Raw genomic sequence first — 54653 nt, 5'->3', positions numbered from 1 at the left:
TCCCGGCAGCGCTACTGGGGCATCCCGCTCCCGATCTGGCAGGCGGAGGACGGCGACTGGATCGTCGTCGGCACCCGGGAAGAACTCGCCGAACGGGTGGATCAGGACATCGACCCCGACGAGATCGACCTCCACCGACCGTCGGTCGACCCGCTGACGATCACCGAGGACGGCAAGACCTACGAGCGCGTGCCGGACGTCTTCGACGTCTGGATCGACTCCTCGGTCGCGACGTGGGGAACGATCGACTACCCCTCGGAGACCGAGGCCCACGAGGAACTGTGGCCTGCCGACTGGATCGTCGAGGCGCACGACCAGACCCGCGGGTGGTTCTGGTCCCAACTCGGGATGGGCACCGCCGCGGTCGGACAGGCCCCCTACGAGCAGGTGATGATGCACGGCTTCGTCAACGACGAGGACGGGCGGAAGATGTCGAAGTCGCTCGGCAACATCGTCACGCCCGAGGAGGCGATCGACCGCGCCGGCCGCGACCCGCTGCGGGCGTACCTCCTCAGTCACGACCAGCAGGGCGTCGACCTCTCCTTCGAGTGGGACGGGTTGGGCGAGATGCAGTCGACGCTCAACATCTTCTGGAACGTCTTCCGGTTCCCGCTTCCCTATATGGAACTGGACGGCTACGACCCCGCCGACGCGGACCTCGCGGACGGCGACCTCACGGTCGTCGACGAGTGGGTGCTCTCGCGCCTGCAGACCGTCGAGGCCGAGGCCGTCGAGGCCTGGGAGAACTACGAGGTCAGCGACGCGCTGAACACGGTGCTGGAGTTCCTCACCGAGGACGTCTCGCGCTTCTACGTCAAGGCGATCCGCGAGCGGATGTGGGAGGAGGAGGACTCCGCGTCGAAACGCGGCGCGTACGCGACGCTTTCGACGGTGCTCGAGGAGACGATCCGGCTCCTCGCACCCTACACTCCCTACCTTGCAGAGCAGATGTACCAGCACCTCGACGGGAGCGCGACGACCGTCCACGCGCTGTCGTACCCCGAACCCGACGAGGCGCTGCGTGACGAGCAACTCGAACGGGAGATGGCCGTCCTCCGCGACGTCGAGGAGGCCGCGGCGAACGCGCGCCAGCAGGGGGGCCGAAAGCTCCGCTGGCCAGTCCAGCGGGTCGTCGTCGCCACCGAGGACGACGCCGTCGCCGACGCGGTCGAGTCGCTCGCCGAGCTCCTCTCCGAACGCGTCAACGCCCGATCGATCGAGGTCGTGAGCGAGTTCGACGAACTCGTCGAGCGTGCCGCTCCGGAGATGGGTGTCATCGGACCCGAGTTCGGCGGAGCGGCCCAGCAGGTGATGGAGGCCGTCGAGGGCAAGACCCGCGCCGAGGTCGAAGGCGGCGTGGAAGTCGACGGCGAGACGTACGACCTCACCGAGGAGATGGTGCGCTACGAGGCCGAACCGCCGGCACACATCTCGGGTGCGGACTTCGAGGGCGGCACCGTCTACGTCGACACCGAACTCACGGACGAAATCGAGGCGGAGGGCTACGCGCGCGACGTGATCCGACGGATCCAGGAGATGCGCAAGCGTCTGGATCTCGACGTCGACAGCGAGATCGACACCTACGTCGACGTCGCGGACGGCCGCGTCGCGGACTTCGTCGACCGCCACCGCGACGTCGTCGCCGAGGAGACGCGGACCCGCGAGTTCGTCGCCGGCGACGAACTGGGCGCAGAGAGCGAGCGGGCGCTCGTCGAGGAGTGGGACGTCGAGGGCGTGACCGTCACGATCGGCATCGAACCGGTCGACGCGTAAGCGAGCACTGATCAGGGCGTAAACGACGACCGACCGGCGAAAACCGGATATCTCGACTCTGTTGAAATCGGACTCTTTAGACGCGGAATGAACTGAAAGAGGGGGGCTGACCCCCTGCTATCCGACCAATATTTACGTTCGCAGTAGGTGCCCGAAAATATGTCTATACATCGGGGTTTGTCATTGAAGGCGCGAGTACCCTTAGCCATCTGGGCTGTTGGAGTCATCGCCGTTATCCTGGTCACATTCGAGGTTCTACAAATATCGGAAGAAGAATTGGTTGTATTTGCAATCGTTGTCATTATCGGATCATTCTATGGCATATTTTTACCGCTCTGGAGACGTTTGCCGGAGGGCTGGAGGCGAAGCTGAAATCTCACTGATGTAGATATATTTAATCCGACAGTATTCTGGACAGTTGGCCATTTCTAGTAGGTGAAATAAGATGAGTCGTCGTGGAAAAGTCAGACGCTCTACTGGGCGATTGAATGTGAGAATCACCTCTTCCGATTATTTATCTGGAGATCTGTTATGATCTAACAGAGCGCCTCTTCGAGCAGTTGGAGCGGGTGTTTGATCTCGTATCCCGTGCCGTGTTCCATCTGCATCGCGCAGGTGGGACACTCGGTCATCCCGACGTCGCCCGCGGCGTCGTGCATATGCTCGAACATATCCTCGCCGATCTTCATCGAGGTCTCGTACTTCTCCTCCTTCCAGCCGTAGGTCCCCGAGATCCCAGAACAGGAGTCACCGACGTCTTCCATCGCGACGCCGTCGAGCTCGCGGAACAGTTCGAGCGCCTGTCTATCCAGGCCCTGGTTTCGGGCGTGACACGGCGCGTGGTAGGCGAACGCCTGCTCCTCGACGCTCGCGTTTGCGATCGCGCCCTCCAGATCCTCCTGGATGCGGAGGTACTCCAGCGCCTCGAAGGTGTTCTCGGCGACGTCCTCGATGCCCTCGATGTCGAAGAGTTCCGGGTACTCCTGTCTGAGCGCCATCGAGCACGAGGTACAGGAGGCGACGGCGTCGTACCCCTCCTCGACGAGGTCGGCGAAGGAGGAGACGTTCACCTCCGCCGCGCGCTCGGCGTCGTCGAGCATTCCGTTCGCGAACATCGGCGTCCCCGAGCAGCGCTGCTCGGGCGCGACGAGTTCGTACCCGAACGACTCGAAGACGTGGACGAGCGCCTTCGCCACCTCGGGCGTGTTGTAGTTCGAGTAACAGCCGTGGAAGTACGCGACCTTCTTGTCGGCGTCGACGGGGTCGCCGCGGCGCTCCCGGGCCTCCCGCGCGTTGCGCCGGGAGGCGTCCGCGCCGCCGCGCTCGCGCCACCACTCGCGGAACGTCTGCGTCGCGAACGCGGGGAACTCCCGCTCGCTCGTGACGCCCATCGCCTTCTCCATCACCCACCGCGTCGGCCCGAAGCGCATCACGGCGTTCGCGAGGCGCGGGACCTTGCTGGCGAACCACGCGGATGTCCGGTAGTTCGCGAGGATCCGGTTTCTGACGTACTCGACCGACAGTTTGTTCATCTGCTCGTCGACGTACTCGCCTCTGGCGGTGTTGTGCATCTGCGAGAGCGGCACGCTCGACGGGCAGGCGTCGTCGCAGCGCATACAGTTCGAGCAGGACATGATCGAGTCGTCGATCTCCGAGCCCTCCTTGCGCTTGAGCCGCCACTGTTCCGGTCCCTGGAACTTCGGGCCGGGGAAGTCGTCGTCGACCTCCGCGACCGGGCAGACCGTGTCGCAGACCGAGCACTTGTAACAGTTGTCCGCGCCCGGGCGCAGGTCCATCGTCGCGTCGTCGCCGAAGACCGAGACCGGTTCGAAGTCCGCGCCGGACGGGCCGTCCCGTACCGCGGGGTCGATCGGTTCTGTCGTGGGTGGATTCTCCGCGTCGCTCATCTGGTAGCTCTCTCCTGTGTGTCCGTCGCCTCAGCCGTCTGAATCCTGTCCGCCCTCTTTGTCGGTTCCGTGCCGCTTCGTTCGTGGTCGTCCGTGCCGCTCGTCGCCGCCTCCGTCGTCGTTCGCGTCATCGCATCGCCTCCTCGCCCGCCCGGCGGCCCGCGTACGCGCCGGTCGCAAGGGAGACGCCCGCAGCGGACTTTTCGCGGGCCGTGTCGGCACCGCCGAGGACGCCGCCGGCCGCGCGGAGGTTCCCGAACTCGGTCGCGCCGGACCCGTCCGTCGGTCGCAGGTCGTCGTCGGGGACGACGCCGAACCGCGCGAAGGCGTGATCGCCGAACGCTTCCGGTTCGGACCAGTCGTAGCGGTCCGTCGGGTGTGGAACGTGACAGTCGAAGATCGGTTCGGTGACGGCTTCGCGGTCGGAGTCGATCCCCTTGCCGACGAGGCCGCCCGTCGCGAGCACGAACTCCTCGGCCGCGTAGGGGACCTCGCGCCCGCGACGATCGACGAGGACCGATTCGACCCGGCCGTCGCTCGCCTCGTAGCCGACCGCGGGGTTGCCGGAGGCGAGGCGGATGCCCGCGTCGTCGAGGGCGTCGAGCAACAGGTCCTCGAGTTGCATTCCGAGCAGGCTCGGCGGGCCGGTCGGGATCTGAAACACCGTCGCGCCGAGTCTGTCGGCCAGTTCCGCGCGGACCTCGCGGCCCGCGTCGTCGCCGAGCATCGCCGGGAAGCCGACCCGCTCGTAGTCGTCGAGGTCCGCCGCCGCGTCGCGGACGGCGTCGGCGAGTCGCTTTCGGGCGCTCGATTCGTCCGTGTCGAGCGCCTTCGCGAAGCGCGTCGTCAGCGCGTCGTCGCGGAACTTGACCGGGAACGTGACGGTCACGCCGTCGATGGCGAAGGGAACGTCCGTGGCTTCGAGGTGCGCCGCGGCTGTAGGGGCATCGAAGTCCGTCAGCCCCGCGAAGCCGACCAGCAGCGTGTCCTCCTCGCTGCTTGCGAGTCCGGGAGCGACGGATTCCGGATACCGCGCGGTCGGCTTGATCGTCCCGCCGTGGGTGAGCACGAGCGCGTTGCGGTCGGTGTGCTCGCCGGCGTAGGCGTCCCCGACCGCCTCGTCGAAGAGGCCGAGCCCGTCGCGGATCGCGTCCGCGCCGACGACGCGGTAGGGATGTGAGTCGGGGAGGCGGTCGAGCGCCTCGAAGGGGTCTGCGATCAGTTTGGGTCCTCCGGCAGCGGACCCGTCGCCGCCGGTGGAGCCGTCGCCACCGACCGCGCCGAGCACGTCGACGAGGCCGCTGGCCTGCCGGAGCGTGCTCTTCTTGTGCGAGAGCAGGCGGACCGTGGCGCCCGACTCCGCGGCGGCGAGCGCGGCCGTCGCGCCCGCGATGCCGCCGCCGACGACTAAGACGTCCTCACGAATCGCCATCGGTGACTCCTCGGTTCTCGGATCGGTTTCGTCGACCGCCGTCGGCGACGGCGTCGTCCGGTCGGGCTCCGCTGTCGGCTTCGTCGGGGCCGTCTCCCGCGGCCGCGCCGGCGTCGAACGCGCCGAAGTCGACCGCGTCGTCGCTCGCCGCGGGGTCGGCGTCGCGGTTCATCGTCGTCGCGTGCAGGTGGTGCTTCAGCATCGCCTGGGAGAGCTGTTCGCCCCACAGCGCGTGGCGCTCGCCCTTCCAGCGCTCCTGGTAGAGGTCGTCGAGCGCCTCGCGGGCGGTGGGCTCGTCGTACTCGGGCGTCAACTCGTTCGCCATCCGGTGACAGCACATCGCGCCCTGACAGTTCCCCATCGAGGCGCGGGTCCGGATGCGGACGGCGTTGAGTTCCGTCCCCGACTGGGAGATGGCGTCCTGGATCTCCGCCCGGGTGACGGCCTCGCACTCGCAGACCGTCGGGTTCGGGCCGTCCCACTCCCCGAGCACCTCGTCGGTTCGAGAGCCGAGGCGTTCGCCGCTGCGGAGACCCACGGGCGACCGGAGGCCGAATTCGTCCATCCAGTCGCGCAGGACCGAGAAGTCCTCCGAACCGGGCAGCGGCTCGTCTGCCGTTCGGCACTCGGCGTCGACGCCGAGTTTCTCGCAGACGTGATCCGCGATGTCCTCGGCCATCATCCGGTAAGTCGTGAGCTTCCCGCCGACGATCGAGGCCATTCCGGGGAGGTCGTCGCGCTCGTCGTGGTCGAGGAGGAAGAAGTCCCGCGTGATGTCGGTCGGGTCCTCGCTCCCGACCTCCGGCGGTTCGTAGAGCGGCCGGACGCCCCAGAAAGAGCGGATGGTCCGCGCCTCCGACAGCATCGGGACGAGTTCCGAGAGGGTGTCGATCATCAGGTCGACCTCCCAGCCCTCCTCGGGGTAGTCCTCGGGGTCTTCGACCTCCTCGTCGGTCGTCCCGAGGATGCAGGTCGTCTCGTGGGGGACGACGATGTCGGCGTCGCCCTTCGGCCGACAGCGGTTGATGACGGTGTCGACCTGGCGGACGTTCATAATCGTCATCACGCCCTTGGAAGGCCGGACGGCGACCTCGACGTCGGCCATCTCGCCGATCTGTCCCGCCCACGCGCCGGTGGCGTTGACGACGTAGTCGGCGTACAGTTCCTCGGTCGTCCCCGGCTCGCCGTGGACGAACTGCCCGGAGCCGGTGTCGTGTTCGACCTCGACGCCGACGACCTCGCCGTCCTCGACGAGGACGTCGGTCACCTCCGAGTGCGTCTCCACGCGCGCGCCGTGTTCGACCGCGTCGGCCGCGTTGGCAACGCAGAGCCGGAACGGATCGACGGCCCCGTCGGGGACGCGGATGGCGCGCTCGATGTCCGCGGCGAGATACGGCTCGATCTCCCGTGCCTCCTCCGCGGTCAGGACTTCGGCCGGGATACCGCACTCGCGACACCCGTCTAACTTCTCCTCGAAGTACTCGTCGTCGTCCTCGGGGCGCTGGACGAACAACCCGCCGGTCATCTCGACGCAGTGGCTCGCGATCCGCCGGAGGACGCGGTTCTCCTCGATGCACTCCGTCGCCGACTTCTGATCGGAGACGGCGTAGCGACCACCGCTGTGGAGGAGGCCGTGCATCCGCCCGGTCGTCCCGTGGGTCAAGTTCCCCTTCTCGACGAGAGTGACGTCGACGCCGCGCATCGCGAGGTCCCGCGCGATGCCGCAACCGGTCGATCCCCCGCCGAGGACGAGGGCGCTCGGAGTTTTACTCATTTCACAGTACACAGTTGGCCAGCACGTACTTTATTGTAGCGTCTGGTGGCGTCCGTTACGAACGTCTCGCCGTGTCGGTCCGGGGCCGGTCACGGTCACTTCCCCACTGTCGTCGGTGGCGTTCGCCATAGTCGCCTCGTGGCGTCGCGGACGGCCTCAGACCCGACCGACAGCGGTGGATCTTTGACGCTTCGTCCCCAAGCCGCGCCGATGACTGCCGAGACGCCGCCGCTCGCCCTCGACATCGACGGGACGCTCACAGACGGAACCGGCCGCCTCGACCCCCGTGCGTTCGAATACCTGCAGGCGTGGGACGCGACCGTCGTCCTCGCGACCGGGAAGGCGTTTCCCTACCCGGTGAGCCTCTCGCATTACCTCGGACTCGAACTGACGGTGATCGCCGAGAACGGCGGGGTCGTCCTCGCCGACGACACGGTCTCGTATCAGGGCGACCGCGACCGCGCACAGGCCGCCGCCGACGCGTTCGTCGAGCGCGGCGGCGACATCGGCTGGGGCTCGTTCGACGCCATCAACGAGTGGCGGCGGACCGAGATCGCGGTCAACCGGTCGGCCGACGAGGATCTGCTTCGATCCGTCGCCGCCGAGTTCGACCTCGAAGTGTTCGACACCGGCTACGCCTACCACGTGAAGACCCCGGGCGTCGAGAAGGGAACGGGGCTCGAAGCCGTCGCCGAGACGCTCGGTCGCGACCCCGCTGATTTCGTCGCGATCGGCGACAGCGAGAACGACGTCTCCACGTTCCGCGTCGCTGGCCGTTCGTTCGCCGTCGCGAACGCGGACCCCGCCGCTCGGGAGGCAGCGGACACCGTCGTCGACGGGTCGTATTTCGATGGGACGGCCTCCGTGTTGGAGTCCCTCGCCGAGGAATAGTCGAGTCCGGTTCAGGCTTCGAGAGCGCCACCTTCGAAGGGGACGAAGGTACCGTTGATGTCCCACTCGTGGATGCAGTACGGACTGCCGACCGTCTGGGGGGTTCCCGACTCGTCGACCGCGAGACGCCACGTTCCCGCTTCTTCCTCCCAGACCTCGATGCGGCCGCAGCGCTCACAGGTCCGTTCGGTCGGAGTTCGGAGTGTCGGTGCCATCGTTTGAAACTCGCGTCCGACCCTGTTAATCTTGACTGCTGCGGCAGCGGCGGGACGGCTCGGAGTTCCCGACCGACTCGATCGACCTGAGCGGCCGACTCCCGACTTCGATCCCTCCTCACGACGGGGTTACAGCACCGCGCACTCTGCCGACGAGCACAGTTTTAGGTCCACGCTGTTCGTACGCGGGATATGGGATTTCACACGTTCGACGCCGACCGGGCGGACGCGCTCGAAGACGCCGGCCGGTATCGCTTCTGCTCCCGCGAGGAACTGCTGGCCGCGGTCGATCCGGCCTCCGACGACGTCGTCGCCGACATCGGGAGCGGGACCGGGTTTTACACGGACGAGATCGCGCCGTTCGCCGGCCACCTGTACGCGGTCGACGTACAGGCGGAGATGCACGAGCGGTATCGGGACAAGGGTGCTCCCGACGCCGTCGAGTTCGTGACCGCCGAGGCGTCGTCGCTGCCGTTCGAGGACGACGAACTCGACGCCGCCTTCTCGACGATGACGTACCACGAGTTCGCCGAGGACGCCGCGCTCGACGAACTCGCGCGAGTGATCCGCCCCGGCGGTCGGGTAGTCACGGTCGATTGGTCGCGTTCCGGGTCCGGGTCCGACGGACCGCCGATGGACGAGCGGTTCGGTCTCGGCGACGCCGTCGGCGCGTTCGAGGACGTTGGATTTACGACTGTCGAAGGGAAGACAAGAAAAGAAACATTCGTTCATATCTGCACCAGGTAGATCAAAATAAAAACTATATTCTGAATAATATAATCTGATTATACATCTATAGAGTATATTCTGTTATATCAGGATAACCATTATCTGTGCGTGAGTGTCTCACACATATATGGTGATATACAACGGTGACATCGATCCATACCATCCGGAGTCGAGTCGATACGAGTGTCGCTCTTGTGGCGCTCGCAGCAACGGCGGCGGCGTCTGCGACTCGTGCGGCAGCGAGTCGGTGATCAACATCGCAGTCCCGCGGGAGTGAGACGTCAGGCGGGCATACCACAGTCGGCGAGGGGGACGGTTGGCGTCATCCAGTCGGTCGAGTGACGCCGTCACCCGTCGATTCGCCGACGATCACGGAACAGAGATCTAGACCCGACCGTGCGGAGGCCCGGGACAGCCGGACCGCCGGGCCTCACACCTGTCGACCACCGTCGCGGTCGGGGCACCGTCGTCGCGTTCGACTGCCGGCACGCGGGCCGCTCCCGTCGTCGAGCGGACCACCGTGTCGCGTCCGCGGCGATCGACGCGCTACCGTCGTCAGTCACGGTCCGGGCCACGTTCTCCGTCTACCGATCCGACTCGATCGCCGGTTCGCTAGCCGTCGCCGTCGATGTCGCCGATTCCCGTGTAATAGTCCAGGAGCACCACGAGCGCGGCGCCGACGACTGCGGCGGCGGCGAACGTCGCAATCGCGGTCGGCGTCCAGGCTCGTCCGAGTTCGACCAACTGGTCGCCGGTTCGGACGACCGGAGCACGCAGCGCCCCGACGATCAGGGCGACGAGGAAAGCCAGCGTCGCCGTCCGGGCGCGTTCGAGCGCGGCCCGTACGGCGTGAGCCACCGTGAAAAGACCGATCACGGCCCCGCTGACGAACGCGACGACCACGACACCGTGTTCCCAGATCGGCTCGATCGGACCGCCGGTCACGAGTGCCAGCAGCGCGTCGACGAACGCCGACAGCGTTCCTGTCATATACTCGTACTGCCCGAGGATGATGAGCAGCAGCGACCCGGAGATTCCCGGGAGAATCATCGCGCTGACCGCGATGGCCCCGACGGCGACGACGACCGGGAGCCCGTCCCCGAGCGTCGCCGCCGCGCGCCCGGAGACGACGAACGCGAACGCAAACCCCGCGACCGCGGCCGCTGCCCGGGGCGGCGTGTCGACGGCGACCTCCGAGAACAGCACCCACGCCGAGGCTGCGATGAGACCGAAGAAGAACCCGAACGTGAGGACCGGTGCGGTTTGGATCCCGGCGTGGACGACCCGTGTGATCGTCACGATGGCGGTGAAGATACCCGCACCGAGCACCAGCAGGAATCCCGCGTCCACCGCGCGGAGGGCGTCGACGGCGTCGTCCCGGCGGCCGGGGAGAAATCCGAGGAGGACGGCGCGGATCCTGGCGGGCGAGACGGCGGTGATCGCGGCGATCAACCGCTCGTAGATCCCGGTCACGAGCGCGATCGTTCCGCCCGAGACGCCGGGAACGGCGTCCGCCGCGCCCATACAGAGCCCTTTCAGATAGACGACCAGCCACGACGCCCCGGAGTCCGCCGGTCGGGTCGTCACGGCGTCACGGGACGTCGTGGTGGTCCCGTGGGAGCCGTCTCGATCGTTCGGCATACCCGTCCGTTCGCTCTCACCCTACTCCGGGTTTTCGCTTCCGTCCGTTCGGGTTTCATCCGCCTGTTCGGGCCGCGTCCGTCGCAGGCTCGCACGCCTGCCCTCCCAACACGAAAATTGAAACGATCGGCCGGCGTCGGCTGCGGTATGGACCTGAGCATCGTCGGCAGCGGCTACGTCGGGACGACGATCGCGGCGTGCTTTGCCGAGGTCGGCCACGACGTGGTCAACGTCGACATCGACGAGGAGACCGTCGCGACGCTCAACGGCGGCGACGCGCCGATCCACGAACCGGGTCTCGACGACCTCGTCGCCGAACACGCCGGCGACCGACTGCGCGCGACGACCGACTACGCCGCCGTCCGCGACACGGACGTCACGTTCCTCGCGCTCCCGACCCCCTCGGAAGACGACGGCCACATCGACCTCTCGATTATGAAGGCCGGCGCGCGCTCGCTGGGCGAGACGCTCGCCGAGAAGGACGGCCACCACCTCGTCGTGACCAAGAGCACGGTCGTCCCGACGACGACCGAAGAGGTGATCGCGCCGATCCTCGAAGCCGAGTCGGGCAAGACGCTGGGTGCGGACCTCGACGTCGGGATGAACCCCGAGTTCCTGCGCGAGGGCAGCGCAGTCGAGGACTTCTTGGGCCCCGACAAAGTCGTCCTCGGTTCCGAGACCGACGCCGCGGCCGCGGCGCTCCGCGACGTGTTCGACCCTCTCGTCGAGCGGGCGGACGACCCGCCGGTCGTCGAGACCGGCGTCGCCGAAGCGGAGATGATCAAGTACGCCAACAACGGCTTCTTGGCGGCGAAGATCTCGCTGGCCAACGACATCGCGAACGTCTGCAAGGAGTACGACATCGACTCCGAGGCCGTCCTCTCGGCCATCGGCCTCGACCACCGGATCGGCTCGGAATTTCTCGGCGCGGGCGTCGGCTGGGGCGGTAGCTGTTTCCCGAAGGACGTCGCGGCGATCATCGCGGCCGCTCGCGACGTCGGCTACGATCCCGCGATGCTCCAAGCCGCCGTCGAGGTGAACGACCGACAACCGGTCCGTCTGCTGGGTCGCCTCCGCGAGCACGTCGACCCCGACGGCGCGCGCGTGGCGGTGCTCGGCCTCGCGTTCAAACCCGGCACGGACGACATCCGCAACTCCCGCGCGATCCCGCTCGTGGAGGCGCTGCTGGACGCGAACGCGGACGTCGTGGGCTACGACCCCGTCGCCACCGAGAACTTTCGAGAGGAATACCCGGAAATCGACTACGCCGACTCCGCGGGCGCGGCGCTCGACGGCGCGGACGCGGCGCTCGTCGTCACCGACTGGCCCGAGTTCGCCGAGCTGGATACCGAGTTCGACGCGATGGCGACGCCCATCGTCGTCGACGGTCGGCGGATCGTGACGCGGCGGGGGGGCATCGTCTACGAGTCGCTGGTGTGATTCACCAGCAAGTTTTTCCAGATCGCCATTCAATCCTCGTTTATGAGCCTCACCACGGATGATTTCAGGGAGTTCCTCGGTTCGGACCCCGACGATGACGAAACCGTTCCGCTCGGTGACGCGCTTTCGGAGTTAGCCGTCGATGTTGACGTCGATGCCGTCGACGCCGTTCGTGACGTCCGAGAGCGCATATGAATCTGCTCCTCGACACGAATATTCTCGTCGCCGCTGTTACTCACGATACTGAACGATCCGACGACGCGATCACACTACTCAACGAAGCCGACGATACGTACGTCTCTGTCCTGAGCCTGATGGAACTCCGAAGCGTTCTCACGAAAAAGAAGCAGTTCGAACGTGATCGCATCGACCAGATCGAGAATCGGATAACGTCGCGTGCGACGATCACGTTTCCCGACGCGTCCGATATGATGGCGGCCAATCAGCTCCAGTCGGAGACGCTTCTGTATCCGATGGACGCGTTGATACTCGCGGCCGCCGACGCCGTGGACGCGACACTCGTCTCGTTCGATACCGAACTCGTCGAGCACGGCGCTGCGCATCCAGGCGACGTTCTGTAGTGCACCTGTACACGGAAACCTACTTCCGGCCGTCGTTCGTCTCACAGGTATGCTCTCGCTCGCGCTCGCCGGCAAGCCAAACGCCGGCAAGTCTACCTTCTACAAGGCCGCGACGATGGCCGACGTCGACGTCGGCAACTACCCGTTCACGACCATCGACCCGAACCGCGGCGTGACCCACGCCCGGACGCGTTGTCCCTGTCTCGACCGCGAGGAGCGCTGCGGCAACTGCGAGGGCGGCGTCCGCTACGTCCCCGTCGAACTGCTCGACGTGGCCGGCCTCGTCCCCGGCGCACACGAGGGCCGCGGGCTGGGGAACCAGTTCCTCGACGCCCTCACCGATTCCGACGCGATTCTCGCCGTCCTCGACGCCGCCGGCGGCACGGACGCCGAGGGCGAACCCGTCGAGATCGGCACCTACGACCCCGTCGAGGAGGCCGACTTCGTCGAGGCGGAACTCGAACAGTGGCTCGCGGGCATCATCGAGCGCAACTGGGAGTCGATCGTTCGGAAGTCGCGCTCGCCCGACTTCGATATCGACGAGTCGCTCACCGAGATGCTGACCGGGTTCGGCGCGACCGAGTACGACGTGGCGGCGTCGTTGCGGGCGGTCGAGTACCCAGAGGACCCCCAACAGTGGAGCGACGAGGACCGCGAACGGCTGGCCCGGGACGTCCGCGAGCGGACGAAACCGATCGTGCTCGTCGCCAACAAGGCCGACGTCGCGCCGCCGGAGAACCTCGAACGCCTTCACAAGTCCGACAAGCCGGTCGTCTCGTCGACCGCCGACGGCGAACTCGCGCTGCGGACGGCCGCAGAGGCGGGCGTCGTCGAGTACCTCCCGGGCGACGAGGACTTCGAGGTCGTCGGCGACGTCTCCGACGCGCAGCGGGAGGGGCTCGAAACGATCCGCGAGGTGATGGCCGAACACGGCGGAACGGGCGTTCAGCGGGCCATCGACACGGCCGTCTACGACGTCCTCGATATGGTGACCGCCTATCCCGTGCAGAACGAGACGAGGTGGACCGACGGCACCGGGGAGATGCTCCCCGACGCGTTCCTCCTGCCCCGCGGATCGACGCCGAAAGATCTCGCGTACGCCGTTCACTCCGACATCGGCGAGGGCTACCTCCACGCGGTCGACGCCCGATCGAAGCGCCGGATCGCCGAGGACTACGAGCTCGAAGAGGGCGACGTGATCAAGATCGTCAGTACGGCGTCCTGAGCGACGACAACGTCTTTTGTTATCGGCTAGCTGACCGCGTCGTACGCGTCGCCCATAATATCGAGCGCCTCGTGCAGCGACTCCTCGTCGGTCGCATAGGACAGTCGCGCGTAGCCCGCTCCGTGCTCGCCGAAGGCCTCGCCCGGGACGACGATGACGCCTCGATCCAGACACTCGTCGACGAAGCCCGCCGGGACCTCGGGCATACAGTAGAACGCGCCGCCGGGCGTCGGGACGTCGAGGCCGATGTCCGTGAGGCCGTCGACGACGATGTCGCGTCGGCGCTCGAAGGACGCGGTCATCTCGTCGACCTGATCCTGGGGGCCCGTGAGCGCCGCCTCGGCGGCGAACTGCGACGGCGCGGCGGCGCAGGCCTGGGCGTACTGGTGGACCCGCAACATCCGCTCGATCCGGCGCGTCGAGGAGACGACCCAGCCGAGTCGCCACCCGGTCATCGAGTAGAGCTTCGAGGCGGAGTTGACGACGACGACGTTGTCGCTCTCGGCGAACTCCATCGGCGAGCGGAACTCGCCGTCGAAGACGGTGTACTCGTAGACCTCGTCGGAGATACAGAGGACGTCGTGCTCGTCGGCGATGCGGGCGAACTCCCTGATATCTTCGGGCGGCGAGACCGCGCCCGTGGGGTTGCCGGGGCTGTTGACGACGAACGCCGCGGTGTCGTCGGTGATCGCCTCCTCGACGGCCGCTGGGTCGATCGTCAGGTCGTCGCGGAGCGGAACCGGCACGGGCGTCCCGCCGGTGAGTCGGGTGAGGGCGTCGTAGGAGACGAATCCGGGGTTGGGGATGACGACCTCGTCGCCGGCGTCGACGTGGGCCTCCAGGGCGATGTGGAGCGCCTCCGATCCCCCGGCGGTGGCGATCACGTCGCCGGGGTCGACGTCGAGACCCTGATCGCGGGCGTGTTTGTCGGCGATGGCCTCGCGGAGCGACGCCAGCCCCTTGTTCTCGGTGTAGCCGTCGGCCCGCCCCTCGCGGATCGCGTCGGCGGCGGCCTCGCGGGCGTGCGTCGGGGCCGCGAAATCCGGTTGCCCCAGCCCGAGGTTGATCGCGTCTTCGCCCGCGGCCTCGAAGACCTCGCGGATCCCGCTGATCGACACCTGTTCGACTCGCTCGGAAAAGTGTGTCATACACAGGGTCGGGTGGGCCACCGAGTTAGGTTTTCCTTCCTCGGCCGAGTGTTCGCGGGTTCGGAAGCAATATTGACTGGTTTCTGTGACGCGATGCGGACCCGTCGGACCACACTGTGCGGGCGCGATATCCGGCAACCTGGCCGATATCGGGTTTTCGAGGCGTCGAGCGTCGGAGCGACGTTCGCCGCGTGCACGTCTCAAATATACGTAGGGCGCTAAAACGGGTCAAATGAAGCGCGACTCGACAGACGCCCGATCGGGGGTCTCGCGACGACGGTTCCTGCAGGCGGCGGCCACAACCTCGGCAGTCGGTCTCGGTGGTGTTGCGGGGTGCGCTGGCGGGAGCGGTAGTGGGAGCGGTGGACTCGACGAAATCCGCGTGGCGTACATGCCCATCTACCCGGACATGCAGTACTTCGTGATGGAGGAGGAGGGGTACTTCGACGAACTGTCGGCGACGGTCTCCGGAGAGGTGTTCTCCGACGGTCCGAGCATCGTGCAGGCCTCCGCGACGGGCGACTTCGACGTGATGCTGTTCGGCATCGTCCCGGCGATGATCGTGATGGACAAGGACATCCCCGCGAAGATCACCGCCGCGAACATCCAGAACGCGATGCAGATCCTGACGCACGACGACTTCGCGGCGACGTGGGAAGCGGCGGATTCGGGTGCGGACGCCTTCGCCCGCTTCGAGGAGGAACGGGGCCGGAAGTTCACCTTCGGCACGTTCCCGCCCGGGTCGGTTCCGGACATCCTGCTCCGCTACTGGCTCTCGGACGTCGTCGGCGTCGATCCCGAATCCGACGTGAACATCACCGCGCTCGGCGGCGCGGGGCCGGTCCGACAGGCCCTTCTGGCCGGCGAGATCGACGGCACGTCGATTATGGAGCCGGTGCCGACGGTCGCCGAGATGAAAGACGCGCCGTACCAGTCGATCGCCTGGGCGGGCGACTTTATGCCCGGGCAGCCCGCGGCGGTCGCGCTGATGCACGACCGGCTCCGTGAAGACAACCCCGAGCAGGCGGCCGCCTTCGTCGAGCAGCACCAGCGCGCGACGAACTTCGCCAACGAGAACCCCGACGGGGCCGCCCAGCACGCCAGCACCGTCATCGGCGAGTCGTCGCTGCCGGTCGAAACAGCACGGCGCGCGATGGACTCGCCCGCCTCCGACTTCATCACCGACCCGCACAAGATCGCGGAGGGCGCGCAGATCTTCTCGGAGTACGCCGCGAACGCGGGCCGGATCGACGAAGCGCTATCGAACGACGACCTGTTCGACTTCGGGGTGTACGACTCGCTATGAGCCTCGAATCCGGCGCGACGGCCGAGGCGGGGACGCCGGACGCGACGCGTTCGGGGGACGACGGGGGCGCGACGGCGACCGGTTCGCTCTCGGACGTCGACACCGCCGGCCTCGCCTACGGCGCGGTCGGGACCGCGACGTTCCTGGCGGTCTGGCAGGCCGCCGCGATGGCCGTCGGCCGGACGTATCTGCTCCCGTCGCCGGTCGAGGTCGCGACCGCGTTCGTCGTCGAGCTCACCGCGCCGACGACGTTCACGGTCCCGTTCGTCGGGGTTTCGCTCCCGGCGACGCGGCTCGTCGCGAACCTACTGCAGAGCCTGCTCCACTATCTTCCGGGCCTCGTCGTCGGGAGCGTCCTCGGCATCGCGCTCGGGGTCGCGATGGGCTGGAGCGGCCGCCTCGACGACGCGCTCACGCCGGTGACGCGCTTTCTCCGCCCGATCCCGCCGCTGGCGTGGATCGTCTTCGCCATCGTCTGGATCGGGATCGGCCACGGCGGCGCGGCGTTCATCGTCGGGATCGGCGCGTTCTGGATCAACTTCTACAACGCCTACGCCGGCGTCGAAGGCGTCTCGACGCACCTCCGAGAGGTCGCGGAGACTCTCGGCGTCGACGGCGACCTCAGGATGATCCGCAAGGTGATCCTCCCGGCGGCCACCCCGTCGATCGCGACGGGGATCCGAACGAGCATCGGCCAGTGTTGGATGATCGTCGTCGCCGCCGAACTGTTCGGCGCGCCCGGCGTCGGCTTCCAGATCATCAACGCCGCACAGAACCTCGCGACCGACGTGAGCGTCGCGTATATGGCCGTCATCAGCCTCGTCTTCCTCGTGAGCGACGGGGCGTTCCGGCGGGTCGAACGGAGGGCGTTGGCATGGCGGGACTGAGCGACGAGTCGGCCGCGGCCGAGGCGTCGACCACCGAAGCCCGGACGGGAGCCGACGCGGCCGAGGCCCGCAAAGTCGTCGTCGACGGCGTGAGCAAAGTCTACGAGTCCGAGCGCCAGCGCGTCGAGGCGCTCTCGGACGTGCGCTTCTCCGTCGCCGAGGGCGAGTTCGTCTGCCTGGTCGGCCCCTCGGGCTGCGGGAAGACGACGCTCTTCCGGACGATCGCCGGTCTGGAAGCGCCGACCGGCGGCGAGATCCGACTCGACGGCGACCCCGTTACCGGACCCGGAACCGACCGCGGGATGGTGTTTCAGGAGTACGGGCTGTTCCCGTGGCGCACCGTCCGGGGCAACGTCACCTTCGGACTCGAGGAGCAGGGCGTCGAAGAGCCCGATCGGAGCCGTCGCGTCGACGAGATGCTCGGACTGGTCGGCCTCGAAGACTTCGCCGACGCCTACCCGAAAGAACTCTCCGGCGGGATGAAACAGCGCGTCGGCATCGCCCGCGCGCTGGCCGTCGATCCGGAGATCCTGCTCGCCGACGAACCGTTCGGCAGCGTCGACGCCCAGACGCGGGATATGCTCCACGGAGAGCTGCTCCGGATCTGGTCTGAGACCGGGAAAACCGTCCTGTTCGTCACCCACGACGTCGAGGAGGCGGTGAAGCTCTCCGATCGCGTCGTCGTGATGGCCGCCGATCCGGGGCGCGTCCGAGAGGTCGTCAGCGTCAATGTCGACCGCCCGCGCGAGCGGACGGACCCCGCCTTCGGCGAGTACGTCGATCGGATCCGAACGCTCATCGGCGAGTAACGGCGGAACGCTCTCGGCGAGTAACGGCGGAACGCTCTCGGCGAGTGATCAGACTTACTCGTTGGCCTCGTGGACCTCACGCAGCGTCTCGACGTGATTCATCACGACCGCCAGCGTTGCGTCCGCGTCGGTGTAACCGCGGTCGTAATCGTCGTGGGCGGCGTCGACGTCACGGAGGAACTGTACGACAGATTCGTCGAGGTCGGCCGTCTCGTCGGTCGTTTCGGGAGCGTCGTCGGTCATACCCGTCGTCCGCTCTCAGCATACAAAAACACGGCGTCACGAGTGGCTTCGAGCGACCGGCGGTCGATCGGTCGGTCGACGGTCTGACGACCGACCATCGGCTCGGAGTCGGTGCTCTGTCCGCCGGTGACCGTGCCGGCGACGGCCGACAGTATATATACGATCACGACCCAGACACGGACGTGATCACGCTGCGGTTCGAGGACGGGACGATCCGCGTCGAGGGCCTCGACGAGTCGGACTCGAAAACCGGCTTGCTGCCGGGCGTCGCGTGGGACGACCGGGGACTCGTCGCACGCGCGCCCGCTCACCGGTACGCCGAGTTGCGGGCGGCGCTCCACGCCGGCGACGCTCCGTTCCAAGACCGCGTCCGCCCCGAGGAGCGACTGTCGCTGACGCACGCCTACGACCTGCGCCCCTATCAGCGCGAGGCGGTCGAGGCCTGGCGTGCCAACGACGACCGCGGCGTCGTCGAACTCCCGACCGGGGCCGGGAAGACGGTCCTTGCGGTCGAGGCGATCGCCGCGCTCGGCGTGCCGACGCTCGTAGTGGTCCCGACGATCGACCTCCTCGAACAGTGGCGACGCGAACTCGAAACCGAGTTCGACGTCCCGGTCGGGCAGTTCGGCGGCGGCGAGCAGACGCAGGAGTCCATCACGGTGTCGACGTACGACTCCGCTTACCTGCGCGCCGAGGACGTCGGCGGCGACTTCGGCCTCGTCGTCTTCGACGAGGTGCACCACCTCGGGGGCGAAGGCTACCGCGACGCGGCCCGCCTGGTCGCAGCACCTGCCCGACTCGGGCTGACCGCGACGTTCGAGCGCCCCGACGGCGCACACGAGGTCGTCGCCGACCTCGTGGGACCGAAAGTGTACGAGGCCGACGTCGACGACCTCGCGGGCGAGCATCTGGCCGACTACGAGGTCCGACGGATCGAGGTCGCGCTCGGCCCCGACGAGCGCGAGGCCTACGAGGCGGCGCAGGGCACCTTCGTCGACTACCTGAAGCGCTCGAACCTCTCGCTGCGGAGCGGCTCGGACTACCGAAAACTGGTGATGCGTTCGGGGAACGATCCGAAGGCGCGGGAGGCGCTGCTGGCGAAGCAGCGCGCGCGGCGGATAATGATGAACGCGGACGCGAAGGTCGAGACGCTCGGCCGGTTGCTCGACCGCCACCGCGAGGACCGCGTCATCGCCTTCACCGCCCACACCGACCTCGTGTATCGGCTCTCCGAGCGCTACCTGCTGCCGGCGATCACGAGCGAGACCGGGGCCGAGGAGCGGCGGGAGATCCTCGACCGGTTCCGCGAGGGCACGTACTCGCGGGTCGTCACGGCGAACGTCCTCGACGAGGGCGTCGACGTCCCCGACGCCAACGTCGCGGTGGTGCTCGCCGGGTCCGGCTCGGAGCGGGAGTTCACCCAGCGGCTCGGCCGGGTCCTCCGACCGAAGGCGGACGGTGGACAGGCGTTGCTCTACGAGGTCGTGAGCGAGGAGACGGCGGAGGAACGGGTCGCCGACCGGCGGCGGTGATCCGGCGTCGAGGCCGCGATGGCGGCCGTCACTCGACGTCGACGCTGATGGTGCCGCCGCTCGCGAACTCCTCGTAGGCGGTCTCGAACGCGACCGACCACTCGGCGGTTCCGTCGGGTTCGACGGCGAGCGACGTCTCTCGAACGACCGACTCCCCGTCGATCCTGGCGGTGACGGTGACCGTGGCCGTCCGCTGCGCGTCGCCGCGGTTCTCGACGGTGCCGAACACGCGCAGCGCGCCCTGGTCGTCGGCCTCGAAGTCGAACGTCCCGACGACGAGGTCGGCTTGTTCGGGGGGTTGCCGTGACTGACCGGCCGGCGCGTCGGGGGGATTCCGCGGCCCCGTCGCGCTCGGCCACGACTCCAGACAGCCGCCGAGCAGCGCGGCCCCAGAAACGACAGCGAGGCGGAGAGCGGTTCGTCGCTCCATCGTGCGTCAGAGGGCCGGCCGCGGGTATCGGTCTTTCGGTGGCTGCGGCGTCCGGCGTCCTCGACCCCGAGGGCGGCAGTCTCTTGACCCGCCGCCCCGAAGTCGCCGCCGTGCTGAGAAAGGACCTCCTCCGCGTCTCCCGCGCGGGGGGCGGCTACCACCCGCAGTTCGCCGGGCGCGGGGAGCGGCCACTCGCCGCGCGGGTCGTCGGCGTGTTCCAAGGACACGTCGGAGAGCCGCGGCACCGGCTCGACGACGCGCTCGACGACCTGGAGCGGGAGGCCGACGACTTCAAACTCGTCCGGGGGTTCGCCGCGCTGCTCGAACGGGAGGCGGTCTTCGAGACGCGCGCGCCGCTCCCGCCCGAACGCGTTCGACGCGTCGCCTTCGAGTCCGCGGAGGCGGTGGGGGGAGTCGTCGACGAGACGGACCGCCGAGCGGCGCTCGAATCCGCGGCCGATCGCCTCGGGGCCGAGAGCGAGGACGTCGAGCGGTCGCTGTACGCCGACCGCGACGTCAACGAGGTCCTGTCGTCGTTCGATCCCCGCTGGGGACCCGACGAACTCGTCGAGCAGTACAACCTCTCGCTGGCGCAGACCGCGCTGTTTGACGCGACAGAGGTCCGGATCCGGAGTTCGGACCCGAAGCGGCTCGTCTCGGCGGTCAAGCGGCTCGGACTGCTGTACGAGATTCGGCGTCGTGGCGTCGGCTCGGACGGCGTCGGCGGTGCGGGCGATGTCGGCGGCGCGGGCGACGACGTGGCGGCGGCCGAGGCACACGACGCCGATCAGGCCGAAGAGCGGATCCTGATCGTCACCGGCCCCGACGCACTGTTCCGGCGGACGCGCCGGTACGGGACCGCGTTCGCCCGGCTGCTCCGGAGCGTCGCGGCCACCGCCGAGTGGTCGCTGTCGGCGACGATCGACGACCGCGGGACCGATCGCGAGTTGCACCTCGGCCCCGACGACGTCTCGGTCCCGGACGTCGAACCGGTCGCAGCGCCCACCTACGATAGCGGCGTCGAGGCCGACTTCGCCGCCCGCTTTGCGAACCTCGATCTCGACTGGGAACTGTCCAGAGAGCCCGAAGCACTCGCCGCGGGCGCGCGGGCGATGATCCCCGACTTCGCGTTCGACTACCGGCCGGCCGGCTCGCGGAAATCGGGCGAGCGGGAATCGACGGAAGGCGACGGAGACATTGCCGACACCGGAAGGACTGCGACGCCGTTCCGCGTGTACTTCGAGGTGATGGGCTTCTGGACGCCCGAGTACGTCGAGAAGAAACTCGACCAGTTCGGGAGCGTCGCCGACGACGTGGAACTGCTCGTCGCGGTCGACGAGTCGCTGGGCGTCGGCGAGGAGATCGAGTCCCTCGATCACCGCGTCGTCACCTACTCCGGACGCGTCCGGGTGAAAGACGTCGTCGACGCGTTGCGAGCGTACGAGTCCGACCTGGTCGAGGCGGCCGCCGCGTCGCTCCCCGCAGAGATCGTTCCCGACGCCGACGTGATCGACCGCGACGCGTTGGCGGCCGAGCGCGGCGTGAGCGTCGACGCGCTCGATTCGGTGACGTTCCCCGACCACGAGCGCATCGGCGGGACACTACTCCGCCCCGGGGTGCTCGACGCGCTCGACGCCGAGATCGACGCCGGGATGTCGTTCTCGGACGCCGAAGCGGTGCTGGACGACCACGGCGTCGACGACGCCTCCGCGGTACTCTCGCGGCTGGGGTACCGCGTCGCGTGGGACGGACTCTCCGGCGGGACCGTCGAGGAGAAGTGAGTCGGACGGAACCGGCGGACGGAATCAGACGAGGGCCCGCGACGGACCTACGACAGGTCCTCGCGACGCCCCTTCGGGACCGTCGAGCGGAGTTCGCCGTGGAGGTACAGGCCGACGCCGATCGGTTCCACGGCACCGGCGATCTCGTGAGCGGCGACGACGTACCCCCAGTCGCCGTCCCAGCGCGGGAGCTCTTGGTCCTCGCCCTTCGCGAACCGTGTCGCTTCGTCGCCGTCGAGCACGACGACGTTCTTCGTCGCCTCCGTCGCGAAGCGCTGGACGGCGTTCGTCGAGGGCTTCCAGTGCTCCTGTCGGGTGCGCAGGATTCGGAGGCCGAGCCCCTCGACCGCGATCGGCGAGACGACGTCGGCGGCGAACGCCCACAGCTTCCCGTTTCCTTTCTCCCAGAACGTGTGGCCCTCCCACGTTTCGGGCGGGACGCCGTACCGCTGCTCCCACCAGCCGACGACCTCCTCACGGGTAGGCCGGCCGGGAACGACGCGCTCGGCGGCGGTCGCCGGCAGGCGGTCGAACCGCTGGCCGTCGTTCTCCGGCGGGGTCGCGTCATTCGTCCCCGCATCGCTGTCGTTCGCGTCCGTCATGCCGTCACCTCCAACTTGGCGCAGAAGAACCCGCCCGTGTCGTTTCGGTGCGGGTACACGCGGTGTGCCAGTTCGACCGAGGAGTCGTACTCCTCGCCGTTCCACTCCGTAATACCGGGATCGGTCTCGAAGCCCTCGGGCGCGTCCCACTCGACGATCTCGCAGTTCGCCTCGTCGAGGGCGTGATCGAGAACGGCTTCGTTCTCTTCCGGGGCGAACGTGCACGTGGAGTAGACGACAGTGCCTCCCGGTCGAGTGGCTTGGATCGCGCGCCGGAGGATCCCCTTCTGAATCCCCACGATCCCCTTGACGTGCTCCATCGACCACCGCGCTAAGGCGTCGGGGTTCTTCCGGATCGTGCCCTCACAGGAGCAGGGCGCGTCGACGAGCGCGCGGTCGAACGCCTCGATCCGCTTTTCGTCCTCGGTGCGGTCGCCGAACGGCTTGAACGAGAAGTTGCGCGCGTCCTGGTTCGTCACGGCGAGGTTCGTGATGCCCAGGCGCTCGGCGTTGTGCCGCAGCGCCGAGAGTCGCCCGAGATTGTTGTCGTTGCCGACGAGGACGCCCGTATCGTCCATCAGATCCGCGATCTGCGTGGTCTTGCTGCCCGGAGCGGCGCAGGCGTCCCAGACGACCTCGCCCGGTTGGGGGTCGAGCGCCAGCGCCGGGAGCGCGGAGACCTCCTCCTGGCCGTGGAGCCAGCCGTGGAAGTACGGCCAGGAGGTCCCCGGGCCGCGCTCGTCGAGTCGGAGCACGCCGGGGTGCCAGTCGGTCGCTTCGTAGGCGACGCCCTCGGCGTCGAGCGCGTCGCGGGCGCGCTCGATCGACGCCTTCAGGGTGTTGACGCGGACGACCGACGGCAGCGGCCGCTCGCACGCCGTGCGGAACGCGTCGTAGTCGTCGAGGAGCGACGCGTACCGCTCCAGTGGTTGCATAGGGAGTTGGATTCGCCGCGCCCGCTTGTGGGTGTCGGTTCGACGTGTCGGTCCCGCGTGTCGAGGACGGGGGGAACGGGCTCGGAAGGTCGGCGACCGGACGAACCGTTGTCGACCGTCGGAACCGCCGGTCGCTACCCGGAGAACTCTTCGCGCTCCTCCGTGTCGGAGACTTCAATGTCCGGATCGGCCTTCTCGAGGATCGTCTCGGCGTCCATTTCCGAGTCCGGATCGGCGGGGCGTTTGTTCTCGATGATGGCCTCGTAGACGGCGATCAGCGCTGCCTCGTCCGCGGGAGACGTCGAGATGTCGCCGACCTCTTCGATTCGGGCGACCGTCTTCCCATCGACAGCCACTTCGAGTACCTCTCCGCCGTCGAACCGTTTCGGCTCTGGGAGTTCTTCGGGCACGGGAGGGGGTAGCGTGACGAGTTCACAAAGCGCTTTTCATGTCTCAGTGGCACACACCCTCCACCGCCCCCCGCAGTTTTACCACCGGTCCCGTCGTACCGGCGGTCATGGCGCGAATCTCCGTGCTCGCAGACGACGTGTCGCTGTCGAATCCGTCGCTCGTCGAGGGGTTCCCCGGGGTCGGACTCGTCGGCAAGATCGCCGCCGACCACCTCGCCGAGGAGTTCGAGATGACTCACTACGGCAACGTCTACTGCGACGCCCTCCCGAAGGTCGCGGTCTACCAGGAGAACGACGCGAAACTCCAGCCGCCGGTCAGACTCTACGCCGACGAGGACCGGGACCTGCTCGTCCTCCAGAGCGACGTCCCGGTTCAGCCCGCGGCCGCCTCGGAACTGGCGGACTGCCTCGACGGGTGGTTCGACGAGAACGGGGTGACGCCGATCTATCTCTCGGGTATCCCCACGGAGAAGAGCGACGACGCGCCGTCGCTGTACGGCCTGGGCGTCGCGGGGGGCGTCGACCTCGTCGCCGACGTCGGGATCCTCGCCCCGAGCGAGACGGGACTCGTCTCCGGCCCGACGGGCGTGCTGCTGAACACCGCCGTCGAGGACGGGCGAACGGCCGTCGGGTTGGTCGTCGAGTCGGACCCGCGGTTCCCCGACCCGGAGGCCGCACGGGTCCTGATCAAGGAGGGAATCGAACCCCTCACCGACGTCGAGGTCCCCGTCGATGACCTGGTCGACCGCGCCGAACAGATCCGTGAGGCCAAGGAACGCCTCGCGAAGCGGATGCAGGAGGCCAGCGAGGAGGAGAGCACGCAGGCGCGGCCCATCGGGATGTATCAGTAACTGCGGTCCCGCCAGGGCCGGTCTCCCCTGATCGGGACGCGTCGACGACACCTTCGGTCGCACCCGAAATCTGGTCGATGGCCTCTTTGCCAGCACCCTCCTCGTGCCCGCGTCGCCGACGCCGCGAACCGCCCGGTGTCGTTTCTACAGCCTTAAGGCTCGTCGCCCACTCCCTGCAGGTATGAGCGAGGAGTCCCCCGAGAGCACTGCCGCGGCCGCGTCAGCCGAGGCTGCAGACGTCGAGAGCGACGAGAGCGTCGAGGAACGGAGGGACGCTGCCGTCGAAAACGGCGTCTCGGAAGCCGATCGCGACTCGACGAGCGCCGAGGGAGAGGCCGCGGGCGAGGAAAAAAGCGGGTCCACGGAACCCGACGTGCCGGACGTTGCCGACCGCGTCGCCGAGTACGACGAGGACCTCGCCGCGGACGTGTCGGAACTGGAGTCGCGGCTCGCGACGGCGGCGTCCGAACTCGACGCCCGCGAGGACCGCATCGCGGAACTCGAATCCGCGCTGAAGCGCTCGAAGGCGGACTTCAAGAACTACAAGAAGCGCGCGAAGAAGCGACAGGACGAGATCCGAGAGCGGGCGACCGAGGATTTCGTCAGTCGGGTCGTGAGCGTTCGAGACAACCTCGTTCGCGCGCTCGACCAGGACGAGGGCGCCGACATTCGACCGGGAATCGAGTCGACGCTCGAGGAGTTCGACCGCGTGCTGGAGGAGGAAAACGTCGATCCCATCGATCCGGACCCGGGCACGGACGTCGATCCGACCCGTCACGAGGTACTGATGCGCGTCGACGACGAGCGACCCGAGGGGACGGTCGTCGAAGTGTATCGGCCTGGCTACGAGATGGCCGGCACGGTGCTCCGCGAGGCGCAGGTGACCGTCAGCACCGGCGAGTCCGCAGACGACGAATAGCGAGTCCGAAGCGCCGTTCTCTTTGAGTCACGACTCCGTTCTGAACCGAACTGCCACCCGCCAGAGCACGCCGCCCACGACGAGGACCGGCAGCGAGAACGCGAGGAGGTACGGCAGCGCGAACGCGAAGCCGACGACGGCCGCCCGCGCGACGACGACGACCCCGTCGACCGACTGCATAAACGCCGACAGCACCGGCGTGTCGTACCAGCGGTCCGGGGCGACCCGGTTCGGCGTCGGCCGCGGCTCTTCGAGCCGAACCGTCAGCGTCGAGTAGGCGACCTGGTCCTGAAGCGACTGCTGTCTGGCTTCCAGTCGCTCGATTTCCCCCTGCACGTCCGAGAGTTCCCGCTGGACCGCCAGGACGTCCTCCGTGGTGTTCGCTTGGTCGTAGAGTTCCCGCAGGCGGTCGCGTTCGGCGCGAAGGTTCTCCAGTCGCGCCTCGATGTCGACGAGTTGGTCGGTCACGTCCCGGGAGTTCACCTCGATCGACTGGACCTCGCCGAGGCCGCGGGTGTCGTTGACGAGCGCGTCGAAGTCCTCCCTCGGAACGCGCAGCACTAACTCGCCGCGCACCCACGTCTCGTTACCGATCTGTCTGCGGTCCTGTCGGCTGTCGCTGACGTAGCCGCCGTAGCCCTCGACGGCCGCGGTGAGGTCCGACCGGGCCGACTCGAAGTTCTCGACCTCGACGGCGACGGTGCCGGTCCGGATGATCGCGCGTCCGTTCGTGTTGACGACGTCGCCCGACGCGTCGCCGCCGCCGTCACCGCCGTTCGCCGCCTCCGGCGCGGGCGTCCCGGTGGCCTGTGCCGCCCGGTCGGCCTCGACGCCAGTCGCCTGTTCGTAGCTGCCGGCGCCCCCGCCGTCACCCCCGCCGCTGCCGGTGGCCCCGCACCCGGCGATTGCGACGAGTGCGACCACCGCGACGAGTCCGAGTGTACGTCTCGATACCATCTCGCCTCTCCCTACAGGAGAGGGACGGAAAGACGCGCCGGTGACACAAAGGGGTCTTTGAGTTACAGCGGAGGCAGCGCAGCACCCGTCACGCGGCGCTCATTCGGCTTCGCGGCTCGCTTTCGAGCGAATCAGCCGCATATCGCCCGAGGCCCGGATCGTCCCCTGGACGTCGGCGTCGTCGTGGAGTTCCAGATCCGCACAGGAGACGTCGCCGAGGATCTCGGCCCCGTCGGCGATGGTGACGGTGCCGTCCCGGGTCGTCACGTCGCCGTGCACGCGCGTCCCCTCGCCGACCGCGACGTCGCCGCGGGCCCGGAGGCTGCCGAAGATGTTATTTTCCCGACCGACCGTGACCGTCTCCGCGCGGACGTTGCCATGGAGCCGACACTCGTCGCCGATCGTCGCGGGCGTCGAGGCCTGCCAGGCGTCGTCGGAGACGGTCGATCCGCGCGGGATCACGAGCGGGTCGTCCTCGCTCTCCCCGGAGAGCGCGTTCGCGAGTTCTTCGGCGCTCTCGTTCTCGCCGAGGTGGAGCAGTTGCGAGAGGACGACGAAGTAGAAGACAAGCGTCGGCACCGGATTGCGGATGACGATCCAGCCGTTGGCCTCGAAGCCCTCCTCGATGTCGACGTCGTCGCCGATGTCCAGGTCTCCGGAGACCATCAGCCGACCGCCGATGTGGACGCGCTCGCCGAGGTAGGCGTCCTCGCCGACGAGGACGTTGCCGGCGACGTCGCACCAGACGTCGAGGCGACAGTCGCCCTCGGCCTCGATGTCGCCGCCGAAGGTGACGCGCTCGCCGGCGAGGACGTTCCGCCCGCGGACGCCGAACTCGACGGTGCTCTGCCCGCCGACGACGATGTCCCCGTCGGTCACGAGGTCGTGTTCCTCGACGGTCGTCCCGTCGGGGATCTCCAAGGCGTCGAGTCGGTCCTGACCGAGTGCCACACTCCGGAGCAACACGTGCGGCGTAATAAACGACGCGTCAGACGGTCGTCGGACGAGGCTATCGAGCGGTTCGAGCGACGGGGCCGACCCGGAAGCTCTCGCGGAGGGAAGGGGACGTCGACTCGGGAGCCCGGAGAAGGGGATCGCTACGTCGCGGCGCGGTGGCGAGCGCTCCCGGAGTCTACCCTCTTCTGTCGGAGCGGAAGCAGATTTTTGTCGGTGCCAGTGGACTCAGTCGTATGTTGCTGGACCCTGCCGACTGCCCCGAACACGTGTGGGCCTCGATCGGTGTCACGGCCGTCGACGGGACGGTCCACCGCATCTGGGACTGCGAGCGATGTACCGCGTGGACGAAGGAACCGCTCGACGAGGACCGCCGCGTCCCGTGGGCGGACGCGGACATCTCGAAGTAGCCAGCGATGGTCGTCCCCGACATCGATCCGCTTCTCCTGTCTGAACTGGCGGTTGGAGCGGTCGCGCTCTACGCGCTCGTCACCGGGGCGCAGCGAGCTATCGACGCGCTGCTCGGACTCGCGAGACGGTACGACGTGCCGGAGGTACTCATCGGACTGACGGTCGTCGCGATCGGTACCAGCCTCCCTGAGCTCAGTGCGCACGTCACCGCTTCCGCTGGCATCGTCTCGGGCGCGCTCGACTATCGGACGACCTCGGCCGTCGTCCTGGGCGGGAATATGGGCTCGTCGACGACCCAGCAGTTCCTGCTGTTCGCCATCCTCCTGCTCGGGTTCGGTCGGATCGAACTCTCGAACCGGCTCCTGACCGACACCTTCGTCCCGATGATCGTGGGGCTCGTCCTCACGCTGGCGCTGTCCTGGGACGGGACCGTCTCCCGGATCGACGGGGCGATTCTGCTCGTCGGGTTCGGCGTCTACCTCGGCTTCGGGTACCTCCGTCGGCAGGGGATTCCGGCACAGGGCGCGCCGAGTACGAACGTCGCGAGGGACTCGACGGTCGCCGTGAGTATGCTGGGACTCGTCCTCCTCAGCGCGTCGATCCTTCTGGCGGTGATTCAGGACGTCGTCGCCGGCGTGCTGCTCGGCGGATCGATGGTCGGCGTCCTCACGCTCGGGATCGCCGCCTCGTTCCCGGAGCTGAGTACGGTTCTGGACGGAATCCGGCGGAAGACCCCGATCATCGCCGTGGGGACGCTGATCGGGAGCAACATCGTCAACCCCCTGATCGGGTTCGGTCTCGGCGGCGTCATCTCCACGTATCACGTCCCCGTCTCGGTCGTCGTCTGGGACCTCCCGTTCAAGATCGTCGCCGCCGTCGGCCTCCTGCTCTACGTCCGCTACAAGGACGGGATACTCACTCGTCACGTTGGAGTGACGCTGATCGGGCTCTACTTCGTGTACATCGTCGGCCGGATGCTGCTGTTCCCGGGCCAGTGAGCCGAGCGACGGCGACGCCACGCGCTCGCAGTCCCGCCGTCCTACGGTACAGACTGATGGGCTTTTACAACCCGACGACCTACCCGGAGCTATGACTGCGCTCTCGTTCGACGAGGACGGCGTCGACGTCGTCTACGAAGGGACCGAATTCAGGCTCGAAAAGTCGCTCATCGAGGAGGCGACCGAGAAGTCCTACCCGGACGTCACCGACCACGAAGTGCTGAAGATCGTCGAGGAGAGCCCCTCGCTGAGCGGCGAACCGCGCCGGATCGCGGACATCCTCCGCTAACGGCCGCCGGCACGCGCTCTCGCCGAGTTACCCGAACCGCTCTTCGAGACACACTTTCACGATCGACTTCGCGATCGCCGCCCCGCCGCCGAGAGGGTCGAGTTTGGTCTCGCCGGCGCGCTCGCGGTAGGGGATCGGCTCCTCGCGGATCTCGTAGCCGCGCATCAGGGGCCGGATCAGCAGTTCTGCGGACAACCCCGTGTTCTCGGTCCACTCGATGTCGTGGAGGAGTTCCCGGCGGTAGGCTCGCATTCCGGTCGTGGTGTCGTGGACGCGCTCGCCCATCAGTCCCGAGGCGAGCAGCGCGAAGGCGGCGTTCCCGAGTCGGTTCAGACCGGGCATCGCTTCGGCCCCATAGTAGAGTCGGTCGCCGGAGACGACGTCGTAGCCCTCGTTGATCAGTTCGAGGAACTGCGGGAGTTTCTCCATCGGATACGTGTCGTCGCAGTCGGTCGTGACGACGACGGGCCGATCCGGCGCGAGGACGGCCTCGCGGACGGCGTAGCCGTAGCCCATCGGCGGCTGTTCGATCACGGTCGCGCCGTGTTCGCGGGCGATTTCGGGGGTTCTGTCGCTCGAACTGTCGACGCAGACGACTTCTGCGCGACCGTCTGTCACGTCGTCGATGTCCGACAGCACCGTCTCGATAGCGGCCTCCTCGTTGTACGTCCCCATCACGACCGCGAGGTCGTCGAAGGTGTACTCGGTCATTACCCGCCGTTTCGCGCCCGACTATTTGAATTTTTAGGTTCGCCAAAAACAGGTGGGGACTGGCGCGGCGCGACTACGCCAGCGGATCCGGGATCCCGGGCGACTGGTCGGCGATCGCCCCCAGGGAGTCGTCGTGGAGGCGTCGGGCGACCACGTCCGCGAGGTTCCGGAGGTTCTCCGTGTCGTCGCGGTTGTACGAGACGAGGGTGTCGAGGGCGTCGTCGTCGCCGTCGCGGGCGTAGCGGTACCAGAGCCGAACCGCGTCCCGGCCCGAGAGGTCCGGGCGGTCCCGATCGATGCCGACCGCCGCTTCGATCGATTTGAGCCCGCCGGTCAGATCGACGCGGCGGCAGGGATACATCAGATCCAGGTGGGGCGCGTCGACCGACACGTCGAAGTTGTCTTCGAGGAACGGCACGTCGAACTGCTTCCCGTTGAACGAGACGACGAGCGGCGCGTCGCGGAACTGCTCGCGGAGCGCCGCCGCGGTCAGGTTCTCGCCGCGGATCAGCGTCGTCGTCTCGCCGTCCCGCGTGAACGAGACCGTCGTGACGTCTTCCCGGTGAGCGTCGAGGCCGGTCGTCTCGATGTCGAAGAAGACGGCCTCGTCTCTGAAATTCTCGTAGAAGCGCCAGGTCTCCCCGGCGGGGAACCGTTCGCCGAAGTAGCGCGCGTCGCCGTCGTCGAGTCGCTCCAGCGCCTCCGCGACGAACGATTCGACCCGCTCGCCGGTCTTCGGACCCAGCGGCGCGCGCTCGGAGTCGAACTCGTCCCAGGTGAGGATACCCGACTCCCACAGCGAGCGCTCGCGTCCCTCGCCGATCCCCTCCGCGGGGACGAAACTGTTCTCGATGCGCATACCTGCCTTCGGGAGCGGCGTGAGCCTAAACCCTTCGAGGCGGGCCTGGGGTCGATATCGGTCTGGGAGTCGAGGCGGATCCGTGACGGGCGGCCCCGGAGAGGGCGTGCGCGTCGGCCGCGTCGGTTTTGTCGCTCCGGAACGACCGCAGAGTATGTGCGGTCGCTACACCCTCTTCACCGCCGCCGAGGAACTCGAGAACCGGTTCGGGGCCACGTTCGCGGACCCGCCCGAACCGCGGTACAACTGCGCGCCAGGGCAGTCGCTCCCGGTCGTCGCGAACGACGATCCGGACACCTTTCGCCGGTTCAAGTGGGGTCTCATTCCCTCGTGGGCCGACGACGAATCCGCGGGCAACGACCGCATCAACGCCCGCGCGGAGACGCTCGACGAGAAGGCGAGTTTCCGGGAGGCCTACGAGCGTCGTCGCTGTCTCGTGCCGGCCGACGGCTTCTACGAGTGGGTCCGGGCGGGAGAGACGAAACAGCCCTACCGCGTCGCGTTCGACGACGATCGCCCGTTCGCGATGGCCGGGCTCTGGGAGCGCTGGGAGCCGACCCACACACAGACGGGGCTCGGCGACTTCGGCGGCGGCAGCGGTGGAGACGAAGCAGCTGGCGATAGCAACGACGACACCGCTGCCGTCGAGTCGTTCACGATCGTCACCACGGAGCCGAACGACGTGGTCGCAGACCTCCACCACCGGATGGCGGTCGTGCTCGACCCCGACGCGGAGTCGACGTGGCTCCACGGCGACCCGGCGGCGGTCGAGGAACTGCTCGAACCGCATACCGGCGACGACTGGCGGGCCTATCCCGTCTCCACGCGCGTCAACAGCCCTGCGAACGACGCGGCGGATCTGATCGAGCCGGTCGAGAGTGGATAGCGTCCCCTCGATCCCGGGCGCTCACTCCTCGCTCGCGTCGGCGACGTCTCTCTCGGGGGCGAGCACGCCTCGCGCCGCGGTCGCTTTGAACGACGCGACCACCGGGTCACCGGGTGAGAGATCGAGCGTCTCACGGCTCGTCTCGGTCAGGAGCGTCCGTAGCGGGGCGTCGACGCCGACGTCGACGGTCACGCGGGCGACGCCGTCCTCGGACTCGATGCTCTCGACGGTTCCCTCGAACCGGTTCCGGATGCTCGTCCCCGTCGGCTCGGGCGCGGCCTCCGGCGTCGTGAGGCCGACGGCGTCCGACCGGACGCCGATCTGGACGGTCGCGTTCGCGCGGTCGGTCCCGCCGCTGTCGGATTTGGCCGCCTCGTCGCGCTCGCCGCCCGGTTCGGCGTCGGCGACGATCGCTCGAACCGTCCCCGCGGGCGTCTCGACGGTCCCGAGGAGGCCGTCGCGATCGACGAGCGTCCCCGAGAACACCGATTCCTCGGCCCGCGCCAGCCCCGAGAACTCGGCGCGCAGTCGCTCGAAGCGCGCCAGGAGGTCGCGCGCGCCGTCGGTGAGCGTGCTCCCGCCGCCACCCTTGCCGCCGCGCTGGCGGGCGACGAGCGGGCCGAGCGTCTCCTCGAGTTCGGTGACGCGCTGCTGGATCCGGGCGTAGGACCGCCCGAGTTCCTCGGCCGCCCGATACATCGAGCCGAACTCGTCGATACCGTACAGCGCCTCGACGTCCCGCGCGTCGATCCGCTCGCCGTCGATCTCGATGAACGGCTCTCCCCGAGTTTGCATCGATCCCATCGGTCACCTCGCTACCGCCGACCGCGACGCCGACGACCGTGTTATCACGGTTCGACGTAGTGCCCCCATCGTATATCAACGCTGTGTCGGGGAGCCGAAGGCGCGCGCCGGGCCGTCGGGAAGTCCCGATCGCCGGACGTAACTTCAAAGAGTTTCGTCATTCACGCGACGAAAACGAGCGTCCGGTCGGAATCGACGCCGGGTCGGTATCGAAACCCTTCGAGAAGAGTTAGACACCAAGGACCACGCCGCGACGCTGAGATAGAATCAGTCGCCGTTCGGGAGCGGGAGTCGTACGAACGGATTTATACGACAGAGGTCAGTCTTTCTAATCGATGGACGTCCTCCCGTGGAATCGACGCCGCTTCCGATTTAGATTCACGAGCGGCGAGTTGACGGGAGCGTTAGGGGATTCGGTTACGGTCCTCCCGATCGTCGTGGCCGTCGCCGCGCTCACGGAGCTGTCGCTCGCGCGACTCCTCTTGGGGTTCGCCGCCTTCCAGGTCGTCTGGGGGGTCCACTACGGGGTTCCGGTCTCCGTGGAGCCGATGAAGGCGCTCGCGGCGCTGGTCATCGCGGGCTCGCTCACGGCCGGCGAACTCGCGGTCGCCGGACTGCTCGCGGGCGGCGTCCTCTTGTTCGTCGGCACGACCGGCGCACTGGCACGGATCCAGCGATACGTCGGACAGCCGATCGTTCGCGGCGTGCAACTCGCCGTCGGACTCGTCCTCCTGGAAACGGGGATCCAGTTGAGTCTCGACGGGGTCGGCTACGCGCTGCTCGCGCTTGCCGTGGTGGGAGTCACCGTCGCAGCCGGGCACCACCGAGTGAGCACCCTCCTCGTCATCGCGCTCGGCGTCGCCGTCGGCGTCTCACAGACCGGACTCCCGACCCCGCAGCTCCCCGCCCTCGATCTCACACTCCCGACCGCGGCTGACGTGTCGTCGGCCTCGGTAGGCGCGACCCTCGGGCAGTTGGCGATGACAGTCGGCAACGCGGCGGTCGCGACCTCGCTGCTCCTGTCGGACTACTTCGACGCGGAGGTCTCCGCCGACGAACTCGCGACCAGTATGGGCGCGATGAACCTCCTCGCCGTGCCGCTGGGCGCGATGCCGATGTGTCACGGCAGCGGCGGCGTGGCGGGAAAGTACGCGTTCGGCGCGCGAACGGCGGGGTCGAACCTGATCCTCGGCGCGCTCTACGCGCTGGCGGCGGTGCTGGCAGTGGGTGTCGTGGCCGCGTTTCCACTCGCGATGCTCGGGGTCGTGCTCGCAGTCATCGCCGTCGAACTCGGACGGGCCGGCCTCGAGACGAACGATCTTCCGCTCACCGTCGGCATCGGGGTCTTAGGCGTCCTGACGAACGTCGGCGTCGCCTTCGTCGCCGGGATCGTCGCCCATCGGGCCCGTCTGTGGTTCGCGACGGACGCCGACCGACGGGGCCGGTAGCGCGCCGGCGGCGACTGAACGGAATCGCTATACCCGCTGACTGACTATTCCCCCGGTAGTGTCGAAGGCGATCTCTGTTCTCGATTCGCCGGTCGGACTCCGCGAAGCGATCACTCACGTCGAGACGGTACGCGCGGAGGATCGATGAGCGACAGCCCCGGTTCGAGGCGTTCGGTCAACCTCACGGACGGCCCGCTTCTGAAGCCGCTTTTGGTCCTCTCGATACCGATCGTACTCACGAATCTGCTGCAAGTGGCGTACAACCTGGCGGACACCTTCTGGGTGGGCCGACTGGGCCAGGCGGCCGTCAGCGCTATCTCCTTCTCGTGGGCGATCGTCTTTCTCGTCATTACGCTTGCGGCCGGGTTCACGGTCGCCGGGACAGTGCTCGTCGCACAGCACAAGGGCGCCGGGAACCTCGATCGTATCAGCGCGGTCGCGGGACAGACGATCGCGTTCGTGATCGGCCTCTCAGTCGTCTTCTCGATCCTCGGCTACGCCCTCGCACCGTGGCTCCTCCGACTGATCGGCGCCGCTCCCGGCACGCTCGTATTCGATCTCTCGGTGACGTACACCCGGACGATGTTTCTCGGAATCCCGTTCGTGTTCGGCTTCTTCATCTTTCAGTCGCTATTACAGGGGTGGGGGGATACGAGGACGCCGCTGTATCTGATGTTGCTGGGAGTCGTCCTCAACGTCGTCATCGACCCGTTTCTCATCTTGGGGTTCAAGGACAATCTCCTGTTCGAGGTCGCCGGGCTCTCGGCGCTGCAGGCCGACCTCTACGCGTCGACGGGGTTCGCCGGGTTCGGCGTGCAGGGGGCGGCGATCGCGACCATCGTGTCCAGAGGCGTCGGTACGGTCATCGCGATGGGGCTTCTCCTCTCCGGTCGCGTCGGGATCCACCTCGCCCCACGGGACTTCGTTCTCACGCGGGAGACCGTGCGGACGATCTTCCGAATCGGGGCACCGGCGAGTGTCGAGATGAGCACGCAGTCGCTGGGCGTGACGGTCGTCACCGCGCTCGTCGCTCTCGCCGGGGCGGAATCGGTCGCTGCCTACGGGATCGGCACCCGGGTCACCTCGTTGGTCGTTCTTCCGGCCCTAGGCCTCGCTCGCGGGACCGAGACGGTGGTCGGACAGAATCTCGGAGCCAGACAGCCCGATCGGGCGACTCGCGCCGTCGTAGCGAGTGCGGGGATCGTCGCGGCCGTCCTCGTCGGCGTTTCGCTGGCGGTGTATTTCAACGCGGCCGCTATCGTCGGCATCTTCATCACCGGTGCCGACGCCGCTTCCGTCGTCGCGATCGGAGCCGAATACCTCCGAATCGTCGGTGCGACGTACGTCTTCCTCGGCGTCTTTTTCGTCATCCAGGGGGCCTACCGTGGGAGTGGGAGCACCAGATTGGCGATGATCTTCGGCATTCTGGGACTCGTCCTGCTCCGTATCCCGCCCGCGTACGGCCTCTTAGTGTGGTTCGATATGGGCGCGAGCGGCATCTGGTACGGTATCGCCGCGGCCAACGTGCTGATCGTGGTGCTATCCGGGGCGTACTTCCTTCGCGGTACCTGGGCCGAAGGAGTCGTCGGCAGGAACCGACCGGAAACCGAGACGGTCCCGGAGACAGTTGATTGAATATAGCTATATATGATTTATACGTCTGCAGTCAGACGGCTTTCGAAATGCATCATCGAGTGGCGGTGACATTCGGTATCGGACGCCACCGGAGGACCTGACGATTCTCAGCCGACGCACCTGGCAGCTAGCAACAACGTTTAATATTCTTCGTATTCATTTGACAGGAGGGATGGGAAACGACAGGGACGAGGCGGATCCGCTCTATCGGAGTACGAGTCTCGAGAGACCGCAGCTTCTGTCCGAGGATCAACTCTACCGCGCACTCGCCTCGACCCGCCGTCGCCGCCTCCTGTACTCGTTGCGCGAAGCAGGCGAGTGCACTGTCGACGACCTGGCGGCGATGCTCGTTCAGTGGGAAGGCAGGGATCCGAGGCGAAACGCTGACGAACAGAGTCAGGTACACATCAAGTTGGTACACTCGGACCTTCCGCTCCTTGCCGACGCCGGTGTCGTGTCGTACGACCGCGAAAACGAGACCGTGGCGCCAAAACCACTCGATCCGCTCCTCGATGCGTTGATCTCTCGAAGTGTCGACCCCGACAACGCCCCGTAGCGCCCGCCCGGCCAAACCCCCTCACCTTGCAGCTCCGACCGATGTGTCTTGAACCCCCTGTGAGATCTCACAGCACGTCCGTGCGGTGATTTCAACTGTCCAACCTTCTGTATCTCTCATACCGAAGCGAGTCTCCGGGGAAGTACTACTCTGCACGAGCAGAGTCCCGTTTTAGTCTGCCTCTCGAATGGTGCCGCGTCACTGATACGTGTCGCCTCGTCGCGATCTTGCCCGGAGTGGCTACCACAGAGTACGTATCGGCCGCCGATGATTCGCAGATGCCACGACGTACGAGCGGAGTCCGGGGCCTGACGGCTGTGCCGGCCACGGCGAGTGACGATCAGATCTCGTCTTCGCAGTAGCGGAATGTCGGCGGTCGGGTTCCCTGTCGCCCGGAAAATCGACGCGAGCGGTTCGGCGTCGATGGTTATTTGCGTATGGCGGGAGGCATCTGTCACCCTACCGCCTACACGGCGTCGGTTGGAACCAGGGTGAGAGTTTCAGTCCAGGGAATGTCGGTGCCTTCCCTAGTAACCGAGCGCGCATCCGTCCGGCCGGCTTCGATACCAGGCTGACTTCGTTGCCAACGACCAGTGGTTGGGACCCACTCCGCGCTCACTCAGCGACATCATCGCTTTCACTCGACCGGGACCCGTTGTCCCCAGATTATTATAGATGTGAAAGTGCAATGCACTCCGGAATATTACTAGCTTCCTCACAAATATACGTAATTGCAGGCGGAGTAAGAGCTACTAGATACACACCTAATCTCTCTTATTCTGCTATCTGCAGTACAATCAAGTGGGTCGCGTGTGAGGAGCGGGTATGGCCGCCGAAGACGCCGCCACCGAACGAAAAACGGTGATGACGTACGTTCCCGCGTATCAGAAAGAGCGCTGGAGCGAGCACGCCGAGGCGATGGGAATGAGCCAGAGCGAGTTCGTCCGGACGATGGTACAGGCCGGACGGCGCGATTTCGAGATTCCGTCCGCAGCGGGCGAGAAACAGGCGCCCGAGGAACCGGCTGAAAGCACCTCCAACCCCAGGGGTAAGGAAGCCAAAGACGGGGTCGAGGACCAAGTTCTCGACGTGCTCTCAGCATCCGAGTACCAGTCGTGGGACGAATTGCTCGCGGCGCTGACCGACGACATCGAGAGCCGACTCGACGAGACGCTCCAGGAGCTCCAAGCGGCGAACACGGTTCGATACAGCGGTCGAAACGGTGGGTACGCGTTGACCGCCGACTCAGAGGAGGAGCGATGAGCGTCGATACTGCCGCAGGCGACGTGCCGGAGGACCCGATCGGCTACTTCCTTCAGGATATGACTTATCACGGGAAGTCCGAGCGAACGCGAGAGGCGTACGAACGGGTTCTCCGACGCTTCGAGACCTTCCTCGACGATCCGTCGCGGAACGCCCGCGGCGCGCGAATCGATCCGGGAGACGCCACCCACCGTGACTGTATGGCGTGGATCCACTCGCTTCGCCGCTCGGACGTCGCGGACAGCACTGTCGCGACGTATGCATCGTATCTCCACCGTTTCTACGCCTACCTCGCTCAGGTCGGCGCGTTCGACTCGAACCCGATGGCGCTGGTGATGGAGGAGATGGACGAGCGAATCGATACGAACCCCTCCCGACGAGACGTGTCGATGCCGGCGATGCGCGAGTTCCTCTCAGATATCGCTCATCCGCTGGATCACGCCGTCGTCGCGACACTTCTAAAGACCGGAATACGCGTCGGGGAACTCTGTAATCTGGACCTTCGAGACATCGCGCTCTCGAACACGGCTGGTCGACGTGATACAGCCCTGAAGGCTGTATCCAATTCTGCAGGTTCCGCTCGGGCGCAACTCGACGGACGGGGACCGTCGCTATACGTTTCTGCGGAGCCGACTGCCGGCGAGATTCTTGCGGGCGAAGAGCGGACAGCGTCGAACAAACGGAAGCGCTCGACGGTGATTCCGGTCGACGACGAACTCGCGACTGCCCTGCGGCGCTGGCTGGCGGTCCGCCCAGCCACGCGTTCTCCCGCGGAACCGCTCTTTTGCAGCACCTCGGGGAGTTGGGGAAGTCGTCTCACACCGGATATGGTTCACCACCTCGTCGAAGGCCACGCCACCGACTCGGGATGGTATCGTCCCGGTGGCGGCGCCGAGGAGAACGTCACGCCACATTACTTCCGACACTTTTTCACGACCCATCTTCGGGATCGGACGGGCGACCGGGGTATCGTCAAGTATCTCCGTGGGGACGTCGCCGGCGATATCATCGATACCTACACGCACAACTGGGGGGACAGAGTTAGAGAGACCTACGAGTCTCACATCTACTCACTGTACTGCGGCAGTTCGAGGTCGGCCAAGTAAACCATATTTGGCTATACTAATTTTTCCTCCTCCGTCGAAGGGTCGATCCGTCACTCGGCCCGATACCCGACCCGGCCCGTTTAAGTCCCGTGAGGACCTCGGCCGGGTATGCACGTCGCGCTGGGCGGGACGTTCGACCCTGTCCACGACGGTCACCGCGCGCTCTTTGAGCGGGCCTTTGAGTTAGGTGACCTCACCGTCGGACTGACCAGCGACGAACTCGCCCCGAAGACCCGTCACGTGGACCGTTACGTCAGGGCTTTCGAGGATCGGAAGCAGGACCTCATCGCCGAATTGCAGCCGCTCGCGGACGCCCACGACCGGGAGTTTACCGTCCGGCGATTAGACGAACCGACGGGGATCGCCACAGAACCGCAGTTCGACTTCCTGATCGTTTCGCCCGAGACCCGAGACGGGGGCGAGCGAATCAACGAAATTCGTCGAAACCGAGGCCACGACCCGCTCGACATCGAAGTCGTCGATCACGTCACCGCAGAAGACGGCGACCGGATTTCGTCGACGCGGATCGTTCGCGGGGAGATCGATCGACACGGAAACCTCACGCCGGAGCGCGAGGGACGTGGCCCCAAGCGTCCGACCGAAGAGAACTCGTAGCCGCCCTAGCGGGTTAGTCTCCTGAGTACGGTTTTCGAGCTAGTTCGTCACGGTCACCGAACTGCCGACACACAGCTAAGAGCCTACCACGACGGCGATCGAAAGCCCGCGGATTCGAGAATCGGCTTCCAGTGTTGTTGAACGCTGAGCCGACTCACGCCCATCGCGTCGGCGACCCGCGATTGGGGTCGCTCTTCTCCGGCGATGAGGGAACCGGCGTACAAGCTCGCTGCCGCAACGGCACGTTTCGACCGGTCCTCGTCCGGGACTTCAGAGAGGAACATATCGGCCGCGTAAGATCGGGCCTCGGAACCGAGGTCCAACCGATCCGCGGCGCGTTCGATACGAGTCAGCCACTGTTCGTTATCGACCCGATCCCGGGCGCTGTACATACTTCAGCGTCGGCCGCAGTACACAAGAAGCCTCCGTGCGGAACGACAGGTTGATTTGGGAGTTCCAAGTAGGTGAGCGTGCGCGCGGGTAGCCAAGTGGCCAACGGCGCAGCGCTTAGGACGCTGTCCCATAGGGGTCCGCAGGTTCGAATCCTGTCCCGCGCAGTGAGGAGCGCAGCGACGAACGAGCAGGCACGGATTCGAGCCCTGCAAGTCGCAGCGCGCGAATGATGTGAGCGCGACCGTCTCGCTCCGGTTCGAATCCTGTCCCGCGCACCCAGACGCTTTCCGGCCCACATCCGAGCGAACACCCGATTGGATCGAGACCGACGTCGTTTACCCGACGTGAGCGACTCGACGAAAAGGTGCCACCGCCTTCGGTAGGCGCGGCCTGTCGGTTATCGTGGCTGCAGCCATCGTGGAAATTCGGGCCGTACGGACGGTGCTGGAGCCTCTCGGTGCGGTCTCACTGAGGTCAGCATTCGATTCAGTTGTCTGGATCGGCCCTGATCTCGGTTGAATTAGGGGTCAGTGAGCCACTTGAAATCAACCGTCAGCTCAACGGCTTCTGATGTCTCCGCCACCGGATTCGACGAAAAAACGGGTGTGGAATCCGATATCCGTATATTCGTCCGCACCGACCTCTCCTACCAGTGGCTTCTAGTCAGGCGGCGACGAGCGCGCAAGCAGGGCCAGCCACATCCGCGGAAACACGTCGCCGCGTCGCAGTCGTTGTCGCAATCGTCTTTATCGATCTGCTCGGCTTCGGTATCATCATCCCGATCCTTCCGTTCTACGTCCGCTCGTTCGGTGTGAGTGATGTTTTTATCGGATTGCTGGCGGCGTCGTATTCCCTGGCGCAGTTCGGAGCTGCACCGGTGTTAGGACGGATTTCCGACGAGCGGGGGCGCCGACCAGTGCTTATGCTCTCGGTCGGTGTCGCGGGCATTGCTTGGATTCTCTTCGGATTCGCTGCGGAAATCGGTGCAGCCTCCGGAGTGACGCTCGGCCTCGTCGTCCTATTCAGTGCTCGGTTGCTAGCCGGCGCAGCCGGCGGTAACATCGCCACCGCACAGGCGTATATCGCCGATGTGACGACACCGGAGGACCGTCCCGGCGCGCTCGGTCTCGTCGGAGCAGCCTTCGGTCTCGGATTCGTGTTCGGCCCGGCGATTGGTGGTATCCTGGCCAGCGACACCGTGGTATCGACCGCTCGAGCTCTCTTGCCCGGGTTCGTTCCGGTGACCCCGTTCTCATTGCCGAGCTTTGCCGCAGCGGGCTTCTCGTTTCTCGCGCTCGGGGCGACCGCGGTCGTGCTGAAAGAACCGGATCGAATCCGCACCCCGGCACGGCGTGTAACGTTCGTCGCGCAGTTCCGGACTGCCCTCGCCGACCTGACGCTCCGTCCGCTCGTTGTCGCGTTCTTTCTGACCTCGCTCGCTTTCGCTGGTATGACCGTGATGTTCGTGCCCTTCCTGGCTGATTTCTTCGGGTACGATGCCACTGCGGCGGCGATGTTCCTCGCCTACATCGGCGCGCTTGGAATCATTAACCAAGGGATACTCATCGGCTGGCTCTCGCGGAAAGTCGGTGTTCGATACGTCGTTCGATGGGGCGTCGTGGCGCTGTTCCTCGCGCTTGTCCTGCTTGCGGCGTCGCCGCTGGCGGGAACGTCCTCTCTCTCCGGGAGCGGGTACGGGTGGGTGACTGGCGGACTCGTCGTGCTGGTAGCGTTTGGCGCGTTGGCCTCGTTCGGAAACGGCGCGATCACAGTCGGGCTCGCGGCGCTCGTTTCGGAAGGTGCCACCGGAGATGCACAGGGTGCAGCCTTCGGAGTCACACAAGGGGCGGGGAGCCTCGGGCGAACGGTCGGACCACCGCTCGCTGCGGCTGCCTACGTCGTGGTCTACTGGTCACCGTTCGTCGCCGGGGCACTCCTACTGGTGCCGGTAGCGCTGATGTTGCGACGGTGAGCAGCGTGTAGTGAGTGTCACCAGCGAACGAGTCATTTCTGTCGGGAACGTACCGCTCGTGTGGCAGGTTCTCGCAGCGCGGAGATCGAATCGACAGTCGAAAAGCCCATCGGAGATGTGGACTCCTGGACTGCCGTCACGACCGGCGAACACCGGTTCGGCGGAACCGAGTGGCGCGTTGGACCGCGCGAAATCGGCCACGTCCACCCGTGGGGAATGCTCGATGTCGCCTATCTCCGCGCGCTCCGTGATGTACTCGTTCAGGAGGGCCAGACGGGTGCCCATCACATACTCGATGAATCCGGATGGACGACTTTCTCCATCGAACGTCCTGACGACTACGACCACGCCCGATGGCTCGTTCGACTCTCGTACCTCTACCACGTCAACGTCCTCAAGAAGACGCCCGCCGGAGGCGAGGCGTACGCCGCCGTCAACGTCGAGAGCGAACTCAACGACCTTGATCCCACAGACGCCGTCCGATCGGCGTTCGAACGTCACCCCGGGAACGCGGGAGCATCCGAACGGTAACCGCGGCCCGCGTAACGTTACGGGGCTTCCGTGTCTGCCGGGGGTCGAAATGCGCCGTCGCGACCGTACTTCTGACAGAGATGAATCCGGAACCGAGCGAGATGTTCGAGATGACCCGCCCCCGTGAGACCACCCGCGACGACCGGGTCGTCCGCCTCGCGCCGACTGTTCCCGTCGGCTGACTACGACCGTTGGCGGCGTTCGTTACTCGGTTCCGATTCGATCGAGTGCTTCCGCCGCCGCCTCACTGATCGAGTTATCGTCGTCGAGACGGTCGGTCAGGGTCTCAAGGTCGATCTGTTCACCGATCGGTCGGCCGCTGGTCTCCGCCAGTGCGGTGATCGATTTCACCGCGTACAGTCGACAGACCGGGTCCGGATCGTCCAGTAGCGGGTCGACTGCCTCTGCGATCGTGGCGGGATCCTCGACGGAGTCTGCGGCGTTTACCTCCTTCCAGAGCGTCTCCAGGGTGTGTCGACGGCGGGTGAGCGCCCGCCCGGAGTCGCCGGCGAGTGCGGGCAGGCACGCGACGATGACATCGATCGGTCCGGTCCCGCAGTGCACGACCGTCTCGGCGATCTGACGATTGGTCTCGCTGTCCTCGAACGCGAGGAGCGCTCGGAGTTTCTCGGGGGTACCGTAGCCGGTCATCCGAGCGAGGTCCGCCTCCTCGGACGCCTCCCGACGAGCCCGTTCGACCGTTTCCACGTCCGCGAGGCGACGGTCGGGCGGCAGCCCGGTCCCCTCGGCCGATCCGTACCCCTCGACTTCGTCGATGACCGCGCGAACCGCTTCGATCGAGGCCCCGGTTACGTACATCCGATCCGCCGTGCGCTCGACGTCGGCCGCCAGCGCGTCGCTCATCTCGGCAGCGAGGTCGGCGGTCGATTCGGCCGCATCCACCGTCGTCGACTCGTCGAACGCCCACACGACGACCTGCGAGCACCCGTTCCGGTCCACGCGCCCGACGGTGAGTTCCTGTTCGGAGATGGCACCGCAGACGCAGAGTTCCGGTGAGAGACCACAGGTGTCACAGACAGTCATTCGCTGCGGTCCTCTCGGCCCTCGGAATTAACTCTGGCGGCGACCGTCGACGAGTCTCGGACCAGCTGTCCGTGGGAACTGGAGGTCGAGCGACCGAAGACGCTGCCGGCCGAAGGGTGCGGCCGACTCGGTCCATCCAGCGATTGAAGCTTCCAGCGTTCATACGTAGTGCGTAGTGGTCGAAGGTCCCGCCGACACGGCGTCCGCCGAAGGTTCGAGGAGTGACGCTGCAGGCGCGATCTTCGGCGAGGACCGGGAGTATCGCTACCGACTGTGGCGGGTCTGGGACGAGAGACTGCCCGCGGTGGCGTTCATCGCGCTCAACCCCTCGACAGCCGACGAGGACGAGAACGACAGGACCGTCTCGACCTGTGTCCGCTTCGCGAGAGAGTGGGGGTTTGGAAGCGTGGTGATCGGGAACTGTTTCGCCCTCAGGGCCACCGATCCCGCGGAACTGAAGCGCCATCCGGACCCCGTCGGCCCGGAGAACGACCGGCACCTCCAGTCGATCGCATCGGACGCGGACAGAGTCGTCGCCGCCTGGGGCGTCCACGGATCGTACCGGGACCGCGACCGGGAAGTGACGGACCTGCTCGACGTCGATCTCTTCGCGCTGACCACGACGAAGGACGGACAGCCGGGACATCCGCTTCGGAAGCCCAGCGGGCTCCGCCCCGAACCGTGGTCGTCGCGTCCGCGGTAACCGGGCGGCGAACGGCGAACGTCGATGTCCGGCCGGTCCTCAACGCCGCGGATGGAACCGCTTGACGGCCTCGGCTACGGCGGCGGCGTCGCCGAGAAACGTGAGGTGATCGCCGTATTCGAGGACTTCGTCGGGGTCGGGGACGTGCGCCTCCTCGTTCTGACCGATCTCGGCGATGAGACACCCGCCGGGAATCCGGTCGTTCACCTCTCTGACCGACTTCCCGACCAGCTCTTCGGCGGTCATTTCGATCTCCTGGATGTCGTGGCCGTCGCTGGCGTCGTACATCCAGTTGGCCAGTTCGGGCCGCTCGATCTCGTTGTCGATCGCGAAGGCGGTCGACATCGGGGCGTCGACGGCGGTGACCGAGAGCGCCTCGAAGGCGGCCATATTCTGCGGGTCGTTCACCCGCGCGTAGACGTCTTCGACCCCGAATTTCGTACGCGCGGTCTGGCAGACGAGGAGGTTGACGTTGTCGTCCTCCGTCACCGCGACGACGATCTTTGCCTCGTCGATCCCCGCCGCACGGAGCGTGTCGCTCTCGGTTCCGTCGCCGTCGAAGACGGTGACGCCCGCCTCACGCGCTGCCTGCTTCTGTTTCTCGTCCTCCTCGATCAGGACGACGAACTCTCCGCGCTGTTCCAGTCGGGTGGCGAGCGCCAGACCGACCCGGCCCCCGCCGACGATTATCGTGCGCATTGGTGTCACTCCTAAGGCGTCGCCGATCTGCCGCGCCAGGCCCGCTTCGAGCGCGTCCGTGGCCGCGATGACGACGAACACGGTTCCGAGGAGGGTCTGGCTGGCAGCCTGGTTGCCCGCCGTCGCCAGTTCGATCGCGAAGAGCGTCGCCACGCTCGCGGGGATGATCCCTCGGGGCCCGATCGCGGCCAGAAACAGGCGTTCGGAGGGGTTGAACTGCCTGACGCCGACCGTCGCGATCCACGCCACCAGCGGTCGGAGGAGGAGAACCACCACGGCGACCAGGACGATCCCGCCGACGCCGAGTTGGACGATGGCACCGACGTCGATCAGCGCCGCCAGCGAGACGAAGACGAACGCCAGCACGATCAGCGTGGCGTCGCGGGCGAACTCTTCGATCGTCTCGCGGTGGGGCAACTCCAGGTTTCCGAGCGCGACCCCGGCGGTCGCCGCGGCGGCGATACCCGCCTCGGCGGCGACGGCCTCCGCGAGCGCGAACGAACCGATCGCCGCGCTGAAGACCAGGAACCGGGCCGTCTGGGGGCCACCTTCGGGCGTGAGTTCGTATCGGAGGAGGAAGTAGATGAGTCCGGTCGCCAAGAGTCCGGCCGCGATTCCGACGCCCGCCCGCTCGATGAACGCCAGGAGCGTGCCGGAGATCCCGATGTCGTCGAGCAGCATCGTCTCGAAAATGACGACCGCAGCGATCGCCGCGGACACGTCGTTGATGATTCCTTCGGTCTCCAGGGCCGCGGCGACGTGGTCCCTGACGCGGACGACCTCCAGAATCGGGGTGATGACGGTCGGGCCAGTCGCCACGAGCAGCGCGCCGACGACGAGCGATATCTCCCAACTCGCCCCCTCGAGCACGCGGACTGCGCCAGCCGTGCCGAGGAACATCACGGCCGCGCCGATCGTGACTAGTCGCAGCGACGTCGTCGACGCCTCCCGAATCCGATCGAATTGAAGCGCGAACGCGCCGTCGAAGACGATGATCGCGACGCTGAGGCCGACGACGGTTTCCAACCCGTCGCCGAAGGTGTCGACAGTGACGAACCCGAGTGCCTCGGGTCCCAACAGGAGCCCCAACGCCAGGTAAAACACCACGCTCGGGATCCGGATCCGCCTCGCGAGCAACTGGACGCCGATCCCGGAGACGAGGATCAGAGCCACGACGGGGAGCAGGCTACTGGCCACTGTTCGACGTGGTCGTACCTTCGCTGCGAACGTATTCATTCTATCGCCTGGAGCGGTAACAACCGTCTCTCCGGACGCGGGCGAACGTTTATTCGGGTGCTGGCAGAAGTATCGGATATGTTCGTCACGCCCGTCCGCGGAGGCGTCTGAGGGTGCCGGGACTCGTCTTTTGGGCGCTCGTCGTGCTGGCGACACTCACGAGTCTCGTCACGGCGTGGGCGCTCGGCGCCAACAGCAACTCTCCGCCGTTCGCCCCCGCGATCGGTGCCAACGCCATCTCGACAATGCGGGCGGCATTCCTCATCGGGATCCTCGCGGCGCTCGGCGCGCTGACCCAAGGCGGGGCTATCTCCGAGACGGTCGGTGCGGGCCTCATCGACGGCGTCCAGATCACGTCGCTGGCGGCCACGGCCGGGTTACTGACAGCGGCCGGATTTATGGCCTTCGGCGTCTACAGCGGCTATCCGGTCCCCGCGGCGTTCGCGACCACCGGCGCGATGGTCGGTGTCGGCCTCTCGCTCGGCGGCGATCCCGCGATCGACACCTACCGGAGGATCGCGACCTTCTGGGCGCTCGTCCCGCCGGTGTCCGGCGGCCTCGCGTACCTCACCGCGACGATCCTCCGACGCGACGACATCCCGGAAACGGTCGGCGTCCCGCTCCTGGCGGCCGTCGTCGGTGCGATCATCGCGAACGTCCAACTGGCGGTCGTTCCCTCGCCACCCGACGCGACGCAGAGCTCTCTCGCCGGGTTTCTCGCGAGGCAGGTCGGAACACCGACCCTCGCGGGTCTCGATCCCGTGGTCGTCCTGGTGACGCTGACCGCGGCCGCCGTGAGTTTCCGGTTCATCCGTCGGCGAACACAGCAGTCGGTGGAAAAGGGGATCCGGACGTTTCTCGTCCTGCTCGGGAGCGTCGTCGCCTTCTCCAGCGGCGGCAGTCAGGTCGGGCTGGCGACGGGGCCCCTGGAAAATCTTTACGGCGTCGAACTCGGCCTGCCGGGGATCATCCTGCTCGCGCTCGGCGCGGCCGGCATCCTCGGCGGTGCGTGGATGGGTGCGCCCAGACTCCTGCAGGCGACTTCCCGCGAGTACGCACAACTCGGCGTCAGACGCTCCATCGCCGCATTGGTTCCCGGCTTCATCATCGCCCAACTGGCAATCGCGCTGGGTATCCCGATCTCGTTCAACAACATCATCATCTCGGGCGTCATCGGCGGCGGTCTGGCCGGCGGCTCCGCGGGCGTTTCGCGCCGGAAGATCGGGGTCACGGTCGCCTTCTGGCTCATCACGCTCGTCGCCTCGATCACCGTCGGGTTCGGTCTCTACAGGGCGCTCGGCGCGGTGCTCGGTGGACAGTGACCTCAGCGGACGACGGTCACTGTCACGGGAGCTTTCCCCACCACGCTCGTCGCCACCGTCCCGAGCAACCGACTGGCGACCCCGTTTTGCTCGCCCCCGTGCCCGCCCATCACGACGTGGTCGACGCCGTGCTCGTCGACGTACGCCAGGATCGTCTCGGCCGGATCGCCGGTCTCGACCGCCGTTTCGATCGAGCGATCGACCGCGTCGGCCGTCGCGATCGCTCGGTCGACGATCCGGTCTGCGCGGTCGCGAGCGCTCTCGCGGCGGTCCTCGTCGGGGTCGAGAATTCCCCCTTCGATCATCCCCGCGTCGGCGGGCGTCACCACGTTCAGGACGGTAATCGGACAGTCGAACACGTCGAGAGCGTGGACGAGCGCATCGTCCGCCAACGGCGACCCGTCGAGCGGGACAAGCACGTGTGAGGGGTGCATAGGTGGCCTACGGCGGGTGAACACATATCCTCGGGGGTCGCACAGCGCACTGATGTCGAACTCGGGTCTCAGCTTCCGTTGCCGCTCTCGGAGCTATCGACGCCCATCGCCTGGAAAAGCTTCTTCCGGACGGCCTCTTCCGTGAGTTGCAACAGCGTGTCGCGGTTGTCGTCGCTCGTCTCGATCCCCGTGAAGATCCCGAGCGGGATCTCGACGTCGCCCTGGGTGGAGTGGCCGCCGGTCTCGCCGATCTCGGAGAAGGCATCCTGGAGGATCTTCCCGATGTTCATCCGGATGTCCTTCGAGCGCGCCGAGAGGAAGATCTGGTCGTCCGCGATCCCGAAGACGGCCGTCGTCGTGATGCCTTCCAGTTTCAGCAAGTGCTGTGCGGCCTGGCCGAGCGCGTCGCGGTCGCGGATGAAGCCCGCGTTCGAGACGAGGTGGCTGCCCTGGACCTCCCGGTTTTGAATCGCCTCCGCGAGCACGTCGAGCGTCTCCGGGGACATCGACGGCGACTCGACCTGTTCGAGGGTGTCGTGGTCGGCGAACGGGTAGAGGTACGCCGCCGCGGTGAGGTCTGCCGGCGTCGTCTCCCGCTTGAAGTCCAGCGTCTCCGAGCGGATTCCATACAGGAGCGCCGTGGCGACCGCCTCGCTCGGCGAGAGGTCGAACTCCTGGAGGTACTTCGTGAGGATCGTCGACGTCGAGGACACGTTCGGGCGGACGTCGGTGAACGCCGCCTCGATCCCCTCTTCGGGCTCGTAGTGGTCGATGAAGATGTCGACTTCGGCGTCGATGTCGGGGTCGCCGGACTTCATGTGGTCGACCAGCGCGACCGCGCCGTACTCCGAGAGCGGTTTGCCCTCCGACAGCGGGACGAGTTCGATCCCGAGGAGGTTGACGAACGCGCGGTTCTCCTGGTGGCCGATCTCGCCGTCGTAGTTGATGACGGCGTCGACCCCGTGCTCCCTGGCGATCGCCTGCAGCGCGACCGCCGAGGCGATCGAGTCGGGGTCGGGGTTGTCGTGAGTGAGCACCGCAAGGCCCTCCGAGGCCCCTTCGAGTACCTCGGCGAGCTGCCGCGCCTTGTACTCGAGTTCGCCGGACTCCAGCGAGCGCAACGCGGAGTCGGCGATGACCTCCGAGGGGTTGATCACGACGTCCGCGCCCAGTTCGGCGAGCTCGTCCTCGGAGACGGGATCGGAGGCTCGGACCACGATGAACTGGTCGCCGCCCCGGCCGCGGATCGCCTCGACGGCCGCCTTGTTGGCCTCGACGTCCGAGGCGAGAATCAGGATGACGTCCCGGTCTGCGACGGCGTCCGCGACGTCCGTGTCGGCGATATCGGTCTGCTGGGCGTTCAGATCCTGATCGCGGAGAGATTCGACGCGACTCTCGTCTTTGTCGAGGATGAGGACGTCTTTCCCCTCCTCGACGAGGTCCTCGGCCACGGCGTACCCCACGCTCCCGCACCCGAGGATGGCGTACGTGGACATCGAAGAGATTGTGACCCCAGCGCTCATTCTTAGCGTACCTCGCGTCGGACGACACTTAACAGCACTCGTTTGGCCGGGGACCCTCGGGGTGCAGCGGGTGTCTCCGCATCGCTCGTTCGCGCCGAAATCGTTCGTGGGAGTCGGTGACGCCCGCCCCAGCGAAAGGAAACATCTTTAATCGCGCCACCGAAACGGTCGGATGCAGTGGGCCGGTAGCTCAGTCCGGCAGAGCGTCTGACTCTTAATCAGACGGTCGCGCGTTCAAATCGCGTCCGGCCCGCTCTGTTGCGAACGACAGTGAGCAACGAAGTGGCAACGACGCGATTTGCAGCCCTGCCAGTCGCAGCCCGGAACGGTCCGGAGGGCCGCACGCCCGGACCGTCTGGCTCCGGTTCAAATCGCGTCCGGCCCGTCCATACTCCGCGAGCAACGTCGCGAGCGGAGCGCCGGAACTCGGCGAGGTTTGAATCGTAGAGAGGTCTCGCGAAACGACGCCGACTCAGTCGTCGCTCAGTTCCTCGAGGAGCGTCTCGATGTCGTAGTTCTGCAGCGGGCGAGTGCTGTGCCTGAGCGTCGAGACGACGAACGTCGAATTCGTCCGGCGGACCTCCTCGATGGTTTCGAGGTCGGTGATGAGCCGTTCGACCATCTCCTGATCGGGGAGATGTGCGACGACGACGAAGTCGGTCTCGCCCATCGTAAAGTACGCCTGCGAGACGCCCTCGACCGCGAGGATCTTCTCCTCGAAGTCGTGGTGCGAGCCGTGGTAATCGGTGAGCAACTCGACGAACACCGTCACGCCGAGGCCGACCTTCTCCAGGTCGATGTCGTAGAGGTCGTTTTCGACGATGCCGGCCTCTCTGAGGTTGTTCAGCCGGTAGTGGATCGTCGACACGGGAATGTCGGTCTCCTCGTGCAGGCGCTCGGGGCTCCCGGTCCCGAGGTCCGAGATGGCCTTCAACAGGCGGATGTCGCGTTCGTCCATACGTTCGTTGGAACCCCTTTCGCGTCGTATGGGTTGTATGTTGCGCCTCTCAGCGTGGCGGTCCCCCGAAGGCACTTACTACCGGCCGGAGTCTGTCACGGTGGGATGAATCGTCGCAGGTATCTCGCGGCTACCGGTGCCGCCCTCACCGCGCCGCTCGTCGGCTGTTTTCAGTCCGACGCCGAACCGACACCCACGGGATCGACCACCGACACGACGGAGTCGGGTTCCGGGCCGGCGGAAGCGGAAACCGGGAGGTCGACCGACCGTGGCGCCGGAGGCCGCTCGATCGACGGGCTCCTCCATAACGACACGTCTGTGCCGAGATCGTTCGCCGTCACAATCACCGATACCGACGGGACTGTGCTCCTGGAGAAGGAGCGAACCGTCGGACCGAGCGGCTCCGCGTTGCTCCCGCGGATCGGACGACCGGGCACGACCCGCGCGGTCCAGGTCGCCGTCGGCGACACGACCGTGTTGAAAGAGGTCGCGTTCGACGTCGAGCGGACGCCGCAGCGGGTGGACGGGTACGTCGAAATCAGGTACACCGACAGCGGCGACGTCACGGTCGAATTCACGCCGATCGCCTACCCGCATACCGAGGTCGTCACGGCCGACCCGAGAGTCGATACGCCGCCACAGGCCATCGAACGCCCGCAGACGCCCGCGGACCCGAGCGAGAGCGGCGACTGGAACGCAGAGTACCTCGGCGAGACCATCGCGACGACGCCGTCGCTCGATTTCACGACCGTCGCGCGTCGCGGTGGGGCGCGCCCGCCGATGCGCCACCGCGACCCGGAGGGGGAGCTGTACTGGGTGACGCTCATCACGGACGAAGCGACCCGGGATACGTTGCTCGATCTCGACGCCGTCGATGAAACCGCGCGGCAGCGTCTGTCGAGCGTGGACTTCACCGAATCCGTGCTCGTCGCCGTCGAAACCGGGTACGGATCCGGCTCCGTCGAACATCGGTGGGCGCGCGTCGAGGAAACTGCGAACGGGGTTCGTCTGCACGGCTACTACACGGATCCGTGGATCCAGACGGACGACCTCACAACTCGTGGCTCGATCGTCGAGATCGACCGACCGGCCGGTGAGGTGACGCTGGCGCGGGTCAGTCTCACTGTCAGCGAGGACCGCCGCGTTCACTTCAACTCCACCGAGGGGCTCGTCACGATGGAGTGACCGATATCGAAACGTGCTCGAAACTCGCGCGGTCTCGACGGAGCCAGCTAGAGCCACTGGCCGAGTCGAGACGGCGGCCGTTTCGGTTCAGTCCCCGACGGTATGCGATCGCGTGTCTGCAACCGCCTCGAAGCGGCCGGCGGTCGCACGACAGGGTTGCCAAACGATCTATTATTTTGGAGAACGCAAAGTGACGATCTGCTAAAAGATTTTTATCGTATTGAGACATATCAATAGGGTATGCTACCGCAAAGCACCGTAGATGCGACAGCCGTGCTACTGCAGGCGACACAGAGCGATGCGTTCTCGCAGATCCAGGGGGACGCGCTGCTCAGTTCCTCGCTGTGGGTGAATATCGCGCTGGCCGGCCTTTCGATCGTGCTCTTCGTGTATATGGGTCGGAACGTCACCTCGCAGCGCGCTCGCCTGATCTGGGGGGCGACGCTGATGATTCCGCTCGTATCGATCTCGAGTTACCTCGGGCTCCTGTCCGGGCTCACCGTCGGGTTCATCGAGATGCCCGCCGGACACGCTCTCGCCGGAGAAGAGGTGATGAGCCAGTGGGGGCGCTATCTCACGTGGGCGCTCTCGACGCCGATGATCCTGCTCGCGCTCGGACTGCTGGCCGACGTCGACACGGGGAGTCTGTTCACCGTCATCGCGGCCGACATCGGGATGTGTGTGACCGGCCTCGCGGCCGCGCTGACCACCTCTTCGGTCCTCTTCCGCTGGCTGTTCTACGTGGTCAGCTGTACGTTCTTCCTCGTCGTCCTGTACGCCCTGTTGACGACGTGGCCGAAGGCGGCGGCCGACGCCGGAACGGGTGAAATCTTCGACACGCTCAGGCTGTTGACCGTCGTCCTGTGGCTCGGGTATCCGATCATCTGGGCGGTCGGGGTCGAGGGACTGGCGCTCGTCCAGTCGGTGGGCCTCACGTCGTGGGGGTACTCCGGACTCGACATCCTCGCCAAGTACGTGTTCTCCTTCCTGCTCCTCCGGTGGGTGGCCGCGAACGAGTCGATCGTCTCCGTCGGCGCGAGCGGGTCGCTTTCCGGGACGTCCCCCACTGACGACTGAGGCGACTCGGAACGACCCTCACAGCGGCGACCGACCGACGCCGGACCGGCAGACGCTCACCGCTACGGTCCGGGTTTAACCCCACAAACGACTTATACCGCGGGGGAGGATTTCGGGTATGTTCGACCCGTTGCAACTGTCGCTGGATCCGACGCAACTCGGCCTCGAATTCGGGAGCGGGGCGGTCATCGGCGGGATCATCGGATTCGCGGCGAAGAAGGTCGCGAAGATCATCGCGATCATCGTCGGCCTCGAACTGGCGCTCTTCAAGTTCCTCGAGTCCCGCGGCATCCTCACCGTCGACTGGGAACGACTCTCGGCGGGTCTCGTGAAAACCACGCAGGGAGCGGCCGACGGGACGCCGCCGGACTGGATCTCGACGATCCTCTCGACGCTGTCGATCTCGGCGGGGTTCACCGGCGGCTTCCTGGTCGGGTTCAAGAAAGGATAGTTTCGGGTCCGCCGTCGCGTCGGTCTAGCGCGTGCTGAGTTCGTCTTTGTCCTTGAGGATCCGCGTCTCGGCCTCGCCGGAGGTGTGTTCGTTCACCATATCGTAGAAGTCGTTCTGCATTCCGGCCGGGAACGTCACGACGCCGACCCACGAGCCATCGGGCTGCCACTCCTCGCGTTCGAGGTCTCCGTACTCCCGGACCTGCGCCTGTGTCTTGCCGGCGTACTCCGGCGGAATCTGCACCGCAACGGTCACCTCGTCGAACCGGATCGGGATCACCGGCCGGAGCGCGTCGAGGGCGTCGTCGACCTGCGACTCGACGGGTTCCATCGGATCGACCCGGAACCCGGCCTCTTCGAGCGCGCGCTCGATCCGCTCCGGCGGGTGCGGCGCGTTGTCCATCTGGGGGTTCACCGCGTTGCGAGCGATGCGGTTGATCAGGTTCTTGCGCTTCTGTTCCTGCATCTCTCGGCGCTGTTCGGCCGTGATTTGGATCTCCCCGCGGCGGACGACCTCGGGGATGATCTCCAGCGGATCCGTGGTCCCGAACACCGTCTCCAGATCCTCCTCGGCGGGCCGGTCGCCCCGAGAGGCGTCCTCGAAGACGTCCTCGGCGGCGATCACGTCCTCCAATTCTCCCTCGAACTCGCCACGCTTGATCGAGAGAGCGGCGTCGGGATCGACCAGTACCTCGAACCGCTCGCCGTGGGATTCGAGTCGCGCCGTCACGGCCTCGTCAAGTGAGATCATACCGCTATTTTCTTCCTCTGTGGTAAAAAGCCCTCCCCGTTTCCCCGGCGGCGAGAGTACCGACTGCCGTCCCCCGACGGGCGTCTCGAATCGGGCGGTGGCCGGGACCTAATCCGACCGGACAACGGGATACATACGTTTTCTATTTCGTGACAGAACGTAAAAATATGATATTAATGATCGCTTTCGGTCTCACTCGACGACGCTAACTCGCGATTAACTAAGCCACCGGATGGTGACCGTGTGGGTATGTCGCAGGTCTTCGATGCAGATTCGGACGCGAACGAAGAATACCTCTACCACGTCGTCTGTCACGACTGCCCGACGGAGTCCGTCTCCGAGCGCGCTTCCGACGCCGAAGAGCGAGTCGACGAACACCGGTCGTCGACCGGCCACGACATCGAAGTGGCACAACTTCCGAACGAACGGTCTGCCTGATCCGGGCGCGGCTGTCGCAGAGTCCGGACTGCCCGCTGCTCGGTACCGCTCGTGTGAACCGTCGGATCAGCCCGACAGCTGTTCGATGACGGCCAACAGGTCGCTCTTGTCCTGGACGCCGACGACGCGTTCGGCGGCTTCCCCGTCCTTGTAGAACTCCAGCGTCGGAACCGAGCGGACGCCGGCGTCGCGAGCGATGTCCTGGTGTTCGTCGATATCGACCTTCAGGACGGCCGCGTCGGTTTCCGCCGCGATCTCCTCGACGGTCGGTTCAAGCATCTTGCACGGGCCGCACCAGTCCGCGTAGTAGTCGACGAGAACGACGTCGTGGTCGGCGAGGAGTTCTTCGAGGTGGTCTGCGCCCTCGACGTGGATCGGCGCGCCGGTCGCTTCGGGTGTACTCATACCGGGTTCTATTGGCGGCAGCCTCTTACCTATTTCGAGGGTTGGGGCGCTCGTCGCACGACCGTCTCCGGCGGCGTTTGTGACCGATTATTCGTCCGAACGGCCGACTGCAGGCGGTCAGCGATTCGACGTCCCTTGCGGTTAATGCGGTCGTTGCGCATCTATTCGGTGATTACTGCTCTTCAGGCCGTCCCATAACGTCGTACTGGAGGAGCACGCCGTCATCGATGTGCGTGACTTCACGCAGCGACAGCCGGGGGAAGGATTCGACGAATCCCGGCCCGTCCGCGACTGTCGGTGCGTCTCGACCGCCGATGACGAGCGATCCCACGTACAGCGAGAGTTCGTCGACGAGACCGGCCGCGAACAGCGAGTAGATGATTTCACCTCCTCCTTCGACCATCAGGTCGTCGACGCCGCGCTCGTCGAGTTTCGCGAGTGCCTCGGGCAGCGACACCTGCTCGTCGCCGGCGACGAGCACCTCGGCCCCCGCGTCTTCGAGCGCGGCTTTGCGGGTCGCTGTCGTCTCGTCTGCGACCACGACGTACGTGGTCGCCTCGTCGTCGAGGATTCGGGCAT

59 protein-coding genes and 2 tRNA genes (2 of these 61 cut by a window edge) are annotated in these 54653 nt (G+C 66.6%); 35 read left to right on the top strand and 26 right to left on the bottom strand.

Annotated elements, in window-relative coordinates; all coding sequences use genetic code 11:
* Positions 1-1773: the 3' portion of an isoleucine--tRNA ligase gene (gene ileS / locus NO360_RS00830; RefSeq protein WP_256305483.1), read on the top strand. Its footprint begins 1359 nt before the window's first position; only the last 1773 of its 3132 coding nucleotides appear in the window; its start codon lies beyond the left edge, outside the window; the stop codon is at positions 1771-1773.
* Positions 1774-2309: 536 nt separating this feature from the next.
* Here the strand turns inward: ileS and NO360_RS00825 are convergent.
* Genes NO360_RS00825 through glpA form a run of 4 tightly spaced genes read right to left on the bottom strand, consistent with a single transcriptional unit; the run spans position 2310 to position 6886 of the window.
* The gene (locus NO360_RS00825) at positions 2310-3680 is read right to left on the bottom strand and encodes an anaerobic glycerol-3-phosphate dehydrogenase subunit C (RefSeq protein ID WP_256305482.1); all 1371 of its coding nucleotides are present in this window, start codon (positions 3678-3680) and stop codon (positions 2310-2312) included.
* Complete coding sequence (locus NO360_RS00820; protein WP_256305481.1) at positions 3677-3811, bottom strand: hypothetical protein; 135 nt, start codon at positions 3809-3811, stop codon at positions 3677-3679. The genes NO360_RS00825 and NO360_RS00820 overlap by 4 nt, the downstream gene beginning before the upstream one ends.
* A complete protein-coding gene (glpB, locus tag NO360_RS00815) occupies positions 3808-5112 on the bottom strand; it encodes a glycerol-3-phosphate dehydrogenase subunit GlpB (protein ID WP_256305480.1) in 1305 nt (434 codons plus the stop codon). The genes NO360_RS00820 and glpB overlap by 4 nt, the downstream gene beginning before the upstream one ends.
* Entirely contained in the window at positions 5099-6886 is a 1788-nt protein-coding gene (gene glpA / locus NO360_RS00810) for an anaerobic glycerol-3-phosphate dehydrogenase subunit GlpA (RefSeq protein WP_256305479.1), read from the bottom strand. Before glpA ends, glpB begins: the two co-directional genes overlap by 14 nt.
* A gap of 210 nt (positions 6887-7096) precedes the next feature.
* On the opposite strand from glpA, the gene NO360_RS00805 reads away from it, so the two are divergent.
* Entirely contained in the window at positions 7097-7777 is a 681-nt protein-coding gene (locus tag NO360_RS00805; protein WP_256305478.1) for a phosphoglycolate phosphatase, read from the top strand.
* Positions 7778-7788: 11 nt separating this feature from the next.
* On the opposite strand, the gene NO360_RS00800 is transcribed toward NO360_RS00805, so the two are convergent.
* On the bottom strand, positions 7789-7992 hold the full coding sequence (locus NO360_RS00800; protein ID WP_256305477.1) for an HEWD family protein: 204 nt from the start codon (positions 7990-7992) through the stop codon (positions 7789-7791).
* A gap of 192 nt (positions 7993-8184) precedes the next feature.
* Between NO360_RS00800 and NO360_RS00795 the strand changes: the two genes are divergently transcribed.
* A complete protein-coding gene (locus NO360_RS00795) occupies positions 8185-8739 on the top strand; it encodes a class I SAM-dependent methyltransferase (RefSeq protein WP_256305476.1) in 555 nt (184 codons plus the stop codon).
* 109 nt (positions 8740-8848) lie between these two features.
* Positions 8849-8998 carry a DUF7129 domain-containing putative zinc-binding protein gene (locus tag NO360_RS00790; RefSeq protein WP_256305475.1) on the top strand — a complete coding sequence of 50 codons (150 nt, stop codon included), beginning with the start codon at positions 8849-8851 and terminating at the stop codon, positions 8996-8998.
* A 335-nt stretch (positions 8999-9333) separates the two neighbouring features.
* Here the strand turns inward: NO360_RS00790 and NO360_RS00785 are convergent, their stop codons facing one another.
* The gene (locus NO360_RS00785) at positions 9334-10245 is read right to left on the bottom strand and encodes a DUF368 domain-containing protein (RefSeq protein ID WP_256307063.1); all 912 of its coding nucleotides are present in this window, start codon (positions 10243-10245) and stop codon (positions 9334-9336) included.
* A gap of 264 nt (positions 10246-10509) precedes the next feature.
* Here NO360_RS00785 and aglM point away from each other — a divergent pair, with 264 nt between their 5' ends.
* The 4 genes from aglM to NO360_RS00765 are packed head-to-tail and all read left to right on the top strand — an operon-like array spanning position 10510 to position 13608.
* Positions 10510-11802: a UDP-glucose 6-dehydrogenase AglM gene (gene aglM / locus NO360_RS00780; protein ID WP_256305474.1), complete on the top strand. Its 1293-nt coding sequence runs from the start codon at positions 10510-10512 to the stop codon at positions 11800-11802.
* Between the two features lie 42 nt (positions 11803-11844).
* Positions 11845-11997, top strand: coding sequence for a hypothetical protein (locus NO360_RS00775; RefSeq protein WP_256305473.1), 153 nt, complete (start codon positions 11845-11847; stop codon positions 11995-11997).
* On the top strand, positions 11994-12383 hold the full coding sequence (locus NO360_RS00770) for a type II toxin-antitoxin system VapC family toxin (RefSeq protein ID WP_256305472.1): 390 nt from the start codon (positions 11994-11996) through the stop codon (positions 12381-12383). The genes NO360_RS00775 and NO360_RS00770 overlap by 4 nt, the downstream gene beginning before the upstream one ends.
* A gap of 49 nt (positions 12384-12432) precedes the next feature.
* Positions 12433-13608, top strand: a complete 1176-nt coding sequence (locus tag NO360_RS00765) for a redox-regulated ATPase YchF (protein ID WP_256305471.1) — start codon at positions 12433-12435, stop codon at positions 13606-13608.
* A gap of 26 nt (positions 13609-13634) precedes the next feature.
* Here NO360_RS00765 and NO360_RS00760 read toward each other — a convergent pair whose 3' ends face one another.
* Positions 13635-14756, bottom strand: coding sequence for a pyridoxal phosphate-dependent aminotransferase (locus NO360_RS00760; RefSeq protein ID WP_256305470.1), 1122 nt, complete (start codon positions 14754-14756; stop codon positions 13635-13637).
* Positions 14757-14988: 232 nt separating this feature from the next.
* On the opposite strand from NO360_RS00760, the gene NO360_RS00755 reads away from it, so the two are divergent.
* From NO360_RS00755 to NO360_RS00745, 3 genes are read left to right on the top strand one after another with little or no spacing between them, the layout of a single operon-like run.
* Positions 14989-16062 carry an ABC transporter substrate-binding protein gene (locus tag NO360_RS00755; protein ID WP_256305469.1) on the top strand — a complete coding sequence of 358 codons (1074 nt, stop codon included), beginning with the start codon at positions 14989-14991 and terminating at the stop codon, positions 16060-16062.
* Positions 16059-16949: an ABC transporter permease gene (locus NO360_RS00750; RefSeq protein WP_345780173.1), complete on the top strand. Its 891-nt coding sequence runs from the start codon at positions 16059-16061 to the stop codon at positions 16947-16949. The genes NO360_RS00755 and NO360_RS00750 overlap by 4 nt, the downstream gene beginning before the upstream one ends.
* The gene (locus NO360_RS00745; protein WP_256305468.1) at positions 16937-17758 is read left to right on the top strand and encodes an ABC transporter ATP-binding protein; all 822 of its coding nucleotides are present in this window, start codon (positions 16937-16939) and stop codon (positions 17756-17758) included. Before NO360_RS00750 ends, NO360_RS00745 begins: the two co-directional genes overlap by 13 nt.
* A gap of 54 nt (positions 17759-17812) precedes the next feature.
* Here the strand turns inward: NO360_RS00745 and NO360_RS00740 are convergent, their stop codons facing one another.
* A complete protein-coding gene (locus NO360_RS00740; protein ID WP_256305467.1) occupies positions 17813-18001 on the bottom strand; it encodes a hypothetical protein in 189 nt (62 codons plus the stop codon).
* A gap of 182 nt (positions 18002-18183) precedes the next feature.
* On the opposite strand from NO360_RS00740, the gene NO360_RS00735 reads away from it, so the two are divergent.
* Positions 18184-19533, top strand: a complete 1350-nt coding sequence (locus NO360_RS00735; protein WP_256305466.1) for a DEAD/DEAH box helicase — start codon at positions 18184-18186, stop codon at positions 19531-19533.
* A gap of 28 nt (positions 19534-19561) precedes the next feature.
* On the opposite strand, the gene NO360_RS00730 is transcribed toward NO360_RS00735, so the two are convergent.
* On the bottom strand, positions 19562-19963 hold the full coding sequence (locus NO360_RS00730) for a transcriptional initiation protein Tat (RefSeq protein WP_256305465.1): 402 nt from the start codon (positions 19961-19963) through the stop codon (positions 19562-19564).
* Between the two features lie 110 nt (positions 19964-20073).
* Between NO360_RS00730 and NO360_RS00725 the strand changes: the two genes are divergently transcribed.
* The gene (locus tag NO360_RS00725; RefSeq protein ID WP_256307061.1) at positions 20074-21744 is read left to right on the top strand and encodes a DUF790 family protein; all 1671 of its coding nucleotides are present in this window, start codon (positions 20074-20076) and stop codon (positions 21742-21744) included.
* Positions 21745-21791: 47 nt separating this feature from the next.
* On the opposite strand, the gene NO360_RS00720 is transcribed toward NO360_RS00725, so the two are convergent.
* From NO360_RS00720 to NO360_RS00710, 3 genes are all read right to left on the bottom strand, one after another.
* Entirely contained in the window at positions 21792-22346 is a 555-nt protein-coding gene (locus tag NO360_RS00720) for a DUF7122 family protein (protein ID WP_256305464.1), read from the bottom strand.
* Positions 22343-23281 (bottom strand): RsmB/NOP family class I SAM-dependent RNA methyltransferase, encoded by a 939-nt coding sequence (locus NO360_RS00715; protein WP_256305463.1) that lies wholly within the window; start codon positions 23279-23281, stop codon positions 22343-22345. Before NO360_RS00715 ends, NO360_RS00720 begins: the two co-directional genes overlap by 4 nt.
* A gap of 134 nt (positions 23282-23415) precedes the next feature.
* Positions 23416-23691, bottom strand: coding sequence for a hypothetical protein (locus tag NO360_RS00710; RefSeq protein WP_256305462.1), 276 nt, complete (start codon positions 23689-23691; stop codon positions 23416-23418).
* Positions 23692-23798: 107 nt separating this feature from the next.
* On the opposite strand from NO360_RS00710, the gene NO360_RS00705 reads away from it, so the two are divergent.
* Positions 23799-24542, top strand: a complete 744-nt coding sequence (locus NO360_RS00705; RefSeq protein WP_256305461.1) for a proteasome assembly chaperone family protein — start codon at positions 23799-23801, stop codon at positions 24540-24542.
* A 181-nt stretch (positions 24543-24723) separates the two neighbouring features.
* On the top strand, positions 24724-25461 hold the full coding sequence (locus NO360_RS00700; protein ID WP_256305460.1) for a nucleotide exchange factor GrpE: 738 nt from the start codon (positions 24724-24726) through the stop codon (positions 25459-25461).
* 27 nt (positions 25462-25488) lie between these two features.
* On the opposite strand, the gene NO360_RS00695 is transcribed toward NO360_RS00700, so the two are convergent.
* The gene (locus tag NO360_RS00695) at positions 25489-26418 is read right to left on the bottom strand and encodes a DUF4349 domain-containing protein (protein WP_256305459.1); all 930 of its coding nucleotides are present in this window, start codon (positions 26416-26418) and stop codon (positions 25489-25491) included.
* Positions 26419-26517: 99 nt separating this feature from the next.
* Positions 26518-27369, bottom strand: a complete 852-nt coding sequence (locus NO360_RS00690) for a polymer-forming cytoskeletal protein (protein ID WP_256305458.1) — start codon at positions 27367-27369, stop codon at positions 26518-26520.
* 239 nt (positions 27370-27608) lie between these two features.
* Here NO360_RS00690 and NO360_RS00685 point away from each other — a divergent pair, with 239 nt between their 5' ends.
* The 3 genes from NO360_RS00685 to NO360_RS00675 all read left to right on the top strand — a co-directional run bounded on the left by NO360_RS00685 (position 27609) and on the right by NO360_RS00675 (position 29070).
* Positions 27609-27782, top strand: coding sequence for a hypothetical protein (locus tag NO360_RS00685; RefSeq protein ID WP_256305457.1), 174 nt, complete (start codon positions 27609-27611; stop codon positions 27780-27782).
* A gap of 6 nt (positions 27783-27788) precedes the next feature.
* Complete coding sequence (locus NO360_RS00680) at positions 27789-28781, top strand: sodium:calcium antiporter (RefSeq protein WP_256305456.1); 993 nt, start codon at positions 27789-27791, stop codon at positions 28779-28781.
* Positions 28782-28872: 91 nt separating this feature from the next.
* On the top strand, positions 28873-29070 hold the full coding sequence (locus tag NO360_RS00675; protein ID WP_256305455.1) for a DUF5800 family protein: 198 nt from the start codon (positions 28873-28875) through the stop codon (positions 29068-29070).
* Positions 29071-29097: 27 nt separating this feature from the next.
* Here the strand turns inward: NO360_RS00675 and NO360_RS00670 are convergent, their stop codons facing one another.
* Both NO360_RS00670 and NO360_RS00665 read right to left on the bottom strand, forming a co-directional pair.
* Positions 29098-29781 (bottom strand): dolichyl-phosphate hexose transferase, encoded by a 684-nt coding sequence (locus NO360_RS00670; protein WP_256305454.1) that lies wholly within the window; start codon positions 29779-29781, stop codon positions 29098-29100.
* 73 nt (positions 29782-29854) lie between these two features.
* Positions 29855-30640, bottom strand: coding sequence for a ribonuclease H-like domain-containing protein (locus NO360_RS00665; RefSeq protein ID WP_256305453.1), 786 nt, complete (start codon positions 30638-30640; stop codon positions 29855-29857).
* Positions 30641-30794: 154 nt separating this feature from the next.
* Between NO360_RS00665 and NO360_RS00660 the strand changes: the two genes are divergently transcribed.
* Positions 30795-31526 (top strand): SOS response-associated peptidase, encoded by a 732-nt coding sequence (locus tag NO360_RS00660; protein ID WP_256305452.1) that lies wholly within the window; start codon positions 30795-30797, stop codon positions 31524-31526.
* Between the two features lie 21 nt (positions 31527-31547).
* Here the strand turns inward: NO360_RS00660 and NO360_RS00655 are convergent, their stop codons facing one another.
* Positions 31548-32321, bottom strand: coding sequence for a TOBE domain-containing protein (locus tag NO360_RS00655; RefSeq protein WP_345780179.1), 774 nt, complete (start codon positions 32319-32321; stop codon positions 31548-31550).
* 344 nt (positions 32322-32665) lie between these two features.
* Between NO360_RS00655 and NO360_RS00650 the strand changes: the two genes are divergently transcribed.
* The 6 genes from NO360_RS00650 (at position 32666) to NO360_RS00625 (ending at position 38953) form a co-directional block, all read left to right on the top strand.
* Positions 32666-33778, top strand: a complete 1113-nt coding sequence (locus NO360_RS00650; RefSeq protein ID WP_256305450.1) for a putative sulfate/molybdate transporter — start codon at positions 32666-32668, stop codon at positions 33776-33778.
* 144 nt (positions 33779-33922) lie between these two features.
* A complete protein-coding gene (locus NO360_RS00645) occupies positions 33923-35413 on the top strand; it encodes an MATE family efflux transporter (RefSeq protein WP_256305449.1) in 1491 nt (496 codons plus the stop codon).
* A gap of 172 nt (positions 35414-35585) precedes the next feature.
* Positions 35586-35969: a DUF7344 domain-containing protein gene (locus NO360_RS00640; RefSeq protein ID WP_256305448.1), complete on the top strand. Its 384-nt coding sequence runs from the start codon at positions 35586-35588 to the stop codon at positions 35967-35969.
* Between the two features lie 825 nt (positions 35970-36794).
* Positions 36795-37232 (top strand): DUF5805 domain-containing protein, encoded by a 438-nt coding sequence (locus NO360_RS00635; RefSeq protein ID WP_256305447.1) that lies wholly within the window; start codon positions 36795-36797, stop codon positions 37230-37232.
* On the top strand, positions 37229-38338 hold the full coding sequence (locus NO360_RS00630; RefSeq protein WP_256305446.1) for a tyrosine-type recombinase/integrase: 1110 nt from the start codon (positions 37229-37231) through the stop codon (positions 38336-38338). Before NO360_RS00635 ends, NO360_RS00630 begins: the two co-directional genes overlap by 4 nt.
* A gap of 108 nt (positions 38339-38446) precedes the next feature.
* Positions 38447-38953 carry a phosphopantetheine adenylyltransferase gene (locus NO360_RS00625; protein ID WP_256305445.1) on the top strand — a complete coding sequence of 169 codons (507 nt, stop codon included), beginning with the start codon at positions 38447-38449 and terminating at the stop codon, positions 38951-38953.
* A gap of 83 nt (positions 38954-39036) precedes the next feature.
* Here NO360_RS00625 and NO360_RS00620 read toward each other — a convergent pair whose 3' ends face one another.
* Positions 39037-39345: a cyclin family protein gene (locus NO360_RS00620; protein ID WP_256305444.1), complete on the bottom strand. Its 309-nt coding sequence runs from the start codon at positions 39343-39345 to the stop codon at positions 39037-39039.
* 82 nt (positions 39346-39427) lie between these two features.
* Between NO360_RS00620 and NO360_RS00615 the strand changes: the two genes are divergently transcribed.
* From NO360_RS00615 to NO360_RS00605, 3 genes are all read left to right on the top strand, one after another.
* A tRNA-Leu gene (locus tag NO360_RS00615) sits at positions 39428-39510 on the top strand.
* Positions 39511-39998: 488 nt separating this feature from the next.
* Positions 39999-41318, top strand: coding sequence for an MFS transporter (locus NO360_RS00610; protein ID WP_256305443.1), 1320 nt, complete (start codon positions 39999-40001; stop codon positions 41316-41318).
* Between the two features lie 60 nt (positions 41319-41378).
* Complete coding sequence (locus NO360_RS00605) at positions 41379-41849, top strand: luciferase domain-containing protein (RefSeq protein WP_256305442.1); 471 nt, start codon at positions 41379-41381, stop codon at positions 41847-41849.
* Between the two features lie 204 nt (positions 41850-42053).
* Here NO360_RS00605 and NO360_RS00600 read toward each other — a convergent pair whose 3' ends face one another.
* On the bottom strand, positions 42054-42893 hold the full coding sequence (locus NO360_RS00600) for an SUI1 family translation initiation factor (RefSeq protein WP_256305441.1): 840 nt from the start codon (positions 42891-42893) through the stop codon (positions 42054-42056).
* A gap of 175 nt (positions 42894-43068) precedes the next feature.
* On the opposite strand from NO360_RS00600, the gene NO360_RS00595 reads away from it, so the two are divergent.
* Positions 43069-43596, top strand: coding sequence for a DUF1643 domain-containing protein (locus NO360_RS00595; RefSeq protein WP_256305440.1), 528 nt, complete (start codon positions 43069-43071; stop codon positions 43594-43596).
* 39 nt (positions 43597-43635) lie between these two features.
* Here the strand turns inward: NO360_RS00595 and NO360_RS00590 are convergent, their stop codons facing one another.
* Entirely contained in the window at positions 43636-45492 is a 1857-nt protein-coding gene (locus NO360_RS00590; protein ID WP_256305439.1) for a cation:proton antiporter domain-containing protein, read from the bottom strand.
* Between the two features lie 152 nt (positions 45493-45644).
* On the opposite strand from NO360_RS00590, the gene NO360_RS00585 reads away from it, so the two are divergent.
* A complete protein-coding gene (locus NO360_RS00585) occupies positions 45645-46853 on the top strand; it encodes an inorganic phosphate transporter (protein ID WP_256305438.1) in 1209 nt (402 codons plus the stop codon).
* Positions 46854-46855: 2 nt separating this feature from the next.
* Here the strand turns inward: NO360_RS00585 and NO360_RS00580 are convergent, their stop codons facing one another.
* Together NO360_RS00580 and NO360_RS00575 are read right to left on the bottom strand one after the other, a co-directional pair.
* Complete coding sequence (locus NO360_RS00580; protein ID WP_256305437.1) at positions 46856-47287, bottom strand: universal stress protein; 432 nt, start codon at positions 47285-47287, stop codon at positions 46856-46858.
* Between the two features lie 68 nt (positions 47288-47355).
* A complete protein-coding gene (locus NO360_RS00575; protein ID WP_256305436.1) occupies positions 47356-48810 on the bottom strand; it encodes a DHH family phosphoesterase in 1455 nt (484 codons plus the stop codon).
* A 179-nt stretch (positions 48811-48989) separates the two neighbouring features.
* Between NO360_RS00575 and NO360_RS00570 the strand changes: the two genes are divergently transcribed.
* Positions 48990-49063 (top strand) — tRNA-Lys (locus NO360_RS00570).
* 219 nt (positions 49064-49282) lie between these two features.
* On the opposite strand, the gene NO360_RS00565 is transcribed toward NO360_RS00570, so the two are convergent.
* Complete coding sequence (locus NO360_RS00565) at positions 49283-49768, bottom strand: Lrp/AsnC family transcriptional regulator (protein WP_256305435.1); 486 nt, start codon at positions 49766-49768, stop codon at positions 49283-49285.
* A gap of 105 nt (positions 49769-49873) precedes the next feature.
* Here NO360_RS00565 and NO360_RS00560 point away from each other — a divergent pair, with 105 nt between their 5' ends.
* The 3 genes from NO360_RS00560 to NO360_RS00550 all read left to right on the top strand — a co-directional run bounded on the left by NO360_RS00560 (position 49874) and on the right by NO360_RS00550 (position 52481).
* Complete coding sequence (locus NO360_RS00560; protein WP_256305434.1) at positions 49874-50953, top strand: hypothetical protein; 1080 nt, start codon at positions 49874-49876, stop codon at positions 50951-50953.
* A gap of 240 nt (positions 50954-51193) precedes the next feature.
* On the top strand, positions 51194-52030 hold the full coding sequence (locus NO360_RS00555; protein WP_256305433.1) for a bacteriorhodopsin: 837 nt from the start codon (positions 51194-51196) through the stop codon (positions 52028-52030).
* A gap of 118 nt (positions 52031-52148) precedes the next feature.
* A complete protein-coding gene (locus tag NO360_RS00550) occupies positions 52149-52481 on the top strand; it encodes an FUN14 domain-containing protein (protein WP_256305432.1) in 333 nt (110 codons plus the stop codon).
* A 24-nt stretch (positions 52482-52505) separates the two neighbouring features.
* Here NO360_RS00550 and NO360_RS00545 read toward each other — a convergent pair whose 3' ends face one another.
* The gene (locus NO360_RS00545; protein WP_256305431.1) at positions 52506-53231 is read right to left on the bottom strand and encodes a ribosome assembly factor SBDS; all 726 of its coding nucleotides are present in this window, start codon (positions 53229-53231) and stop codon (positions 52506-52508) included.
* Positions 53232-53480: 249 nt separating this feature from the next.
* Between NO360_RS00545 and NO360_RS00540 the strand changes: the two genes are divergently transcribed.
* Complete coding sequence (locus NO360_RS00540; protein ID WP_256305430.1) at positions 53481-53669, top strand: hypothetical protein; 189 nt, start codon at positions 53481-53483, stop codon at positions 53667-53669.
* A 66-nt stretch (positions 53670-53735) separates the two neighbouring features.
* On the opposite strand, the gene trxA is transcribed toward NO360_RS00540, so the two are convergent.
* On the bottom strand, positions 53736-54074 hold the full coding sequence (trxA, locus tag NO360_RS00535; RefSeq protein ID WP_256305429.1) for a thioredoxin: 339 nt from the start codon (positions 54072-54074) through the stop codon (positions 53736-53738).
* A 172-nt stretch (positions 54075-54246) separates the two neighbouring features.
* Positions 54247-54653, bottom strand: partial view of a 2,5-diamino-6-(ribosylamino)-4(3H)-pyrimidinone 5'-phosphate reductase gene (locus NO360_RS00530; protein ID WP_256305428.1) — the 3' portion only. The gene runs 274 nt beyond the window's last position; the window shows 407 of its 681 coding nt (coding positions 275-681); its start codon lies beyond the right edge, outside the window; the stop codon is at positions 54247-54249.

This window comes from Halobellus litoreus, from assembly GCF_024464595.1.
Classification (GTDB): Archaea; Halobacteriota; Halobacteria; order Halobacteriales; family Haloferacaceae; genus Haloquadratum; species Haloquadratum litoreum.
Note: the sequence above shows the minus strand (reverse complement) of the source record. Positions and strands in the feature narration are given on the sequence as shown.

Bases quoted from the DNA above. Each gene is read 5' to 3' on its own strand.
- NO360_RS00660 (WP_256305452.1), top strand. From the start codon at position 30,795: ATGTGCGGTCGCTACACCCTCTTCACCGCCGCCGAGGAACTCGAGAAC.
- NO360_RS00540 (WP_256305430.1), top strand. From the start codon at position 53,481: ATGTCGCAGGTCTTCGATGCAGATTCGGACGCGAACGAAGAATACCTC.
- NO360_RS00790 (WP_256305475.1), top strand. From the start codon at position 8,849: ATGGTGATATACAACGGTGACATCGATCCATACCATCCGGAGTCGAGT.
- NO360_RS00715 (WP_256305463.1), bottom strand. From the start codon at position 23,281: ATGCAACCACTGGAGCGGTACGCGTCGCTCCTCGACGACTACGACGCG.
- NO360_RS00685 (WP_256305457.1), top strand. From the start codon at position 27,609: ATGTTGCTGGACCCTGCCGACTGCCCCGAACACGTGTGGGCCTCGATC.
- NO360_RS00695 (WP_256305459.1), bottom strand. From the start codon at position 26,418: ATGGTATCGAGACGTACACTCGGACTCGTCGCGGTGGTCGCACTCGTC.
- NO360_RS00620 (WP_256305444.1), bottom strand. From the start codon at position 39,345: ATGTACAGCGCCCGGGATCGGGTCGATAACGAACAGTGGCTGACTCGT.
- NO360_RS00575 (WP_256305436.1), bottom strand. From the start codon at position 48,810: ATGAGCGCTGGGGTCACAATCTCTTCGATGTCCACGTACGCCATCCTC.
- NO360_RS00545 (WP_256305431.1), bottom strand. From the start codon at position 53,231: ATGATCTCACTTGACGAGGCCGTGACGGCGCGACTCGAATCCCACGGC.
- NO360_RS00680 (WP_256305456.1), top strand. From the start codon at position 27,789: ATGGTCGTCCCCGACATCGATCCGCTTCTCCTGTCTGAACTGGCGGTT.
- NO360_RS00755 (WP_256305469.1), top strand. From the start codon at position 14,989: ATGAAGCGCGACTCGACAGACGCCCGATCGGGGGTCTCGCGACGACGG.
- NO360_RS00560 (WP_256305434.1), top strand. From the start codon at position 49,874: ATGAATCGTCGCAGGTATCTCGCGGCTACCGGTGCCGCCCTCACCGCG.
- NO360_RS00700 (WP_256305460.1), top strand. From the start codon at position 24,724: ATGAGCGAGGAGTCCCCCGAGAGCACTGCCGCGGCCGCGTCAGCCGAG.
- NO360_RS00705 (WP_256305461.1), top strand. From the start codon at position 23,799: ATGGCGCGAATCTCCGTGCTCGCAGACGACGTGTCGCTGTCGAATCCG.
- NO360_RS00750 (WP_345780173.1), top strand. From the start codon at position 16,059: ATGAGCCTCGAATCCGGCGCGACGGCCGAGGCGGGGACGCCGGACGCG.
- NO360_RS00795 (WP_256305476.1), top strand. From the start codon at position 8,185: ATGGGATTTCACACGTTCGACGCCGACCGGGCGGACGCGCTCGAAGAC.
- trxA (WP_256305429.1), bottom strand. From the start codon at position 54,074: ATGAGTACACCCGAAGCGACCGGCGCGCCGATCCACGTCGAGGGCGCA.
- NO360_RS00555 (WP_256305433.1), top strand. From the start codon at position 51,194: ATGCTACCGCAAAGCACCGTAGATGCGACAGCCGTGCTACTGCAGGCG.
- NO360_RS00630 (WP_256305446.1), top strand. From the start codon at position 37,229: ATGAGCGTCGATACTGCCGCAGGCGACGTGCCGGAGGACCCGATCGGC.
- NO360_RS00675 (WP_256305455.1), top strand. From the start codon at position 28,873: ATGACTGCGCTCTCGTTCGACGAGGACGGCGTCGACGTCGTCTACGAA.
- NO360_RS00580 (WP_256305437.1), bottom strand. From the start codon at position 47,287: ATGCACCCCTCACACGTGCTTGTCCCGCTCGACGGGTCGCCGTTGGCG.
- NO360_RS00805 (WP_256305478.1), top strand. From the start codon at position 7,097: ATGACTGCCGAGACGCCGCCGCTCGCCCTCGACATCGACGGGACGCTC.
- glpA (WP_256305479.1), bottom strand. From the start codon at position 6,886: ATGAGTAAAACTCCGAGCGCCCTCGTCCTCGGCGGGGGATCGACCGGT.
- NO360_RS00765 (WP_256305471.1), top strand. From the start codon at position 12,433: ATGCTCTCGCTCGCGCTCGCCGGCAAGCCAAACGCCGGCAAGTCTACC.
- NO360_RS00600 (WP_256305441.1), bottom strand. From the start codon at position 42,893: ATGACTGTCTGTGACACCTGTGGTCTCTCACCGGAACTCTGCGTCTGC.
- NO360_RS00720 (WP_256305464.1), bottom strand. From the start codon at position 22,346: ATGACGGACGCGAACGACAGCGATGCGGGGACGAATGACGCGACCCCG.
- NO360_RS00645 (WP_256305449.1), top strand. From the start codon at position 33,923: ATGAGCGACAGCCCCGGTTCGAGGCGTTCGGTCAACCTCACGGACGGC.
- NO360_RS00640 (WP_256305448.1), top strand. From the start codon at position 35,586: ATGGGAAACGACAGGGACGAGGCGGATCCGCTCTATCGGAGTACGAGT.
- NO360_RS00745 (WP_256305468.1), top strand. From the start codon at position 16,937: ATGGCGGGACTGAGCGACGAGTCGGCCGCGGCCGAGGCGTCGACCACC.
- NO360_RS00635 (WP_256305447.1), top strand. From the start codon at position 36,795: ATGGCCGCCGAAGACGCCGCCACCGAACGAAAAACGGTGATGACGTAC.
- NO360_RS00670 (WP_256305454.1), bottom strand. From the start codon at position 29,781: ATGACCGAGTACACCTTCGACGACCTCGCGGTCGTGATGGGGACGTAC.
- NO360_RS00800 (WP_256305477.1), bottom strand. From the start codon at position 7,992: ATGGCACCGACACTCCGAACTCCGACCGAACGGACCTGTGAGCGCTGC.
- NO360_RS00565 (WP_256305435.1), bottom strand. From the start codon at position 49,768: ATGGACGAACGCGACATCCGCCTGTTGAAGGCCATCTCGGACCTCGGG.
- NO360_RS00550 (WP_256305432.1), top strand. From the start codon at position 52,149: ATGTTCGACCCGTTGCAACTGTCGCTGGATCCGACGCAACTCGGCCTC.
- NO360_RS00625 (WP_256305445.1), top strand. From the start codon at position 38,447: ATGCACGTCGCGCTGGGCGGGACGTTCGACCCTGTCCACGACGGTCAC.
- NO360_RS00825 (WP_256305482.1), bottom strand. From the start codon at position 3,680: ATGAGCGACGCGGAGAATCCACCCACGACAGAACCGATCGACCCCGCG.
- aglM (WP_256305474.1), top strand. From the start codon at position 10,510: ATGGACCTGAGCATCGTCGGCAGCGGCTACGTCGGGACGACGATCGCG.
- NO360_RS00665 (WP_256305453.1), bottom strand. From the start codon at position 30,640: ATGCGCATCGAGAACAGTTTCGTCCCCGCGGAGGGGATCGGCGAGGGA.
- NO360_RS00730 (WP_256305465.1), bottom strand. From the start codon at position 19,963: ATGGAGCGACGAACCGCTCTCCGCCTCGCTGTCGTTTCTGGGGCCGCG.
- NO360_RS00740 (WP_256305467.1), bottom strand. From the start codon at position 18,001: ATGACCGACGACGCTCCCGAAACGACCGACGAGACGGCCGACCTCGAC.
- glpB (WP_256305480.1), bottom strand. From the start codon at position 5,112: ATGGCGATTCGTGAGGACGTCTTAGTCGTCGGCGGCGGCATCGCGGGC.
- NO360_RS00655 (WP_345780179.1), bottom strand. From the start codon at position 32,321: ATGCAAACTCGGGGAGAGCCGTTCATCGAGATCGACGGCGAGCGGATC.
- NO360_RS00820 (WP_256305481.1), bottom strand. From the start codon at position 3,811: ATGACGCGAACGACGACGGAGGCGGCGACGAGCGGCACGGACGACCAC.
- NO360_RS00785 (WP_256307063.1), bottom strand. From the start codon at position 10,245: ATGGGCGCGGCGGACGCCGTTCCCGGCGTCTCGGGCGGAACGATCGCG.
- NO360_RS00760 (WP_256305470.1), bottom strand. From the start codon at position 14,756: ATGACACACTTTTCCGAGCGAGTCGAACAGGTGTCGATCAGCGGGATC.
- NO360_RS00775 (WP_256305473.1), top strand. From the start codon at position 11,845: ATGAGCCTCACCACGGATGATTTCAGGGAGTTCCTCGGTTCGGACCCC.
- NO360_RS00650 (WP_256305450.1), top strand. From the start codon at position 32,666: ATGGACGTCCTCCCGTGGAATCGACGCCGCTTCCGATTTAGATTCACG.
- NO360_RS00770 (WP_256305472.1), top strand. From the start codon at position 11,994: ATGAATCTGCTCCTCGACACGAATATTCTCGTCGCCGCTGTTACTCAC.